Annotated in this window: 51 protein-coding genes and 2 pseudogenes (2 of these 53 only partly in view); 15 read left to right on the forward strand and 38 right to left on the reverse strand. The window is 67.2% G+C overall.

Annotated features, from left to right (window positions below; translation table 11 throughout):
- Both recB and recD read left to right on the forward strand, forming a co-directional pair.
- A protein-coding gene (gene recB / locus N0K08_RS18185; protein WP_261501812.1) for an exodeoxyribonuclease V subunit beta crosses the window boundary here: on the forward strand, positions 1-769 show its 3' end. 2,966 nt of this gene lie to the left of the window's left edge; only the last 769 of its 3,735 coding nucleotides appear in the window; the start codon falls outside the window, past its left edge; it ends in the stop codon at positions 767-769.
- Complete coding sequence (recD, locus tag N0K08_RS18190) at positions 766-2,883, forward strand: exodeoxyribonuclease V subunit alpha (protein WP_408642972.1); 2,118 nt, start codon at positions 766-768, stop codon at positions 2,881-2,883. The genes recB and recD overlap by 4 nt, the downstream gene beginning before the upstream one ends.
- Positions 2,884-2,902: 19 nt before the next feature.
- Here the strand turns inward: recD and N0K08_RS18195 are convergent, their stop codons facing one another.
- Entirely contained in the window at positions 2,903-3,577 is a 675-nt protein-coding gene (locus N0K08_RS18195) for a glutathione S-transferase family protein (protein WP_261501813.1), read from the reverse strand.
- 146 nt (positions 3,578-3,723) lie between these two features.
- On the opposite strand from N0K08_RS18195, the gene N0K08_RS18200 reads away from it, so the two are divergent.
- The 5 genes and pseudogenes from N0K08_RS18200 (at position 3,724) to N0K08_RS18220 (ending at position 8,160) form a co-directional block, all read left to right on the forward strand.
- On the forward strand, positions 3,724-4,116 hold the full coding sequence (locus N0K08_RS18200; protein ID WP_261501814.1) for a DUF2946 family protein: 393 nt from the start codon (positions 3,724-3,726) through the stop codon (positions 4,114-4,116).
- 81 nt (positions 4,117-4,197) lie between these two features.
- Positions 4,198-4,698, forward strand: coding sequence for a copper chaperone PCu(A)C (locus N0K08_RS18205; protein WP_261501815.1), 501 nt, complete (start codon positions 4,198-4,200; stop codon positions 4,696-4,698).
- A gap of 123 nt (positions 4,699-4,821) precedes the next feature.
- Complete coding sequence (locus N0K08_RS18210) at positions 4,822-5,592, forward strand: PhaM family polyhydroxyalkanoate granule multifunctional regulatory protein (protein ID WP_261501816.1); 771 nt, start codon at positions 4,822-4,824, stop codon at positions 5,590-5,592.
- Between the two features lie 28 nt (positions 5,593-5,620).
- Positions 5,621-6,976: pseudogene (locus N0K08_RS18215) on the forward strand (MFS transporter); the annotation flags it as partial.
- Between the two features lie 83 nt (positions 6,977-7,059).
- Positions 7,060-8,160 (forward strand): zinc ribbon domain-containing protein, encoded by a 1,101-nt coding sequence (locus N0K08_RS18220; protein WP_261501817.1) that lies wholly within the window; start codon positions 7,060-7,062, stop codon positions 8,158-8,160.
- Here N0K08_RS18220 and N0K08_RS18225 read toward each other — a convergent pair.
- Entirely contained in the window at positions 8,137-9,591 is a 1,455-nt protein-coding gene (locus tag N0K08_RS18225) for a GGDEF domain-containing protein (RefSeq protein WP_261501818.1), read from the reverse strand. The two genes, N0K08_RS18220 and N0K08_RS18225, sit on opposite strands and share 24 nt — an antisense overlap.
- A 215-nt stretch (positions 9,592-9,806) precedes the next feature.
- Positions 9,807-10,979: a tRNA guanosine(34) transglycosylase Tgt gene (gene tgt, locus N0K08_RS18230; protein WP_261501889.1), complete on the reverse strand. Its 1,173-nt coding sequence runs from the start codon at positions 10,977-10,979 to the stop codon at positions 9,807-9,809.
- A 105-nt stretch (positions 10,980-11,084) separates the two neighbouring features.
- Between tgt and N0K08_RS18235 the strand changes: the two genes are divergently transcribed.
- Positions 11,085-11,573: a universal stress protein gene (locus tag N0K08_RS18235; RefSeq protein WP_261501819.1), complete on the forward strand. Its 489-nt coding sequence runs from the start codon at positions 11,085-11,087 to the stop codon at positions 11,571-11,573.
- 14 nt (positions 11,574-11,587) lie between these two features.
- On the opposite strand, the pseudogene N0K08_RS23320 reads toward N0K08_RS18235, so the two are convergent.
- The 5 genes and pseudogenes from N0K08_RS23320 to N0K08_RS18255 all read right to left on the reverse strand — a co-directional run.
- Positions 11,588-11,686 (reverse strand): annotated as a pseudogene (locus tag N0K08_RS23320) (LytR/AlgR family response regulator transcription factor); the annotation flags it as partial.
- Positions 11,687-11,742: 56 nt separating this feature from the next.
- Positions 11,743-12,123, reverse strand: a complete 381-nt coding sequence (locus N0K08_RS18240; RefSeq protein ID WP_261501820.1) for a hypothetical protein — start codon at positions 12,121-12,123, stop codon at positions 11,743-11,745.
- Between the two features lie 97 nt (positions 12,124-12,220).
- Positions 12,221-13,396 (reverse strand): phospholipase A, encoded by a 1,176-nt coding sequence (locus N0K08_RS18245; protein ID WP_408642973.1) that lies wholly within the window; start codon positions 13,394-13,396, stop codon positions 12,221-12,223.
- On the reverse strand, positions 13,393-13,872 hold the full coding sequence (locus N0K08_RS18250) for a hypothetical protein (protein WP_261501821.1): 480 nt from the start codon (positions 13,870-13,872) through the stop codon (positions 13,393-13,395). Before N0K08_RS18250 ends, N0K08_RS18245 begins: the two co-directional genes overlap by 4 nt.
- A gap of 12 nt (positions 13,873-13,884) precedes the next feature.
- Positions 13,885-15,954, reverse strand: coding sequence for an ATP-dependent helicase (locus N0K08_RS18255; RefSeq protein WP_261501822.1), 2,070 nt, complete (start codon positions 15,952-15,954; stop codon positions 13,885-13,887).
- A 253-nt stretch (positions 15,955-16,207) separates the two neighbouring features.
- Here N0K08_RS18255 and N0K08_RS18260 point away from each other — a divergent pair, with 253 nt between their 5' ends.
- Positions 16,208-17,158, forward strand: coding sequence for an AEC family transporter (locus N0K08_RS18260; RefSeq protein ID WP_261501823.1), 951 nt, complete (start codon positions 16,208-16,210; stop codon positions 17,156-17,158).
- A 42-nt stretch (positions 17,159-17,200) separates the two neighbouring features.
- On the opposite strand, the gene N0K08_RS18265 is transcribed toward N0K08_RS18260, so the two are convergent.
- From N0K08_RS18265 to hemE, 3 genes are all read right to left on the reverse strand, one after another.
- The gene (locus N0K08_RS18265) at positions 17,201-18,241 is read right to left on the reverse strand and encodes an asparaginase (RefSeq protein ID WP_261501891.1); all 1,041 of its coding nucleotides are present in this window, start codon (positions 18,239-18,241) and stop codon (positions 17,201-17,203) included.
- Positions 18,242-18,684: 443 nt separating this feature from the next.
- Entirely contained in the window at positions 18,685-20,829 is a 2,145-nt protein-coding gene (gene priA / locus N0K08_RS18270; RefSeq protein ID WP_261501824.1) for a replication restart helicase PriA, read from the reverse strand.
- Positions 20,830-21,520: 691 nt separating this feature from the next.
- Complete coding sequence (gene hemE, locus N0K08_RS18275; protein WP_261501825.1) at positions 21,521-22,633, reverse strand: uroporphyrinogen decarboxylase; 1,113 nt, start codon at positions 22,631-22,633, stop codon at positions 21,521-21,523.
- 274 nt (positions 22,634-22,907) lie between these two features.
- On the opposite strand from hemE, the gene gltS reads away from it, so the two are divergent.
- Both gltS and N0K08_RS18285 read left to right on the forward strand, forming a co-directional pair.
- Positions 22,908-24,125: a sodium/glutamate symporter gene (gene gltS, locus N0K08_RS18280; RefSeq protein WP_261501826.1), complete on the forward strand. Its 1,218-nt coding sequence runs from the start codon at positions 22,908-22,910 to the stop codon at positions 24,123-24,125.
- Positions 24,126-24,285: 160 nt separating this feature from the next.
- Complete coding sequence (locus tag N0K08_RS18285; protein ID WP_408642974.1) at positions 24,286-25,113, forward strand: GNAT family N-acetyltransferase; 828 nt, start codon at positions 24,286-24,288, stop codon at positions 25,111-25,113.
- Between the two features lie 3 nt (positions 25,114-25,116).
- Here N0K08_RS18285 and N0K08_RS18290 read toward each other — a convergent pair whose 3' ends face one another.
- From N0K08_RS18290 to N0K08_RS18300, 3 genes are all read right to left on the reverse strand, one after another.
- The gene (locus N0K08_RS18290; protein ID WP_261501827.1) at positions 25,117-25,665 is read right to left on the reverse strand and encodes a hypothetical protein; all 549 of its coding nucleotides are present in this window, start codon (positions 25,663-25,665) and stop codon (positions 25,117-25,119) included.
- A 119-nt stretch (positions 25,666-25,784) separates the two neighbouring features.
- Positions 25,785-28,022: a protein-disulfide reductase DsbD family protein gene (locus N0K08_RS18295; RefSeq protein ID WP_261501828.1), complete on the reverse strand. Its 2,238-nt coding sequence runs from the start codon at positions 28,020-28,022 to the stop codon at positions 25,785-25,787.
- A gap of 135 nt (positions 28,023-28,157) precedes the next feature.
- Positions 28,158-29,630 carry an MATE family efflux transporter gene (locus N0K08_RS18300; protein ID WP_261501829.1) on the reverse strand — a complete coding sequence of 491 codons (1,473 nt, stop codon included), beginning with the start codon at positions 29,628-29,630 and terminating at the stop codon, positions 28,158-28,160.
- A 54-nt stretch (positions 29,631-29,684) separates the two neighbouring features.
- Here N0K08_RS18300 and N0K08_RS18305 point away from each other — a divergent pair, with 54 nt between their 5' ends.
- Positions 29,685-30,551 carry a creatininase family protein gene (locus N0K08_RS18305; RefSeq protein WP_408642975.1) on the forward strand — a complete coding sequence of 289 codons (867 nt, stop codon included), beginning with the start codon at positions 29,685-29,687 and terminating at the stop codon, positions 30,549-30,551.
- Here N0K08_RS18305 and N0K08_RS18310 read toward each other — a convergent pair.
- The 17 genes from N0K08_RS18310 to flgB form a co-directional block, all read right to left on the reverse strand.
- On the reverse strand, positions 30,548-31,015 hold the full coding sequence (locus tag N0K08_RS18310; protein ID WP_261501831.1) for a hypothetical protein: 468 nt from the start codon (positions 31,013-31,015) through the stop codon (positions 30,548-30,550). The two genes, N0K08_RS18305 and N0K08_RS18310, sit on opposite strands and share 4 nt — an antisense overlap.
- Positions 31,016-31,227: 212 nt before the next feature.
- Positions 31,228-31,902, reverse strand: coding sequence for a histidine phosphatase family protein (locus tag N0K08_RS18315; protein WP_261501832.1), 675 nt, complete (start codon positions 31,900-31,902; stop codon positions 31,228-31,230).
- An 87-nt stretch (positions 31,903-31,989) separates the two neighbouring features.
- Positions 31,990-32,928 (reverse strand): PhzF family phenazine biosynthesis protein, encoded by a 939-nt coding sequence (locus N0K08_RS18320; protein ID WP_261501833.1) that lies wholly within the window; start codon positions 32,926-32,928, stop codon positions 31,990-31,992.
- The gene (locus tag N0K08_RS18325; protein WP_261501834.1) at positions 32,928-34,106 is read right to left on the reverse strand and encodes an aminotransferase-like domain-containing protein; all 1,179 of its coding nucleotides are present in this window, start codon (positions 34,104-34,106) and stop codon (positions 32,928-32,930) included. The genes N0K08_RS18320 and N0K08_RS18325 overlap by 1 nt, the downstream gene beginning before the upstream one ends.
- A 232-nt stretch (positions 34,107-34,338) precedes the next feature.
- Positions 34,339-34,938, reverse strand: coding sequence for a LysE family translocator (locus N0K08_RS18330; protein ID WP_261501835.1), 600 nt, complete (start codon positions 34,936-34,938; stop codon positions 34,339-34,341).
- Positions 34,939-35,201: 263 nt separating this feature from the next.
- Positions 35,202-36,413 (reverse strand): HDOD domain-containing protein, encoded by a 1,212-nt coding sequence (locus N0K08_RS18335; protein ID WP_261501836.1) that lies wholly within the window; start codon positions 36,411-36,413, stop codon positions 35,202-35,204.
- A 20-nt stretch (positions 36,414-36,433) separates the two neighbouring features.
- Positions 36,434-37,633: a flagellar hook-associated protein FlgL gene (gene flgL / locus N0K08_RS18340; protein WP_261501837.1), complete on the reverse strand. Its 1,200-nt coding sequence runs from the start codon at positions 37,631-37,633 to the stop codon at positions 36,434-36,436.
- Positions 37,634-37,650: 17 nt separating this feature from the next.
- Positions 37,651-39,609, reverse strand: coding sequence for a flagellar hook-associated protein FlgK (flgK, locus tag N0K08_RS18345; RefSeq protein ID WP_261501838.1), 1,959 nt, complete (start codon positions 39,607-39,609; stop codon positions 37,651-37,653).
- Positions 39,610-39,630: 21 nt separating this feature from the next.
- On the reverse strand, positions 39,631-40,590 hold the full coding sequence (gene flgJ, locus N0K08_RS18350; protein ID WP_261501839.1) for a flagellar assembly peptidoglycan hydrolase FlgJ: 960 nt from the start codon (positions 40,588-40,590) through the stop codon (positions 39,631-39,633).
- Positions 40,587-41,732: a flagellar basal body P-ring protein FlgI gene (locus N0K08_RS18355; protein WP_261501840.1), complete on the reverse strand. Its 1,146-nt coding sequence runs from the start codon at positions 41,730-41,732 to the stop codon at positions 40,587-40,589. The genes flgJ and N0K08_RS18355 overlap by 4 nt, the downstream gene beginning before the upstream one ends.
- 21 nt (positions 41,733-41,753) lie before the next feature.
- Positions 41,754-42,464: a flagellar basal body L-ring protein FlgH gene (locus N0K08_RS18360; RefSeq protein ID WP_261501841.1), complete on the reverse strand. Its 711-nt coding sequence runs from the start codon at positions 42,462-42,464 to the stop codon at positions 41,754-41,756.
- A 7-nt stretch (positions 42,465-42,471) separates the two neighbouring features.
- A complete protein-coding gene (gene flgG, locus N0K08_RS18365) occupies positions 42,472-43,254 on the reverse strand; it encodes a flagellar basal-body rod protein FlgG (RefSeq protein ID WP_261501842.1) in 783 nt (260 codons plus the stop codon).
- A gap of 120 nt (positions 43,255-43,374) precedes the next feature.
- A complete protein-coding gene (flgF, locus tag N0K08_RS18370; protein ID WP_261501843.1) occupies positions 43,375-44,112 on the reverse strand; it encodes a flagellar basal-body rod protein FlgF in 738 nt (245 codons plus the stop codon).
- Between the two features lie 28 nt (positions 44,113-44,140).
- Positions 44,141-45,391, reverse strand: coding sequence for a flagellar hook protein FlgE (gene flgE, locus N0K08_RS18375; protein ID WP_261501844.1), 1,251 nt, complete (start codon positions 45,389-45,391; stop codon positions 44,141-44,143).
- A gap of 60 nt (positions 45,392-45,451) precedes the next feature.
- On the reverse strand, positions 45,452-46,132 hold the full coding sequence (locus N0K08_RS18380) for a flagellar hook assembly protein FlgD (RefSeq protein ID WP_261501845.1): 681 nt from the start codon (positions 46,130-46,132) through the stop codon (positions 45,452-45,454).
- An 18-nt stretch (positions 46,133-46,150) separates the two neighbouring features.
- Entirely contained in the window at positions 46,151-46,555 is a 405-nt protein-coding gene (gene flgC / locus N0K08_RS18385) for a flagellar basal body rod protein FlgC (RefSeq protein ID WP_261501846.1), read from the reverse strand.
- A gap of 47 nt (positions 46,556-46,602) precedes the next feature.
- Positions 46,603-47,016: a flagellar basal body rod protein FlgB gene (gene flgB / locus N0K08_RS18390; protein WP_261501847.1), complete on the reverse strand. Its 414-nt coding sequence runs from the start codon at positions 47,014-47,016 to the stop codon at positions 46,603-46,605.
- Between the two features lie 288 nt (positions 47,017-47,304).
- Here flgB and flgA point away from each other — a divergent pair, with 288 nt between their 5' ends.
- The 3 genes from flgA to N0K08_RS18405 all read left to right on the forward strand — a co-directional run bounded on the left by flgA (position 47,305) and on the right by N0K08_RS18405 (position 48,870).
- Complete coding sequence (flgA, locus tag N0K08_RS18395) at positions 47,305-48,039, forward strand: flagellar basal body P-ring formation chaperone FlgA (protein ID WP_408642977.1); 735 nt, start codon at positions 47,305-47,307, stop codon at positions 48,037-48,039.
- 95 nt (positions 48,040-48,134) lie between these two features.
- Positions 48,135-48,461, forward strand: a complete 327-nt coding sequence (gene flgM, locus N0K08_RS18400) for a flagellar biosynthesis anti-sigma factor FlgM (RefSeq protein ID WP_261501848.1) — start codon at positions 48,135-48,137, stop codon at positions 48,459-48,461.
- A 37-nt stretch (positions 48,462-48,498) separates the two neighbouring features.
- Positions 48,499-48,870, forward strand: coding sequence for a hypothetical protein (locus tag N0K08_RS18405; RefSeq protein ID WP_261501849.1), 372 nt, complete (start codon positions 48,499-48,501; stop codon positions 48,868-48,870).
- Between the two features lie 85 nt (positions 48,871-48,955).
- Here N0K08_RS18405 and N0K08_RS18410 read toward each other — a convergent pair whose 3' ends face one another.
- From N0K08_RS18410 to cheY, 7 genes are all read right to left on the reverse strand, one after another.
- Positions 48,956-49,669, reverse strand: a complete 714-nt coding sequence (locus N0K08_RS18410; protein ID WP_261501850.1) for an RNA polymerase sigma factor FliA — start codon at positions 49,667-49,669, stop codon at positions 48,956-48,958.
- 5 nt (positions 49,670-49,674) lie between these two features.
- Positions 49,675-50,427: a hypothetical protein gene (locus N0K08_RS18415; protein ID WP_261501851.1), complete on the reverse strand. Its 753-nt coding sequence runs from the start codon at positions 50,425-50,427 to the stop codon at positions 49,675-49,677.
- Positions 50,420-51,943, reverse strand: a complete 1,524-nt coding sequence (flhF, locus tag N0K08_RS18420) for a flagellar biosynthesis protein FlhF (protein ID WP_261501852.1) — start codon at positions 51,941-51,943, stop codon at positions 50,420-50,422. Before flhF ends, N0K08_RS18415 begins: the two co-directional genes overlap by 8 nt.
- On the reverse strand, positions 51,940-54,036 hold the full coding sequence (gene flhA / locus N0K08_RS18425) for a flagellar biosynthesis protein FlhA (RefSeq protein ID WP_261501853.1): 2,097 nt from the start codon (positions 54,034-54,036) through the stop codon (positions 51,940-51,942). The genes flhF and flhA overlap by 4 nt, the downstream gene beginning before the upstream one ends.
- Entirely contained in the window at positions 54,033-55,187 is a 1,155-nt protein-coding gene (locus N0K08_RS18430; RefSeq protein ID WP_261501854.1) for an EscU/YscU/HrcU family type III secretion system export apparatus switch protein, read from the reverse strand. Before N0K08_RS18430 ends, flhA begins: the two co-directional genes overlap by 4 nt.
- Before the next feature lie 276 nt (positions 55,188-55,463).
- A complete protein-coding gene (locus N0K08_RS18435; RefSeq protein WP_261501855.1) occupies positions 55,464-56,087 on the reverse strand; it encodes a protein phosphatase CheZ in 624 nt (207 codons plus the stop codon).
- A 4-nt stretch (positions 56,088-56,091) separates the two neighbouring features.
- Positions 56,092-56,172: the final stretch of a chemotaxis response regulator CheY gene (gene cheY, locus N0K08_RS18440; protein WP_261501856.1), read on the reverse strand. 306 nt of this gene lie beyond the right edge of the window; the window shows 81 of its 387 coding nt (coding positions 307-387); its start codon lies off the right edge, out of view — the gene reads right to left on this strand; the stop codon is at positions 56,092-56,094.

Here is a 56,172-nt window from a genome sequence, read left to right on the forward strand (position 1 = left end):
CGCGTCTGTCCCGGCGGCGGGCGCGGTCTGGCACCGCTTCATGAAGGGGCCGGTGGTGGGCAACTGGGTGCACGACCAGCTCGAATGGCTGGCCGGCGAAAACTTTGCGCTGACCGAAGGCGGCGCGCTGGCCCAGCGCCTGCTGCAGCGCTGCGCGCGCGGCGGCCGCGCCGAGCAGGCCCAGGATCTGGTGCAATGGCTCACGGCCGTGGTGCAGCACCCGCTGGCACCGCTGGGCGTGCCGCTGTCCGGCCTGGCGAATGTGCTGCCCGAAATGGAGTTCTGGCTGCCCGCGGCCCAGCTGCCCGCGCCCGCCATCGATGCGCTGTGCCAGCAGCATCTGCTGCCCGGCCAGGCCCGGCCTGCATTGCCCGCGCGCCATCTGCACGGCATGCTGATGGGCTTTGCCGATCTGGTGTTCGAGCAGGACGGGCGCTACTGGGTGCTCGACTACAAGACCAACTTCCTGGGCCGCGACAGCGCGGCCTATGACGCCACCGCGCTGGCCGGCGCGATGCTGGAGCACCGCTACGACGTGCAGGCGGCCCTGTACCTGCTGGCCTTGCACCGGCTGCTGCAAAGCCGCCTGGGTGCGGCCTACGACCCGGCGCGGCAACTGGGTGGCGCGCTGTACTTTTTCGTGCGCGGCATCGACGGCCCAGCCCAGGGCATGCATGTCGTGCCGCCGTCGCTGGCATTGCTGGCGGCGCTGGACGCGCTGCTGGAAGCGCCAGAGCAAGACCTTGAGATGGAAGAAACAGCACCATGAGCGCTCCTGAGCAATACACGCTGGACCTGTTCGCGGAGCCGGAGAACATGGCCGCCGCACCCATCGCGGCCACGGCCGCGGAGGTGCTAGACAGCTTGCGCGCCTGGAGCGAGCAAGGCCTGCTGCGCCACCTCGACACGGCCATGGCGCGCTTCATCGCCACGCAGGACGCGAACGCGGCCCCGGCACTGCTGGCGGCCACGGCCGTGCTGGTGCAGATGGAAGGGCGCGGCCACAGCTGCCTGCCGCTGGCCATGCTGGTCGCCGATCCGAATGCCGTGCTGGCCTGGCCTACGGAAGCGCTGGAGGGCCTCAACGCCCTCTGGGCCCGACTGCCCAGGCCACTCGCGCAGTGGCGCCAGGCGCTGGCGGACAGCCCGCTGGTGCGCGTGGCGGACAGCGCGGTCGATCAGGGCCAGCCGCTGGTGCTGGGCGGGTCGGCGCAGGAGCCGCTGCTGTACCTGCGCCGCTACTGGGACTACGAGCGCCAGGTGGCCGCGCAGATCACGGCGCGCAGCACGGCGGCGCTGGCCGTCGACGGCCCCACCACCCGCGACTGGCTGGGCAAGCTGTTTCCCGCCGCCCCCGAGCCCGGCACCTGCGACTGGCAGCGCCTGGCCTGCGCCGTGGCGCTGCGCGGCCGCTTCTCGGTGATCACCGGCGGGCCGGGCACGGGCAAGACCTATACCGCGGCCCGCCTGCTGGCCCTGCTGTTTGCCACGGCGCCCGAGCCCGAGCGGCTGCGCGTGGCGCTGGCCGCGCCCACGGGCAAGGCCGCGGCGCGGCTCAAGCAGTCCATCGATGTGTCGCTCAAGGAGTTGCACAAGAGCCTGGGCGGCCTGCTCGACCTGGAAGCGCTGGTCAAGCGCGTGGGCGCGGCGCGCACCCTGCACTCGCTGCTGGGCGCGCGGCCCGATACACGGGCCTTTGCCTTTCACCACGGCCGGCCGCTGGATGTGGACGTGCTGATCGTCGACGAAGCCTCGATGATCCACCTGGAAATGATGGCCGCGCTGCTGGATGCCTTGCCGCCCACGGCGCGCGTGGTGTTCCTGGGCGACAAGGACCAGTTGGCCTCGGTCGAAGCCGGTGCCGTGCTGGGCGATCTGTGCCGCAGCGCCGAGGCCGGCCATTACACGGCCGAGACCGCACGCTATGCGCTGGAAGCGGCCGGCGTACAGCTGCCGGCGGCCTACCTGGCGAACGACGCGGACCAGGCCCTGCCTCTGGCCCAGCAGACGGTGATGCTGCGCACCAGCCGGCGCTTTGGCGGCCCCATCGGCCAGTTGGCCGAAGCCGTCAATACCGGCGAAAGCAGCCGGGCCTTGGCGCTGCTGCACGCCGGCACCCAAGACGGCGGGGTGCTGCGCATGCGCGAAGGCGCGCCGGCGCAGACCGTGTGGCAGATGGCCGTGGCGCGTGATGCGGGCGTGGTGAACTACCAGGCCTTTGCCCAGGCGCTGGCCGCGCGTCCGCCGCAGCCCATGGCGGCCGAAGTGCACACCGATTGGGTGCGCAGCGTGCTCAAGGCCTTCGAGCGTTTTCGCCTGCTGTGCGCGGTGCGCGAAGGCGACTGGGGCGTGGCCGGCATCAATCGCGCCGTGGAAAAGGCACTGGCCGCTCAAGGAGCGATCTCGCCGCGCGGCGAGTGGTATGCGGGCCGGCCGGTGATGGTCACGCGCAACGACACGGCGCTGGGCGTGTTCAATGGCGACATCGGCGTGGCCTTGCCGGCAGCGACGGCGGGGGCCGGCCTGCGGGTCTACTTCATGGACGGTCCCGAACTGCGCGCCGTGGGCGTGAGCCGGCTGGCGCAGGTGGAGACGGCATTCGCCATGACGGTGCACAAGAGCCAGGGCTCGGAGTTCGAGCACACGGCCCTGGTGCTGTCGGCCCATGCGGGCAGCGTGCTGGGCCGCGAGCTGGTCTACACCGGCATCACGCGGGCGCGCGAGGCCTTCACCCTGCTGGCCCAGGCGCCGGGCCTGCTGGCCACGGCCGTCAAAAGCCCCACGCTGCGCGCCAGCGGCCTGCTGCGCTTTCTGGAGCAGTTGGCGCAGGCAGCGCCGGCTGCTTCCCCGCCGCAGGACGAACTCGCGCCCTGGCTGGACTAGACGGCGCGGCGCTGGCGGATCAGGCGGCCGTTGCCGCAGCCGCCGCGCTGCGCGTCGCGTTGCGGGCCATCATGTCCGCGGTACTGGTCTTGCGGTCGGCCTGCAATTTCTGCACCGTGGGGCGCTCGCCCATGCGGGCCAGGTAGTCACGCACCGGCAGGTCGGCCAGCACATCGCGGCCGCCGACGATCTTGCTGGCGGCGCTGATCAGGGGCAGGTGGACGATGGCCGTGCAGTCGGCCAGGCTGAACTGCTCGCCGGCAATGAACGGGCTCCAGCGTGCGAGCTGGCCCAGGGCCTTGCTGCTTTTCTCGAGCTGGGCCATGCTGCGGTCGCGCACGTTGTCGCTGATCTTGCCGCCAAAAAAGGCCTGGGGATAGAGGTTGCGCGCCACCAGCTCCAGATGCAGGTCCAGGTACAGGCACAGCTCGCGCACCTTGGCGGCGGCAAAGGGGTCGGCCGGCAGCAGCGGGTGCGCGGGATGGGCGGCCTCGATGTATTCCAGCATCACGGCCGACTCGCTCAGCGGGCCCTGGGGCGTGATCATGTAAGGCACCTTGCCCAGCGGCGAAGCGCTGGGGTCGGTTTCACCGAGCCAGGCCAGCTTTTCTTCGAAGGCGACGCCTTTTTCGAGCAGGGCCAGCTTGACCTTGTTGTAGTAGTTGCTGGCAGAAAAACCGCAGAGCTGGAGCATGGGAGTCCTTTGTATCGTGGGGTGAAGAGGTGCAGGGCGTGGCGAGGTCGCGGTCGCTGCCACGCCATGCTATGCCAGCCTCCCCAGGCCGGGCGTCCCGCAGATGACGCAGGGCGGGCCTGCACGGACCTGCCTACAATGCGCTGATGTCCTGGCTGCGCTCCTCATCCTCCCTGGTCTTGCCTGCGCGGCAGGTCAGGCTGGTGCGCGCCACGTTGATCGCCTGGCTGCTGGTGCTGGCCGCGGGCCTGCTCGCGCCCTGGGCCCAGGCCCGCAGCCTGGAGTCCGTGTGTTCTGGCGCCGGTCCCGCGCGCTGGATACTGGGCCCGCAGGCGGACGGCCTGGCCCATGCCATGCACGGCCTCGACTGTCCGCTGTGCATGCCCCAGATGGCGGCGCCGCCCGCCGCTGCGCCCGCGCCAGTGGCCGCGCTGCCCCGTGTCACGCGGCCGCGGCGCCTGTCCTCGGTGGCCTGGGTGGCCGCGCCTTCGGCCTGCCCGCCGCCGGCGCGCGGCCCGCCCCACTTGGTCGTTGTCTGAAAACCCGGGCTGCCCGCGCTGAAGCGGCAGCCGATTTGCATTCACCGATCGAGGTCCCCGGGAGGGGACAGGAATATTGTCATGAAGAAAAACCACTGGATTTCGCCTTTCATCATCGCCACCGCCCTGTGGGCTGGTAACGCCATGGCCCACCCTGAAGCCGCCCACGTCGAAGTCGAAGGTGCCTGGGCCCGGGCCACGGTGCCGGGCCAGCAGGGCTCGGGCGCATTCATGCGCCTCACGGCCAAGGAGCCGCTGACGCTGGTGGCGGTGCGCACGCCAGCAGCCACCGTGGCCGAAGTGCACGAGATGAAGATGGACGGTGACGTGATGCGCATGCGCGCCCTCGCGGCATTGCCCCTGCCTGTGGGCCAGACGGTGGAACTCAAGCCCGGCGGCTACCACCTGATGCTGCAGCAGCTCAAGGGGCCGCTGGTCAAGGGCACGGAAGTGCCGGTGACGCTGGAGTTCCAGGCACCCGATGGCAAGCTGTCGCGCCTGCACCTGAAGCTGCCGGTGGCGACGTCGGCTCCTGCCGGCGCCAGCGCTCCCGCCGCCCATGGGCACGGCCACGCACACTGACGCGTATTTTCCAGGTGCGCCAACGGGCCGCGGGTAGAGTAAGCTCATGGCGCGTAAGCGCGTGCCGCACCCCGCTTGGGGGCGTTGCATGATGTCTGCAATTGACCCCAGCGAGGTGTTCTGATGAGCGATTCCAGCGGTTCCGATCCTTTTGGCTTTGCCAAATTCATTCCTGGCTTTGACTTTCTGCAAAGTCTGTCCCAGAGCGCGGCCGGGGCCGCAGGGGCTGCTCCCAGCGCGCCCTTGGCCGGGATGGCGCAGTGGATTGCGCCCACGGCCAGCGTGGAAGACATAGACAAGCGCATCCAGGAACTGCGTTCCGTGCAGTTCTGGCTGGAGCAAAACGGCCGTGCGCTGACCGCGACCATCCAGGCACTGGAAGTGCAGAAGATGACCCTGGCCACGCTGCAGAGCATGCAGGGCGGCCTCAGCGAGTGGGCCAAGGCCTCGCCGTTCAAGATGCCGGAAACCGGCGCGCCCGCCCCCGCGGCTGCGGCGGCTGCACCCAAGGCAGCGCCAGCGCCCTCCGCGCCACCGGCCCAGGATACGGCCGAGCCGCCCCAGGCGTCGGCCGCGGCGGCCATCGATCCCATGCAGTGGTGGGGTGCGCTGACCCAGCAGTTCCAGCAGATCGCGACCCAGGCCTTGCAAGAGCCTGCGGGGCAGAAAGCCATGGAAGCGGGCACGCAGATGGCCAGCGAATTGGCGCGCACCGCCATGCAGACCGCCACCGATCTGGCACAGGTCGTGCAACCCGCAGCGGCCCCGGTGAAACCCGCGCCAGCCAAGCCAGCGGCCCGCAAAGCCGCGCCCGCGGCCAAGAAGACGGCCGCACCGGCGGCCAAGAAGCCCGCGGCCAAGAAGGCGGCGGCGACCAAGACGCCGCGACGCTGAGCCGAACGGGGGGCCAGCCACGGGCACAATGCCGGCTGCTCACAAAGGATTGCCTGCAATGCATGACCCCGGCCAGCCCCGCCCCAACCAGTTCGCGCTGCTGCGCCAGCGCCGCTTCGGTCCTTTCTTCTGGACCCAGTTCGCGGGTGCGGCCAACGACAACCTGTTCAAGTTCGCGTTCACCGTGCTGGTGACCTACCAGCTGAGCGTGTCCTGGCTGCCGCCGTCGCATGCCGGCCTGGTCATAGGCGCGCTGTTCATTCTGCCCTTTCTGCTGTTCTCGGCGACGTCCGGCCAGTTGGCCGACAAGTGGGACAAGCGGCGCATTTTTCTGCTGACGAAAAACCTCGAGCTGGCGATCATGGCGCTGGTCGCCTGGGGCATGCTGGCGCGGAACGTGCCGCTGCTGCTGGCCTGCATTTTCCTGATGGGCGTGCATTCCACGCTGTTCGGGCCGGCGAAGTTCGCCTACCTGCCACAGGTGCTGTCGGAGCGCGAGCTCACGGGGGGCAATGGCATGGTCGAAATGGGCACTTTTGTCGCCATCCTGCTGGGCAATATGGCCGGCGGGCTGCTGGTGGCCGTGCCTGAAGTGGGCCATGCGCAGGTGGCCGTGGCCGGCCTGCTGCTGGCGCTGCTGGGACGTCTGTCGGCCCAGTTCATTCCCGCGGGGCCGGCCACCGACCCGGACCTGCGCGTCAACTGGAACCTGTTCAGTGAAACCTGGCGCAATCTGCAACTGGCACGCGAGCAGCCGGTGGTGTTTCGCTCGCTGCTGGGCATCAGCTGGATGTGGTTTTTCGGCGCGGTGTTTCTGAGCCAGTTCCCGGCGTTTGCCAAGGAAGTGCTCTACGGCAACGAGCAGGTCGCGTCCTTGCTGCTGGCGGTGTTTTCCGTGGGCGTGGGGGCTGGAGCGCTGCTGTGCGAGCGCTTGAGCCGCCAGCATGTGGAAATCGGCCTGGTGCCGCTGGGCGCGGTGGGCATGAGCCTGTTTGCCGCGGATCTGTACCTGGCGTCGCGCAGCCTGCCGGTCAGCCCCCTGATGGACATGGCGTCCTTCATGGCCCAGCCCGCGCACTGGCGGGTGGTGGCCGATCTGTTGCTGCTGTCGCTGTCGGTCGGGGTCTATAGCGTGCCCATGTACGCGCTGATCCAGTTGCGCAGCCAGCCCACGCACCGCGCGCGCATCATTGCAGCCAACAATATTCTGAATGCGCTGTTCATGGTCGCCAGCAGCCTGATCGCGGGTGCGCTGCTGTCCGCGGGCTGCAGCGTGCCGCAAGTCTTCCTGTTCACCGCCATCGCCAACCTGCTGGTGTCGTTTGCGGTGTTTCTGTGCGTGCCCGAATACCTGTCGCGTTGCGCGGCCTTGCTGCAGACCAGGCGCTGATCCAGGCCAGGGCTGCTGCCTGGCGGGCGTTTAACATGGGTTCATGAATGCAGGGGATGCCCCCAAGGAGAGATGCCGTGAGTAAAGCTTTGCGTTTGCCCGAGAAATGGTTTCGCCGCGGCCTGTGGCTGGTGGCGGTGGTGTTCGCCTGGTTCCTCGTCGGGCTGGGCAGCCTGGTGGTCGGCGATCTGCCGCAGGTGGAGTCACGGCAAAGCATAGAGAGCTTCATGCCGCCCGATCGCGTGGCGCAGGTCAAGCAGGAACAGAAGACGGCCGAGCAGGCCCGCGACCAGGCTGCTGCCGCGCTGGACCAGGCCGAGCTCCAGTACCGGGCCGCGCGCAAGGATTACACCGCGGCGCGCGAAGCTTTCGACAACTGGGTCGCCACGCGCAGTGCCACGCAGCGCGCCGACCAGGATGGCGAGCTGCTGTCCCGCACCCAGGCCCTGGACCGGCTCAAGGAGGCCGAGCGCCGCACCCGCCTGGCCGTGCAGGCGCAGCAGCAGCAGCAACTCGATGCCCAGCAGGCGCTGACCCGGGCCGAGGGCGCGTGGCAGGCCTTGAACGAAGGCGCGCGCGGCGCCTGGCAGGCAGCGCAGCGCGCGCAGGAATTGCGCGTATTCCTCTACCGCCTGGCACTGACGCTGCCGCTGCTGGTCGTCGCCGGCTGGCTGTTCGCCAAGAAGCGCCGCAGCACCTGGTGGCCTTTCGTCTGGGGCTTCATCTTTTTTGCGTTGTTCGCCTTCTTTGTTGAACTCGTCCCCTACCTGCCGGATTATGGCGGCTATGTGCGCTATATCGTCGGCATCGTGGTCACGGTGCTGCTGGGGCGCGCGGCCATCACGGCCTATAACCGCTACCTTGAACGGCAAAAGCGCCAGGAGGCCATGCCCGATGCCCAGCGCCGCGTGGAGCTCAGCTATGACGTGGCGCTGTCGCGGCTGGCCAAGGGCGTATGCCCGGGCTGCGAGCGCGGCGTCGACCTGAAGGACCCGGCCATCGATTTCTGCCCCCATTGCGGCATCGGCCTGTTTGACCGCTGCGTTCCCTGCCGTACGCGCAAAAGCACGTTCTCGCGCTATTGCCACGCCTGCGGCACGCCGGCCGCCCGGCCAGCGGCCCTGGAGCCGACGCCACCGCCAGTGCCAGTGCCTTCAGGCGAGGGGATTGACAGCTAGGTCGGCACGGGCCAGGTTGAGCTGCCAGCGATCACGGCCCGCGGCCTTGGCCTGGTAGAGCGCGGCATCGGCAGCGTGCAGCAGCCCCTCCAGCGTTTGCGGGCTGCCATCGGTCAAGACCAGGCCTATGCTCACCGTGGCCTGCAGCACGGCCCCACCAGGCAGGGCCAGGCGCTGGTCGCGCACGGCGGCGCAAATCCGCGTGGCCACCTGTTGGGCCGTGGCCGCCGGCACGCCAGGCAGAAGCACGGCAAATTCTTCTCCGCCCATGCGCCCCAGCAGGTCCTGGGGGCGCAGCACCTGGCTCACGGTCTGGGCCAGGGCGCACAGCAGGGCGTCGCCCGCGGGATGGCCATGGAGGTCATTGACCCGCTTGAAGTGGTCTATGTCCAGCATCAGCACGGCCGAAGGCACGGCCTGCCGGTGCAGGCGTTCGAGCAGGCGCTGGCCCTGGGACAGAAAAGCGCCGCGCGCCAGCGTACTCGTCAGGAAGTCGTGGTTCACGGCATGGTCGAGGCGACGCATCAGCTCGTTGCGCGCCACCTGGGAGCAGGCCACGGCCAACGGGCCCAGTGACAGCAGTGTCAGGCCCAGCCGCAGCGAAACGGCCGCCTCGAGGTGCAAGGGTGTGAAATCGAAAACGCCCATGGACACGGAAGCCACTTTCCAGGTGCAGACCAGCATGCTCAGCAAGGTGGTGGTGAACAGGCGGTAGCTCAGCGCGCACCACAGCAGCGCCGGAACGGTGAAGGCCAGCGCGCCCGGACCGCCCAGCGTGATGGCCGCGTATTCGGCGGCTATCACCGACAGCAGCGGCAGCAGGAGCAGCAGCGCGGCGCGCGCCGACGCGATGCGGGGCCAGAAGGCTTGGCCGCGGCCCGGGGCGCTGAGGATCAGCGGCACGATGAGCACGAAATTCATCAGCTCGGTGCTGAACCACATCAAGGCGGTTTGCGACCAGCTGTTGCGGAACAGCTGTGCGCCCGTGTCGGCACCGACCAGGGTCGAGCCCGCGGCGGCCAGGGCGCAGCCCGCGAACAGATACAGCGTCGAAGTCTGGCGCCGCAGCCCCAGCAGCGCGGGATGGAGGCGGTGCAGAAACCACCAGCCGCAGGCCACGCCGCAGAGGTTGGCTACCGACAGCCACAGCGCGGTAGGCAGCTCGCTGCCAGTGAGGCAGTCGGCGAGCACGAAGGCGGTCAGGGCCACGGCCCAGGCTTTCCAGTGGGCCAGCTGGGGCAGGCGCAGCAGCAGGCCCAGCATCAGCGCATTGGCGGGCCAGAACGAAGCCAGAAAACCGGTGGGACGGCTCAGGATGCCGACGATGCAGGCGGCAAACAGGCACAGTCCCAGCCCCAGGAAGGCCGCCGTCGAGGCGGGCGCTGTGGGCGAGCTGGCATGAGCCAGAGGGCCAGAAGGGGTGCGAGGCATGGCGTGAGCGGTAAACCCGAAGTCGCCCCAATGTAAGGCGCGCCGGCAAAAGCGTTTGTCAACTCTTGTCAGCTGGCACGCCAGTGCCACCCTCTCCACCGAAGGTTGAGAGGGAAGCGGTAAAGCCGGATGGGGGCGTTTTTCAGCGTTCGCGTCGCTCGCAGCCCCAGAAACCGGCCCGCCCCAAGCGGCGTCAGCCGCTCAGGGGGTGCCTCTTAAACCCCGCGCGCCCGATCCGCCTTGAACTGCGCGCGGAAGGCCGCGAACGTGCCGGCATCCAGTGCATCGCGCACTTCCTGCATCAGGTTCAGGTAGTAGTGCAGGTTGTGGATGGTGGCCAGCATGGGGCCGAGCATTTCGCCGCAGCGGTCCAGATGGTGCAGGTAGGCGCGCGAAAAGCCTTCGCGTCCGCCCTGGTCCCAGCTCACGCCCGAAGTGCCCGCGCAGGCGTGGCAGGTGCAGGTCGTGTCGATGGGCTGGTGGTCGGTCTTGTGGCGCGCATTGCGCAGCTTCAGGTCGCCAAAACGCGTGAAGATGGTGCCATTGCGCGCATTGCGCGTGGGCATCACGCAGTCGAACATGTCGACGCCGTCGGCCACGCCTTGCACCAGGTCTTCTGGCGTGCCCACGCCCATCAGGTAGCGCGGCTTGTGCGCCGGCAGGCGGTGCGGTGTATGGGCCATGATCTGCAGCATCAAGTCCTTGGGCTCGCCCACGCTCACGCCGCCGACGGCATAGCCGGGGAAGTCCATCTCGACCAGCGCGTCCAGCGATTCCTGGCGCAGGTTCTCGAACATGCCGCCCTGGACGATGCCGAACAGCGCGTTCGGGTTCTCCAGGCGCGCGAATTCATCCTTGGAACGCTGGGCCCAGCGGCGGCTCATCTCCATGGACTTGCGCGCTTCGGCCTGGGTGGTCAGGTGGCCCTTGGTTTCGTAAGGCGTGCACTCGTCGAGCTGCATCACGATGTCGGAATTGAGCGTGGTCTGGATCTGCATGCTCACTTCGGGCGACATGAACAGCTTGTCGCCGTTCACGGGCGAAGCAAAGTGCACGCCTTCCTCGGTGATCTTGCGCATCGCGCCCAGGCTCCAGACCTGAAAGCCGCCCGAGTCGGTCAGGATGGGCTTGTTCCACTTCTCGAAGTCGTGCAGGCCGCCGAAGCTTTCCATGATGTCCAGCCCGGGGCGCATCCACAGGTGGAACGTATTGCCCAGGATGATTTGCGCGCCCATTTCTTCCAGGCTGCGCGGCATCACACCCTTGACGGTGCCATAGGTGCCCACGGGCATGAAGATCGGGGTCTGGACCACGCCATGGTTGAGCGTGAGCGTGCCACGGCGCGCGTGGCTGGAGGGGTCGTTTTGGAGGAGTTCGAACTGCAGCATGGGCGCCATTGTCCCAGACTGCTTGCGAACCACGGATCATGGGGAAAAGCCGCAAGGCTGGCTGCGGTCTTACACTGGGGCTTGGACAACACCCAGGAGGCCTACATGCTCAGAGTCATGATTGCAGTCGATGGATCGGAACCCTCGCTGGACGCAGTGCGCCATGGCGTGCGGCTGGTGCGCCAGGGCTTGCACGCCTGTCTGGTGCTGGCCCATGTGCAGCAGGAAGCTTCGTTTTTCGAGCTGGCCACCCAGGACCCTGACCTGATCGCCGGTGCCAGCGTGGCGGCCGGTCAGCACCTGATGGCGCCGGCCGTGGCCCTGGTCGAAGCCAGTGGCGCCATCTATGAAACCGAAGTCGGCCTGGGCGAGCCCGCGGCCACACTGGTCGACATTGCCGAGCGCAGCGGTTGCGAAATGATCATCATCGGCGCGCTGGGCCAGGGCGGCGTGCGGCGGACCTTGCTGGGCTCGGTGTCCCGCGAAGTCGTGCACCTGAGTTCCGTGCCGGTGACCATCGTCAAGCCGGCCGATCCGCAGGATCTGGTCGATGTGGTCGAGGCGGAGGCGGAAGTCGAAGGTGATGGCGACTGAGCGCCATCCGCTGCTCACATTGCCTTGAACAGATGGGCGTAGAGGCGGCTCACGGGCAGCTTGCCCGCCTCGTCGCGCGTCACGGTGGTGATGGCGCTGACGCGGGCTATGGAGCAGACTGTGTCGCAGCGCGACTGGCGGCGCCAGCGGCTTGCGACGAAATGCGGCCCTAAGCGCGCCGGCCCTGGGCAGGCGCCTGCCATTTGCCATGCGGCAGGCTGGCCAGGCGGTGGAACATGCGCCGGCAGTAGCCGCGGATGCGCAGGCAGTTGTTGATTTCATCGATGGGCAGCGGGCCGGAGACGACGATGATGTCGTCGGCCGAGTCCCAGGCCCCGGCGGCGCGCAGACGCCGGCGGGCGGTCAGCGCCCAGGAATGGATGCGCGTGGGCGTGCCGTGCTCGTGCACTTCGCCGGTGTACAGGTCGAAAGCGATGGCGACGGTCTCTGTCCTGAGCCGAAAGCGGCGCTCGCCCGTGACGCTGCTGGGCGTGTCGCGCATGTCGTACAGGTAGTAGTGGCCGGCCTTGAGCTGGTATTGCAGATCCATCGTTCCTCCTTCAAACGCCATTTTGCGGGGAACAGGGGCCTTGGCAAAGCCGGGAAAGCGCTGCCAAAGCCCTGTTGTTTGCTGCGGAGTCTTCGTCTCAGAAATCCAGTAGGCTCAAACCCACGCTGAACACCGTGCGCTTGCGGTTGTAGTCGATCAGGCTGTCGCCATAGCCCGAGAACAGCTGCGTATGCAGGCGCAGGTTGCTGCGTCCACCGCCCAGGCCTTCGCCCAGCGTGCGCATCCACTCCAGCCGCATCGAGCCGCGCGGGGTCGCGCCCAGCGAACTGCGCACCGTGGCGCTCAAGGTGTGGACCTTGTTGGGATTCCAGACGGCGGTCAGTTCGGAGCGGCCGATGTAGTTGCTGATGTCGGGGTTGTCGTCATTGCCCGCGCTTTCGTTGATGCGCTTCCAGATACGGCCGGTGAGCACCCAGTCATTGCCTTTTTCCAGGCCGGTCATCAAGTACCAGCGGTTCCAGCTGCGCGACAGCGGCAGGCTTTGGCCGTTGGACTGGTGCACCAGCCCGACGCCGCCATAGGCCCAGTTCCAGCCGCCGGGCAATGCCTTGGACAGCGGATAGATGTACAGCACTTCGGGCTCGTGGTCGGTGGTGCGAAACGGCCGCGAGAGATCCGGGCTGAACACCTGCCAGTACGACTGCTGGGTGTAGCCGAACCACAGCGAATCCTTGCGCTCGGGCGTGTGGGCCAGCAGGCCTTTGGCCAGTTTGGTGCGCACCGAAATATTGAGGCGGGTTTCGACGTGGCGGTAGTCGGTTTCGGTCGTGCTCTGGTGGTCGGGCGAGGGCGAGGAGGGCTGGCGATTGACGCTGCTTGACGTCACCACCGCGACCGACACCGGTCGGTAGCCGCGCAGCGTGAATGTGTCGCAGTCCGTGCCTTCGGTCAGCTCCCAGAAGCGGGTCAGCGGGCTGTACTTGGCATCGTTGCAGCCACGCACCACCGGGTCGGCCGGCATGGGGTCGGCCGTGAGCGGCGCCGCCGACGTGGTCACGATGGGGGCTGGTTCGGGCAGGGGAGGCTGGTTCGTCTGGGCCTGGGCGCTGGCCGCGGGGGCCTGCCAGGGCTGCTGTTCGGCCCATTGGTCAAAGCAGGCCAGGCGCGCCTTGCCGTCGTCGGCCGCCATGCACAGCCGCCAGGCATCGGCAGGCATGCTCGCCGGTGCGGCGGTATTCGGTACATGGCTCGCGGCGAATGCCGGCAGGGCCAGAAGGCCCCAGGCTGCGAGGGCGGTTGCGCGGACCCTCATGGGGACGGCTGCTTGCGCAGCACGAACGAAAGCGTGAGAGGGGGTTGTTCCTGGGACCATGTTCCGCGAATCTCCTTGCCGCAACTGCCTTGCACGACCTGGCCTATCCAGGTCGCGCTGATATTTTTTCCGTTGACCGATTCTTCGAGCGTGAAGTCGCCGTCATCGACGTCGCCCGCGACCAGGGCCTGGGTGCCGGGGCGCAGCACGCGGCCGCGCACGCTGGCCAGGAGTTCGGGGTGGGGTGTGAGTTCAAGCTGTGCCGTGGTGGGCAGCGCCTGCAGCGGCGAAGCCTGGGCGGCGGGCGTGGCGAATTGCGCGGTCCAGTGGCCCAGCAGCTCGCGCTGGCTGGTATCGGCGGCGTCGGTGCAGGTGGTTTGCGCGTGGGCGCGGCCGGCATAGGCGGCGCCCAGGCCGGCCGCGAGGCAGAGCAGGGCCGCAACCCGGCGAAGAGAAAGCAAAGAGGACAAAGGCATGGCGATCAGGGGTCAGGGGGCAGGCGCTTGCGAAGCAGCGGCCTTGCGGGCAAATTCGGCGCGCAGCTGGCGCAATTTCTCCCGCGGATCTTCGCGGGCGGTGGACTGGTCCAGTCCCATTTCCTTGATGAAGCGGCTGGGCATGGCGGCGACCATTTCGCGGCCTTTCTTGCGGCGCTTGGTCCAGCTCACGGCCAGGGTGCGCTGGGCGCGGGTAATGCCCACGTACATCAGCCGGCGCTCTTCCTGCAGTCGCAGGGCGGTTTCGTCGCTGACTTTTTCCTGGCGACCGTTGTCGTCGTCGAGCTTGAACGGCAGCATGCCTTCGGTCACGCCGACCAGGATCACATGCGGCCATTCCAGGCCCTTGGACGCGTGCAGCGTCGACAGGATCACCATGTCCTGCTCTTTCTCGCGTTCGCTGATGGTGGAGAGCAGGGCAATGGTCTGCGAGACTTCGAGCAGGCTTTTCTTCTCGCTGGTGATGGTGCTGCCGCTGGTGTCGTCGATCTGGCCGCCCGCGCGCTGGGACATCCAGTCGCAGAACTCCAGCACATTGTTCCAGCGCGCGGCGGCCACGGTGGCGCTGTCCTCGCTGTCGTAGATGTGCTGCTCGTAGTCGATTTCCTTGAGCCACTCGGCGAGGAAGGCGCGCGAATCCTCGGCGCCCAGCGTGTGGCGGGCGCGGTATTCGAGGTCGTTCACGTAGCGGCCGAACTCCATCACGCTGTCATGGGCCTTGGTCGGCAGCACGGCGGGCAGCATATGGCTGAACAGCGCACCGAACATGCTGAGCTTGTGCTGGGTGGAGAACTCGCCGAGCTTGCCCAGGGTGGTGTGGCCTATGCCGCGCTTGGGCGAAGTGATGGCGCGCAGGAACGCCGGGTCGTCGTCGTTGTTGATCCACAGCCGGAACCAGGCGCAGAGGTCCTTGACTTCGGCGCGGTCGAAAAAGCTGGTGCCGCCCGAGACCTTGTAGGGAATCGCGGCCTTGCGCAGCGCCTTCTCGAAGGGCTTGGCCTGGTGGTTGGCGCGGTAGAGGATGGCGAAGTCCTTCCAGTCCGGCGGCGGGTTGCTGGCCGCGCGCAGGCCCTGGATGCGGGCCACGGCGCGCTCGGCTTCGTGCTCTTCGGAGTCGGCATCGATTATGCGCACCGGCTCGCCTTCGCCCAGTTCGGAAAACAAGGTCTTGGGGTAGAGCTTGGGATTGGGCTGGATCACATTGTTGGCCGCGCGCAGGATGGCGCTGGTCGAGCGGTAGTTCTGCTCGAGCTTGATGACCTTGAGCTGCGGGTAGTCCAGCGGCAGCTTCTTGAGGTTGTCCAGCGTCGCGCCGCGCCAGCCGTAGATCGACTGGTCGTCATCGCCCACGGCGGTGATGCGACCGCGCTCGCCGATCAGCAGCTTGAGCAGCTCGTACTGCGTGGCATTGGTGTCCTGGTACTCGTCGACCAGCACATGGCCCAGCAGGTTCTGCCATTTCTCGCGCACTGCCGCGTGGTCGCGCAGCAGGCGCAGCGGCATGCCGATCAGGTCGTCGAAGTCCACGCTCTGGTAGGCCGTGAGGCGCTCTTCGTAGCGCGCCATCAGCAGCGCGATGCTGCGCTCGCTGTCGTCCTGGGCCATGGCCAGCGCTTCGCGGCTGTCGTAACCCATGTTCTTCCACTTGCTGATGGTCCACTGCCATTGGCGCGCCGTGGCCACGTCGGTGGTGCCGCCGGCCGCGTCCTTGAGGATGCTCACCACATCGTCGGAATCGAGGATGCTGAACTGGGGCTTGAGGCCCAGCGCCTGGCCGTCCTCGCGCACCATCTTCACGCCCAGGGCGTGGAAAGTGCAGATCAGCACATCCTTGGCCGCCCGGCCGATCAGGCCCTTGGCGCGCTCGCGCATTTCGGCGGCCGCCTTGTTGGTGAAGGTGATGGCGGCGATGCGCTTGGGGGAAAGGCCGGTGTCTATCAGTCGACCGATCTTGTGCGTGATCACCCGCGTCTTGCCCGAGCCGGCGCCAGCGAGCACCAGGCAGGGGCCTTCGGTGTAGTGGACCGCTTGGAGTTGGGCAAGGTTGAGACCGGCGGACATATAGGCAGACAGACAGAAAAGGGAGGGTGACAAGACAGGCTGGTGGGGCGGCGCGGGGGAGAGAGCGTCCGGGAGCCGCATCAGGCCAGGTGCCCATGATACTGGCCGACCGCATCCTCTGGTGTTGTTGCTTGCCAAGGCCTGGGGCCTTGCGCGGGTGTGTCACAGCGGTAACACTTCGTGCGCAGCCGCTGCGCCTATGCTGGCGCTGGCCGCCGTTTTGACCGTCTTTCTTTCTTACCTTTGTGTCACCGTGCTGTCCGTCCTGCTGCTCACTTCTCCGTTTTTTGCGCTGGTACTGTGTGGTTTCGCGGCGACCCGCTGGGGCCTGCTGCCGCTGCCGGCGATTGCCGGACTGAACAGCTTTGTGCTGTATTTCGCCCTGCCTTGCATGCTGTACCGCTTTGGCGCGGCCACGCCCATCGCGCAATTGCTGGACCCGGCCGTGGCCGGCGTCTACCTGACCTGCGGCCTGGTGATGGTGGGCGCCGTGGTGGTGCTCACGCACCGCCGCCAGGGGTGGAACGACGCGGCTTTCGGCGCGCTGGTCACCGCGTTTCCCAACACCGGCTTCATGGGCGTGCCGCTGCTGGTGGCCCTGCTGGGCGCGCACAGCGCGGGACCGGTGATCGTGACCATGGCGGTGGACATGCTGGTCACTACCTCGCTGTGCATTGCGCTGTCGCGGCTGGGCCATCCGGGCGGCGCCTGGGTGGCGCTGCGCAATGCGCTCAAAGGCATGGCCGCCAACCCCATGCCCTGGGCCATCGCGCTCGGCGCCCTGGCTTCGTGGGCGCAATGGATGCTGCCCGCGCCCGTGGAGCAGACCGTGGCCATGCTCGCCGGCGCGGCCTCGCCGGTGGCGCTGTTCACCATAGGCGCGGTGCTGGCGCGCTCGCAGATGAACCAGAGCGAGCGCGTGCCGGCGCGCGACTATGTGCCGCTGGCCCTGGCCAAGCTGCTGCTGCACCCGCTGCTGGTGTGGCTGGGCGGTCGCGCGGCCATCGCCCTGGGCGTGCCGCTGTCCGAACAGGCGCTGGTCGTGCTGGTGCTGCTGTCAGCCCTGCCCAGCGCCAGCAACGTCGTTTTGCTGACCGAGCGCTTCGGCGCCCATGGCGGGCGCGTGGCGCGCATCATCCTGGTCAGCACGGCGCTGGCCTTTCTGACGTTCTCGGGCGCCGTGGCGTTGATGACGCGCGGCTGACACCGCGTCAGAAACTGGCGCGGCCCAGCTCAGAGGGTGCCTCTAATACTCCCAGAAAATGCGCTGCAGCTCGCGCGTGTCGCGCGTCTGCGTCAGCGCCACGGCCGTGAGCAGCCTGGCCTTTTGCGGGTTCAGGTCGTGGGCCACGACCCAGCCGTACTTGTCGTCGGGTTGCTCGGCATTGCGCAGCACGAAGCCGCCGGGAATGCGTGAGCTGCGGACGATGACCACCCCCTTGCCGCGCAGGTCGTTGAGGCGGGGCACGATGCGGTCGGCCACCGAGCCGTTGCCTGTGCCCGCGTGGACGATGGCCTGCACGCCGGCCGCGCCCAGCGCGTCGATGGCCGTGCTCGGTACGTTGCCGTAGCTGTAGACGATGTCGACGGCCGGCAGGGTCTGGATGCGGTCGATGCTGAATTCGCTGGCGCTGGTGTGGCGTTTGATGGGGGCGCGGAACCAGTAGGTCTTGCCTTCGACCACCATGCCCAGCGGCCCCCAGGGACTGCCGAAGGCGCTGGTCTTGATGTTGACCAGCTTGGCCACGTCGCGCGCGGTGTGGATTTCATCGGCCATGCTGACCAGCACGCCCTTGCCCACGGAGTCCGGGCTGGCGGCCACGCTCACGGCGCCCAGCAGGTTGAGCGCACCATCGGCCGAGAGGGAGGTGCCCGGGCGCATGGAGCCGACGAGCACGATGGGCTTGTCGGTCTGCACCACGAGGTTGAGGAAAAATCCGGTTTCTTCCAGCGTGTCCGTGCCGTGGGTGATGACAATGCCTTGCACATCCGGCTGGCGCACCAGCGCCTGCACGCGACGGGCCAGCGTCAGCAAATGCTGGTTGGTGAAGCTTTCCGAGGCGATCTGGAACACCTGCTCGCCCGACACCCGCGCGACCTTGCCCAGCTCGGGCAGGCCGATGAGCAATTGCTCCACGGGCACCTTGGCGGCCTGGTAGGTGGCGCTGCTCGCGGTCGAGGCGCCCGCGCCGGCGATGGTGCCGCCCGTGGCCAGCACCACCACATGGGGCAGGGCGGGCGCAGGCGCCGCGGCAACGGGGGCTGGCGCGGCCATGGGCGTCGGCATGGTACTCGCCTGTGCGTCCTGCGTGCTGGAAGGCGGGGCCGTCGTGCACGCGCTCAGAACCAGGACGGCGCTGCACAGGGCAAGGCGCCACAGAGGTGGGGGGGAAGCATTCATGGTGAAAGACTCCAGCACAGGATGGTTCGCGCCTCGGCGGCACCGCAGCGCACCAGCCAAGGCGCCAGGATGTACCGCCGTGGCCGTATTGGCAAGGCCCAAAGCCATGGGCCTGTCATGCCTTTGACACTAGGGCGATAGCCAGTGCAGCTGGCGCGCCTCAGCCCAAGGGGGGGCATTTGTTCAGCGCTCGCATCGTTCACAGGCAACGCAACTGGCGCGCCCCAGCAAGGGGGCAGCGAGCAAGCGCCGCCGCGCAGCGAGGCTGCCGCCCCCCTCCACCGCAGGATGAGAGGGGGGAGCGGCGTAAGCCGCTCAGGGGGTGCGTTCTATATAGCCAGCGGATCCACATCCACCAGCCAGCGCACCAGCGGCCGGTGCTCGGGCTGGGCGCGCAACTGGTGCAGCAGCGGTTGCCAGGCATGCAGGAAGCGCTGCAGCGCCGTGCGGTCCAGGCTTTCGAGCAGCATTTGCGCGCGCTCGACGTTGGCCACGCGCTGGATGGTCATGGGAATCGGCGGGAAAAGAAACACGTCATCCAGACCGGGCAGCTGGGCGTCGCGCGCGGCCTGGCTGGCGGCGCGCAGAAACGCCTGAGCGTCTTCCTGGGTGCGGGCATCGGCGCGCACCAGCGCCTGGTAGGCAAAAGGCGGCATGCCCGCGTCTGCGCGTTCCTGCAGCTGCTGCGCGGCGAACGCCGGGTAGTCATGGCTGCGCAGGGCCGTGAACACCGCGTGCTGCGGATCGCGCGTCTGTATCCACATTTCGGCGCGGCTGCCGTTGGCCAGCAGGTAGTCGGCGTCGCGCCCGGCCCGGCCGGCGGCCTGCATCAGCAGGCAGAACAGCCGCTCGGACGCGCGGTAGTCGTTGGAGAACAGCGCGTTGTCGGGCTGCACGGCGGCGACCAGGGTGATGCGCCGGAAGTCATGGCCCTTGGCCACCATCTGCGTGCCGACCAGCACGTCGATGTCGCCGGCATGCATTTGCGCCAACTGCTCTTCCAGCGCGCCCTTGGCCTTGGTGGTGTCGGCATCGATGCGGGCCACGCGCGCGGGTTCGTGGTCGGGGCGTTGCACGTTGCGCAGCAGGCGCGCGAGCTCCTCCTCGAGCTGCTCCGTGCCCTTGCCCAGCGGCAGGATGTCGGGGTTGCCGCAGGAAGGGCAGGCCACGGGCACGCGCTGGGTGAAGCCGCAGTGGTGGCAGCGCAGCGTGCGGTCGCCCTTGTGGAACACCTGGTGGGCGCTGCAATGCGGGCAGTCGCTTTTCCATTCGCAGTCGGCGCAGTACAGCACGGGCGCGAAGCCGCGGCGGTTGAGCAGCACCAGGCTTTGCTCGCCGCGCTGCACCCGCTCGGTGATGGCCGCCATCAGCGGTGGGGAGAACACCGCCCGTTTGGGCTGCTGCGTCATGTCGACCAGTCGCACCTTGGGCAGGGCCGCGGCGCCGATGCGGCTGGGCATGTGCAGCCGCAGGTAGCGTCCGCCCTGCGGGTCGTCCTCGGACGGCGGGCGGCTGGCGTGCCAGCTTTCGAACGACGGCGTGGCGCTGCCCAGGATGATCTGCGCCCCCTGGGCGCGCGCGCGCCAGATGGCCAGGTCGCGCGCCGAGTAGCGCGCGCCTTCCTGCTGCTTGTAGCTCGCATCGTGCTCTTCGTCGACGACGATCACTTTGAGGCCTGGCAGGCTGGCAAACACCGCCATGCGCGTGCCCAGCACGATGCGGGCGGCGCCGGTGTGCGCGGCCAGCCAGCTCTTGAGGCGCTGGGGACCGGTCATGCCGCTGTGCATGCTGACCACGGCGCCCGCACCGTACTGCGGCGCAAAGCGCTCGATGAAGCGGGCTTCGAGCTGGGGCGTGAGGTTGATTTCGGGCACCATCACCAGCGCCTGGGCCGTGGGGTCGGCGTCGAGCGCGGTCTGCACACAGCGCAGGTAGACCTCGGTCTTGCCGCTGCCGGTGCTGCCGTAGAGCAGGAACGGCCGCTCACCGGCCTTGCCGGCCGCGATCTGTTCGACCACCTGTTGCTGCTCGGCGCTGAGCGCCACCAGGGGCAGCGGCGCGGCGACTGCCTGCGCCGCGGCAGCGGTCTTGGGTACCTTGGCCGGCTTGAGGCGCCGCGCCAGCTGCTCGCTCGACAGCTCGCGCAGCTGCGGTGGCAGTGCCGCCATGGCGATTTCGCCAATGCTGCGCTGGTAGTAGCGTGCGGCGAAAGCCACCAGCCGGCGCCAGGCGTCGGGCAGGGGCGTGATCCCTTCGAGCACGCTGGCCACGGCCCGCAACTGCGTGCCTTCGGGCAGGGCCTGGGCATCACCGGGGCTGTCCCAGACCACGCCCAGCATTTCGCGTCGGCCCAGCGGCACCCGCACCAGCGTTCCCGGCGGCAGGGGGCTGCCGGCCGCATAGGTCAGCAGATGGCCGACGCCGCTATGGGCCGGCATTTGCAGGGCGATGTGGACGGGGAAAAGGGCGGACATGGTGGACAGCAGGCTGGGGGCCGCGCAGCAGGGGAACATGCTGGGGTGGGGAATCCGGTGATTCCCCAGTTTCCGCGGTTTTCTGTGGATAACTTTGTGGGGATTGTGGGGCCAGGCGGGGGCAAGTGGACCGGCGTATCGCGGGAGCTTCACCTCGGGTATTTCAGGATTACAAGGAATATTCTTATAAAACAATAGCTTGCATGCGTGGCCCAGAGCCTGTCACAGTGCTGAAATGGTCTGAAAATAGAGGCTGTCGCTCGCAGATTAATGTGCATAAGTCGACAAGGGGGGCGGTGTCAAGAGCCTTTAACCCCCGCTTTTTTGCGACCAGAGGCGACGGCTTTGCAGGAAAATCCGACAAACCCGCTGCAAGTCCTTGATTTCAGGGCTTTTTTGCCGGCCTGTCGAGAAATCTGTGGATAACTTTGTGCACAAGGGCTGGCGACCAGGGCGCAATACCCGCGCTGCTTTGGATAGGCTGGCTTTGGTGCCACCTGGCGCGTAAAAAAATCTCTTTTTAAATCAACGACTTATATATCTCTGTCGGATCTTTTACTTGCCGCCCTGTTGCTGCACCAAGCTGGATCAACGCATGCGTGCATGCCCCAGCGCTGTGCATAACTGATCATGGCTGGCATGCGGTCAAGGTGGGCGCTTGCTCACCTTGACCTGCATGCCGCAAGCCTGCTCAAGCCTGGCGCATGGCCCGCGAGTGGCTGTGCACGGTCTCCACCAGCGCCGACACATGCTCGGGCGGCGTGAACTGGTTGATGCCGTGGCCCAGGTTGAAAATGTGCGTAGGGCCGCAGGTGTTGCGGTCGGTATGCGGCTTGCCGAAGCTGTCGAGCACGGCGCGGGCCTGGGCTGCCACCTGCTCTGGCGCGGCAAACAGCACGTTCGGGTCGATATTGCCTTGCAGTGCCTTGCCCGGGCCGCCGACTTCGCCGCCGACGATGGCGCGGGCCTTGCCCAGGTTGGCGGTCCAGTCCAGTCCCAGGACTTCGCAGTCCAGGTCCTTCATTTCCGGCAGCCAGATGCCGCCACCCTTGGTGAAGACCAGGCGGGGGACATCGCTGCCGTCCGGGCCGGTGCGCTTGAGCTGGGCCAGCACCCGGTGCGTATAGGCCAGGCTGAACTCCTGGAAGCAGCCGTCGGCCAGCACGCCGCCCCAGCTGTCAAAAATCATCACGGCCTGGGCGCCGGCGTCAATCTGCGCATTCAAATAAGCGGCCACGCTGTCGGCATTCACGCTCAGGATGCGGTGCATCAAATCGGGGCGCGCATACATCAGGCTCTTGACCAGGCGGTAGTCGCTGCTGCCCTGGCCTTCGACCATGTAGCAGGCCAGTGTCCAGGGGCTGCCCGAAAAGCCGATCAGCGGCACGCGGCCGTTGAGGGCGCGGCGGATCGAGGTCACGGCGTTGAATACGTAGCTGAGCTTGTCCATGTCGGGCACGGCCAGCGCGGCCACAGCGGCCTCGTCGCGCACCACCTTGGCAAAGCGCGGGCCTTCGCCGGCTTCAAAGCTCAGGCCCAGGCCCATGGCATCGGGAATGGTCAGGATGTCGCTGAACAGGATGGCGGCATCGAGTGGAAAGCGCTCCAGCGGCTGCAGCGTCACTTCCGTGGCGTAGTCCACATTCGTGGCCAGGCCCATGAAGCTGCCGGCCTGGGCGCGCGTCGCCTTGTATTCCGGCAGGTAGCGACCCGCCTGGCGCATCAGCCACAGCGGGGTGTAGTCGGTGGCCTGGCGGCGGCAGGCGCGCAGGAAAGTGTCGTTTTGAAGGGGGGCAAAAGACATGGTGCTCACTCACATAGGGGGCTCGGCCGGGCCGGATGCTGGGCCGCGAGGGCGCATCCGACGGCCATGGACGGCGCTTGGGCAGGCCGCTTGCAGGCCTGGTCAAACGGTCGATGGTTGGTTCGGGGCAACCGGTAAGTCTAACGGATAGGGCTTTTCGCAGGCGAAGCCAGGGGCAGTAAATTCCACTGGATAACCCTTTTATCAACATGCACAATGGCAGCTTTTTTTCGCTCAGGGTCTGCCGTTGAGGCGCTTGAAAGATGGAGTGTTCGTGACTTTGCCTGAGACGATGACCGTACCGGCTTTTCAAAGTTTTACCCTGGCCATTTTGTTGTTCTTCATCGGACAGAAATTGAGCCAGCACTCGGCCTTGCTGCGCCGCTACAGCATTCCTGAAGCCATGGTCGGAGGCTTTCTGTGCGCCTGCGTGGTGGGCATGGCTTACCTGGTGCTGGGCCTGCGCCTGGAGTTCGACCTCGGCGTGCGCGACATGCTGCTGTTGTACTTCTTCGCCGGCATAGGGCTCAAGTCGGACTTGCGCACCTTGCGCGAGGGCGGGCGGCCCCTGCTGTGGCTGCTGGGCCTGGCTTCGCTGTTCATCGTGCTGCAGAACCTGCTGGGCATGGGCGTGGCCGGCGTGTTCGGGCTGGATCCGCGCGCGGGCCTGATGACCGGATCGATCTCGCTGACGGGCGGTATCGGCACTACCCTGGCCTGGGGGCCGGAGTTTGTCGAGCGGCTGGGCATCACCAATGCCGTCGAGCTGGGCATGGCCAGCAACATGGTGGGCCTGATCGTCGCCTGCACCATTGGCGGGCCGGTGGCCAGCTACCTGATGCGCCGCCATAGCCTGGTGGGCGGCGTCGGCGCACTGGATGTCGGCGTGACGGTGGAGCACAAGAGTCCGCCGCTGGATTACGTCGGCGTGCTGCGTGCCCTGCTGTGGCTGAACATGGCGCTGATGCTGGGCGAAGTGGTCACGCCGCTGTTCCACCGGCTGGGCTTGCAGCTGCCGATGTTCGTCGGTTGCCTGATGGCCGGCATGCTGCTGCGCAATCTGCTGGGCCGCTGGCTGGTCGGCGGGCCGGGCGATACCCACCACTGGCTGGGCATACGCCAGGGACTGGCGCTGATCTCGGACATTTGCCTGGGACTGTTCCTGACCATGGCGCTGATGGGCCTGCAGCTGTGGATGCTCAGCGGCGTGATGGGCTTTGTGTTGACGGTGCTGGTGCTGCAGGTGGCGCTCACCGTGGCATTCACCATCCTGGTGGTGTTTCGCTGCATGGGCCGCGACTACGAGGCGGCTGTGATCTCTTCGGGGTTTGGCGGTATCGCGCTGGGCTCCACGGCCACGGCCATGGCCAATATGACGGCCGTGACCCACAGCCACGGCGCGGCCCACCGGGCGTTCATCGTCGTGCCCCTGGTCTGCGGGTTTTTTATCGACATCGTCAATGCGTTGGTGATTCAGGGCTTGGCCCGATAAGACATGGAATTGTCACTGCCTCATCACGGGGCTGTCACATCGCTGGCGAACAATGCATAGCGTGAGCCGGGGCTGAAAAAAGGGGAGCGATGCGGTTACCCATCGCCCACCCGATCCCGGTATCACGCCAATTCAATGCGTACCGCGCCAGGGAGACTGTATGGACTCGAACCCCCAAGTCGTTTCGCCCGCCAGCTGGATGCCGGCCCGGCCACAGCCTCTGCCCGCCTTGCTGCGCTCGCCCAGCGCCGTCGCACCGGCCCGGCTGCAAGTGCAGTGGGCGCGTCACCTGGACGAGGTACGCGAGGCCCAGCGCCTGCGCTACCAGGTGTTCATGGAGGAAATGGGCGCGCGCCTGCCCACGGAGCTGCCGGGGCACGACATGGACCATTTCGATGCCTACTGCGAGCACCTGCTGGTGCGCGATGCGGTCAGCGGCATGGTGGTCGGTACCTACCGGCTGCTGACGCCCGTCGAAGCCCGGCGCGCGGGCGGGCTGTATGCCGACAACGAGTTCGATCTGGCACCCCTGGATGCCTGGCGTCCGCGCCTGGTGGAGCTGGGCCGCAGCTGCGTGCACGCCGACTGGCGCAACGGAGCGACCATCGTGGCGCTGTGGGGTGCGCTGGCCGAGTTCATGCAACGCAACCGGCTCGAAGCCATGCTGGGCTGCGCGAGCATGCCCATGTACCACCCGGGCCTGGCCTATGGAGAGGGCGCGGCCGCCATCTGGCAGCAGCTGGGCACGCGCTTTCTGGCCGAACCCGACATGCAGGTGACGCCGCGCACGGCCCTGCCTTTGCCAGCCCAGGGCAGCGCCGCGGCGGTGAGCGTGCAGCCACCGGCCTTGATCCTGGGGTATTTGCGCATGGGCGCCAAGGTGCTGGGCGCGCCGGCCTGGGACCCGGATTTCCAGACCGCCGACCTGCCGCTGATGGCGCGCATGCAAGACCTGCCCGCGCGCTACCGCCGTCAGCGCGGGGACTGAGCGTTATTCTTCCGGCGTGTCTTCAGACAGCTCGCCAGGGCGGGTGAACAGCAGGCCCAGCGCGAAGAGGCCCAGCAGGAAAATGGCGAACATGTAGAACGCGGTGCCCAGGGCCAGGCTGAGGCTGAATACCCACTGCCAGGTATTGCAGGCGGTGCTCGTGTCGTACAGCGCGTGGCATTGGTCCACGTTCGGCATGTGCACGTACCAGAGTACAGCCCACAGCGTGAGCCCGGCGACCAGGACCGCGCCCCGCCAATGCCAGTGCAGGGCCAGCGTGGCGATCAGCGCGAGGGACACGGCCGTGCCCCAGACCAGCATCAGCGACCAGCTCAGGACGGGCGACTGGGCGAGCAGGGACTGCATCCAGGCCATCTTGGGCAGGTGGTCGAAAATGTCGAGCAGGCGCCAGACCCTGGGCAGGATCGCGCCGGCGATCGCCAGGCAGGCCACCAGCAGGGCCAGCAGTCCGTAGCGCCAGCGCTGCGCTGCGGGCTTGCACAGCTGGTTGGAGTCCAGAGAAATGTGGCGGTGGCGCAGTGCAGCGGTCATGGCAAACCTCCTGGTGGACAAGGCCGGCATGCCCTTGCGGGCGTCGCGGCACGCTGCAGGTGTATGCAGCATGTCTCCAGTCTAGGCCGGCATGCCCGGTTTGCGGTGTAGTCTGACGCTTACAGGGTTTTCAAGGAGGCCAGCACGTCGGACGGCGACAGCAACTCGGTCATGACCAGCGGGGGCTTGCCGGGGGCATACAGCACATACACCGGCACGCCGCTGCGCCCCAGGGCCGTCAGCGCGGCGGTGATGGCCGGGTCGCGCCGGGTCCAGTCGGCGCGCAGCAAGGTCACGCCGCGCTCGGCGAATGCCGCGCGCACGTCGTCGCGGTTGAGCGTAGTGTGCTTGTTGACCTGGCAGGTCACGCACCAGGCGGCCGTGAAATCGACGAACACCGGGGTGCCGGCCGCCGTCAGCTCCTCCACGCGGCCGGTCGTCCAGGGCTGCCAGCCGTCGGCGCTGGCTGTGGGCGCTGCGCCAGACGCGGGCGCCGCACGCGTGATGTGGGGGCCGAAAGCGCTGCCCAGCCACAGTGCCAGCAGCAGCAGAAAGCCGCCCAGCAGCCAACGGGTCTTGCCGCCCAGGGTGAAGGCCCAGACCAGGGCGCTGAGGACGACCAGTAGCAGCAGCAGTGCGCCCGCACCGTCGACGCCGCTTTGCTGGCCCAGTACCCAGACCAGCCAGGCTACGGTGGCAAACATGGGGAAAGCCATGGCCCGGCGGAAAGTGACCATCCAGGCGCCAGGGCGCGGCAGCCAGCGCACCAGGGCGGGAATCCAGCTGGCCAGCACGAAGGGCAGGGCCATGCCTATGCCCAAGGCGGCAAACACCGTCAGCGCCTGGGCGGCGGGCATGTCGATGGCCAGACCCAGCGAAGCGCCCATGAAAGGAGCGGTGCAGGGCGAGGCAATGGCCACGGCCAGCACGCCCGAAAGAAAAGCCTCGCCCACGGGGTGGCGGGCATGGGCGTTGGCCCAGCGGCTGGGCAGCATCTGGCCGAATTCGAACATGCCGGTCAGGTTCAGCCCCAGCAGGGTGAACAGTGCCGCCATGGCGGCGACCAGGCCTGGCGACTGCAGCTGAAAGCCCCAGCCCAGTTGCTGGCCGGCCGCGCGCAGCGCTAGCAGCAGGCCGCCCAGCGCCAGGAACGACAGCACCACGCCCGCGCCATAGGCCAGGCCGCTCAGGCGCTGCGCGCGCTGGTCCTGGCCGTGGCGGGAAAAGCCCACGATCTTGATGGCCAGCACCGGGAACACGCAGGGCATGAGGTTGAGAATCAGGCCGCCGAGCAGACCGCCGAGCAAGGCGAACCAGAGGCTGGCGCTGCTGGCGGCCGGCGCCGCAGCCGTGGGCTGGGCGTTGGCGGCGTTGGCGGCCAGCGCGGCCGCGAGCGCCGGCGAGACGCTGGCCACGGGCACGCTGTCCCAGCGGCCTTGTACCGTGGCCACGGCGCGCCAGGCGGCCGGGCCGGTGCCGTCGGCTGATGGCTTTGCCAGCGTCAGGACCACGGGCAGTTGCGCAGGCGTTTCGCCGCGCATGGTCGACAGCGGCCAGTCGGCGGTCCAGACGGCGCCGTCCCAGGCCTGTTTCCAGTCGCTGCCTTCGATGGCCGCGTGTTGCAGGACTTCAGGCGCTTCGGGGTACAGCGTCAAGGGCTGGCCTTGCAACTGGGCGGGCAGGCCGGCAATGCGCAGCTGCAGGCGCTCGCCCTGCACGCTGGCCGTGCTCTGGCCGGCGATGTCGGTGGGGCGCCGGGCCTGGGCGGCGGCAAAGGCGTCGGCCTGCGTGGCGGTGGCGCTGCGCACCGGCAATTGCAACTCGAAGTCGCCTTCTTCCGGAATGCATTCCACGCGGCAGATCAGCCAGCTGGCGTGCAGGCGTATGGTCAGCGCATCGCCGGCCGGGGCCTGGAAGTCGGGAGCCACCGTGATGGGCACGGGCAGCAGCAGCCGGCCTTCGTAGCCGTAGTTGAGCAGCGGGCCGACGCGAATGCCCTCGGGCACGGGCCAGTCGATCTCGCCGGCGCTCAGGCCGGCTGGCAGCTGCCACTGCAGCTGCGTGGGCAGGCCGGAGTCGCCGGGGTTCTTCCAGTAGGTATGCCAGCCGGGCTGGTGGGCGACGGCCAGGCCCAGCCACAGGGGCTTGCCGGGCGCCACGCCGTCGGGCGCCTGGGCCACCAGTTCGACGCGCGCGCGCGGGGTGGTGACGACAGGGCCGGCCGCGCCGGCCGTGGTCAGGCTGCTGCGCAGCTGGATCTGGGCCCAGCTGGGGGAGCACAGGAGGATGGCGGCCAGAGCGAGCAGCCAGGCGGCAGGGCTCCAGGAGCGGCGACGAAGGAGGAGGCTGTAGATCATGTTCGCAAGGTAGGAGCCAGGCCAGGGCGGTTTGGTTCCTCGCCGGCCGTACTGATTCAGGAAAACGATGGGGCTGCCGGCCGGCCAAGCCAGGGTCAGTGCCCTGGAATGGTAGCGCGCACGGGCGGGCCGGGTTTATTGGGCCGGTGCGATCCGGTCCGGCGTAGGCGGCTGGGCGCATACCGGGGTCGGCGGCAGTCCGGCCACTTCGGCGGGCGTGGCCACGCGGTCTTCGGCGGGCTCGAGCATGCGCGCCTGGCGCCAGCCGCCCCAGCGGTAATACGCCAGCGACATCAGCATGGCGCAGCCGGCACTGATGGGAAAGCTCCACCAGATCGCATCCACTCCCCAGGCCGGCTGCATCCATTGGGCCATGGGCACGCGCACGCCCCACAGGGCCAGGCCCAGGATGACCAGCGGCGCGACCACCGCACCCGTGGAGCGCACCACGCCCGAAATCACGAAGGTCACGCCAAAGAACAGGAAGGAGCCGATGGCGATGTGGTTGAGGTGGCGGGCCTTTTCCAGCGCGGCGCTGCCCGCGGGCAGGAACAGCGACAGCACCTGCCGGTCCCAGACCACGGCCAGCAGGATCAGCGTGCCTGTCATGAGCACATTGCACAGCACGCCGGCGCGGGCCGTGGCGTCCACGCGGCCCCACAGGCGCGCGCCCACGTTCTGCGCGGCCATGGCCGAGCAGGCCGCGCCTATGGCCATGGCCGGCATCTGTACATAGGTCCACAGCTGCAGCGCCGCGCCATAGGCCGAGGACAGCTCCACCCCATGGCTGTTGACCATGCCCATCAACATCAGCATGGCCATGGAAATCATCACCATCTGCGCGCCCATGGGCAGGCCCTTGACGATCAAGGCCCGCAGAATGCGCGCGTCGGGCAGGAACAGCTGCAGTTCGCCCGCGCCCATCCACAGGGGGTGGCGGCGCCAGCGCAGCCAGCACAGCATGGCGGTGAAGCTGATGCTGTTGGCGACCAGCGTGGCCATGGCCGAGCCGCCGATGCCCATGCGCGGCACCGGTCCCCAGCCGAAAATGAACAGCGGGTTGAGCGCGGTGTCGAGCACCACCACCAGCAGCAGGAAATAAAACGGCGTGCGCGTGTCGCCCGCGCCGCGCATCACGGCCGAGACAAAGGCAAACAGGTACATCAGCGGAATGGCCAGGAAAATCACGCGCAGATAGGCCTCGGCCAGGGCCATGGCTTCGGTGGGCGTGCCCAGCCAGTCCAGGATGCGGGCCGACAACTGCCAACCCAGGATGGAAATGGCGATCGAGGCCGCGCCGAACAGCGTGGCGCTGGTGCCGATCACGCGCTTGGCCTGCGGCAGGTTGTGCGCGCCCATGGACTGGGCGACCAGGATGGTGGCCGCCATGCCCACGCCGAACACCAGGCCGATCAGCGCGAACAGCAGGTTGTTGGCATTCGCCGTGGCGGTGAGCGCGGCCTCGCCCAGATAGCCGCCGACCCAGATGGCATTGACCGAGCCGTTGAGCGACTGCAGCACGTTGCCGGCGAGTATGGGCAGGGAAAAGACCAGCAGGGTCTTGCCTATCGGTCCTTGGGTCAGGTCGCGGGTCGAGGAGGATGCCATGGCGCATTGTGCGTTGGCCGGCCGAAGTCTGCTGTGGCGGGCATCTGCACTACCATGGCGGGCATGCCCAAGTCTTCTTCCGCACCCCCACCCCACTGGCCTTCGCGCTGGTGGGCCCAGGCATCAGCGCGCGACTTCGCCGCGGCACAAACCAACGGGCTCGCGGCCCGCACGGTGGCCCTGCTGCCGGTGGCCGCGGTGGAGCAGCACGGCCCGCACCTGCCCTTGTCGGTGGACGCCACCCTGGCCCAGGGCGTGATCGATGCGGCGCTGCCGTTGCTGCCCGATGACCTGCCGTTGCTGTGCCTGCCGCCGCAGAACATCGGCCTGAGCATGGAGCACACGGCCTATCCCGGCACCTTGACACTGGAGCCTGCGACGCTGATCGCGCTGTGGACGGAAATCGGCGCCTGCGTGGCGCGCGCCGGCGTGCGCAAGCTGCTGATCTTCAACGGCCATGGCGGCCAGGTCAGCGCCATGGACATCGTGGCACGCGAACTGCGCATCAAGCACCGTCTGCTGGTCTACAGCACGAGCTGGTTCGGACTCGCGGGTGAAGCGGCCAACCAGCAGTTCTGCGCGCACGAACACCGTTTTGGCATCCATGGCGGCGAAGTCGAGACCTCGATGATGCTGCACCTGGCGCCGCAGACGGTGGGCATGGAGCACGCGCGCAATTTCGCATCCACCTCCGAAGACCGTTCCAAGCGCTACCCGCTGCTGGGCAACGGCCGCAGCGCCAAGATGGGCTGGGCGATACAGGATTACAACCCGGCGGGCGCGGTGGGCAATGCGGCCGCGGCGACGGCCGAGCGCGGCCGGGCCATGGTCCAAGCGTCGGCCCAGGGCCTGGCGCAGCTGTTGCAGGAAATTCATGCGCTGCCAGACTCGACGATCGTCGATGAAGCACGGCCTTACTAAGGCTTGATACCCGCGAGGTGGAGTTCCTGCACCTGCCAATGGTGCATGCATTCGCGCAGCACCAGCAGGGCCGCGGCCCATTCGGGCTGCTGCGGCAGTAGCGCATCGGGTGGGCCCGCGCGCTCGGCCTGGCGCGCGAGCCGTTCGAACAGCTGCTCCACCGCCTCGCGCGTGAGCACGTTTTCGGCCGCGGCGACGCCGGCGATGGTGTGCAGCAGCGCGTCATGGGTCTGCAGTCGCACGGGCCGGGGCAGCCAGGGTCCGGCGGGCATGATGGCGTCTTCGACCTCCTCTATGCCCTGCTCCAGCGCCAGCGCATCGGGCATGCGGCCCTGGAAGCGGTGCTGGGCGAGCGTGCGCAGCCCCAGGGGCAGGTCGTAGCGCTCGTCTTCGGAGAGCGCGAGCCAGCCCTGGGTCGCGCCCAGGTGCAGGGTCACGCAGGGTGGGGCGGCAGGGGTGGTCATGCCACTTTGTACCTCAAAAAAAGCAGCGACCCGGCTGGAGGATTGCTTTGTCCACAGTCTATGAGACTGGCGTGTCCCAGCAAGGGGCAGCGAGGAAGGGCCGTCCCGCACCGAGGCTGCCGTCCCTAGCCGGGCGCCCCCCTCCACCGCAGGTTGAGAGGGGGAAGCGGGGGGCGGCCATCCGGCGTAAGCCGCTCAGGGGGTGCCTCGTTTCAAGCGTAGGTCACCCAATCGCGGTGCGCATCGCTGTCGAGGTGGTTCAAGGCGTTGAAGGTCTGCAGCATCAGCCGCTTGGGGCTGGTGCTGAACTCGGTCACGGCGCTGTTGCGGATGCGCATGTTCAGCGCAATCGTGGCTTCGGGCGTGGAGCCCAGTACCTGGCCTATGGCCGTGGAGATCGGGCCGCCGCTGCTCACCAGCAGCACGTTCTGTCCGGCATGCTCATGCCGCACCCGTTCCAGCGCAGCGTGCACGCCGGCCGAAAACTCGTCCCAGCTGGGCATGCCGTGGGGACTGATCACTCCGGCCATCCATTGCGCCAGCGCATCGCACAGCAGGCGGAAATGCTGGCGGAACAGTTCGGGCGTGTCGGGTTTGGGCAGGGGCTGCGGGTGGATGGCGGTGAGCAGCGCATGGCTGTCGTATTCGTTGAGGCCGGGCAGGGTGATGACCGGTGCGGCCAGCCCCTGCAGGCCGGCGCTGATGCCTTCCAGTGTCTGCGCATGGCGGCGCAGACTGCCGACCAGCACGGTATCGAATACCAGCCCGCGCTCGCGCCAGTATTCGCCCAGGCGCTGGGCCTGTTGGCGGCCGCGCGCACTGAGCTGGTCGTAATCGTCGGCGCCAAACGAGGCCTGGCCGTGGCGCACAAGGTAAAGGGTTCCCATGGGCCGGATTGTGGGCAGGCCGCCCAGCGCCGCAAGTCACGCAAGCGACGGGTTTTGCGCCCTTTGTCACTTGCGGGACGGCAGCGGTTACAGCAGGACCGTGCCTTGAATGCAGCTCACGGTATGGCCGCCAACCCAGAGCTGCCCCTGGTCGTCGGCATGGACGTGGATCCAGCCGTCACGTCCCAGACAACTTCCCTGATTGGCCATGTAAGGCGCCTGCAGCCGGCCTTCGGCCGTGAGCCATTGCGCCAGGCTGGCGTTGAGGCTGCCCGTGACCGGGTCTTCGTTGATGCCGGTCGCGGCCGCGAAGGCGCGCACTTCCAGCTGCACCGCGGGCCTTGCGGCTTGCGCGGGCGCCGTGGCGAAGGCGCGTGCTTCGCGGCTGGAGCGCCGCACCAGCAGCGAGCTGTCGGGCGCCGGGTAGAGCGCGGCCACGCCGACTTTCTGCCCCAGGGCCTTGAGTCGTGCATGGTCGGGCGCCAGCGCCAGGACGGTGTCGGGGCTGTCGAGCAGCAGACCCAGCCATTGGGCTCCGTTGTCGAGCTGCTCGGCCGCGAGCAGCTGGTTGGGCGCCAGGTCCAGGGCCTGCAGCACGGCGGCCAGCAGTTCCGGATCGGGCGCGCTGCGCAGGAGGGAGGGTGCGGCAAAGGCCAGGGACGCGCCTTGGGTGTCTATGGCCACCAGCCCTTTCTTGCATTCCTGGACGATGCGCTGCGTCGACTGGGGTTGGCCGCCATGGGCCAGCCAGGCGTGGCAGCTGCCCAGCGTGGGGTGGCCGGCAAAGGCCAGCTCGCCGCCGGGCGTGAAGATGCGCAGCTGGTAATCGGCGCCCTGGGCGCGCGCGGTCTCGCTGGGCGGCAGCACGAAGGTGGTTTCCGACAACTGGGTCCAGCGGGCGAACGCCTGCATGGTCATGTCGTCGAGGCCTTCGGCGTCCAGCACCACGGCCACCGGGTTGCCCCGCAGCGCCACCTGGGTGAACACGTCGACTTGCGCGAACGCGCGTGTGCGGGGCGCCGGCATCAGGCGGTGGTGCGGATGGCGTCGGCCAGGGCCGCGATGGCGGTGTTGATCTCGTCGCTGGACGCCGTCACATAGGACAGGCGCAGAGTGCGCGGATCGGCATGCTCGGCGTAGAACGGCGCGCCGGGCACGAAAGCCACGTTGCGCTCCACGGCCGCGGCCAGCAGGTTCTGGGCGACCATGCCTTCGGGCAGCTTGACCCAGAGGAACATGCCGCCGACCGGACGGGTCCACTGCACGTCCAAACCGGCCATTTCGCGTTCCAGTGCGGCCAGCATGGTGTTGCGCTGGGCCTTGTACAGGGCGCGGATGGTCGGCACATGGCGGTCGAGGAAGCCGTTCTTGATGACTTCGGCCACCACGCGCTGGTTGAAGCCGGGCGTGTGCAGGTCGGCGGCCTGCTTGGCTTGCAGGAACTTGGGGTAAATGCTGGCCGGTGCCACGAGGAAGCCAATGCGCAGGCCCGGGGCCAGCACCTTGGAGAACGAACCCATGTAGATCACGCCTTCGGGATTGCGCGCGGCCAGGGGCAGGGGCGGCTCTTCGTCGAACCACAGATCGCCGTAGGGGTTGTCCTCGATCAGCGGGATGCCCAGCTCGGCGGCCTTGGCCACCAGCGCCGCGCGGCGCGCTTCGCTCATGGTGCGGCCCGTGGGGTTCTGGAAGTTGGGCAGCACATAGGCCAGACGGGCCTTGTCGGCGCCCGTACCGGCCTGGGCGACGAAGTCGTCGATCAGAATGCCTTCATCGTCGCTGGCCACGCTCACGGCGATGGGTTCCTGCGGGGCGAAGGCCTGCAGCGCGCCCAGGTAGGTGGGCGTTTCCACCAGCATGCGGCTGTCTTTGTCGAGGAACACCTTGCCGATCAGGTCCAGCGCCTGTTGCGAGCCGGTGGTGATCAGCACCTGGTCGGGGTGGACGTTCCAGGGCAAGAAATCGGCCACGGCCTGACGCAATGGCGCAAAGCCTTCGCTGGTCGAGTACTGCAGTGCGGTCGCGCCGTCGCGGGCCATGACGGTGGCGCAGGCTTCGGTGAAGTCCGCCAGCGGAAACGTCTTGGGCGAAGGCAGGCCGCCGGCCAGGCTGATGATGCCGGGCTTGTCGGTGAGCTTGAGAATTTCGCGGATTGCAGAAGGATTCATCTTGGCCGCACGCGCTGCCAGGGTCCAATTCGTCATAACTATCTCTCTGTCTTTGCTAAAACCGGCATTCGGAAATGCGAGAAGGATCGGGGCATGCCATTGTGGAGCATGTGCTGGCGATGGGGGCAAAGCTTCGGGCGGGGCGTAAATGTCCGCGCTGCCGCACCAGCAATGGAGCTATTTTGTCGCCTGCGGGGGCTGTCGCGTGCGAGACCGCAAAAATGGCAACAGGCGCGGCTATGGCAATTGTGGTGCATGGGCGGCCCGCTCAGGCGGAAAGCATCCAGGCGGCCGTCAATGCCAGCAGCAAGGCCATCAGGCGGTTGAACCACAGCAGCCGCTTGCCATGGGCCAGCCAACTGCGCAGCAGCGCGCCGACGCAGGCATACAGCAGGTTGCTGGCCAGCGCAAAGGCCGCCATCACCGGCAAGACCACGGCCAGCCGTTGCCAGGCGTCGGGATGGCCGGCGATCCAGCCGGCGACGATGGTGAACATCAGCAGCCAGGCCTTGATGTTCACGAATTGCAGGCCTACGCCCTGCCAGAACTGCACGGGCAGCAGATCGCCGCGCGCCTGCGCGAGCTGGCCGGCCTGGCTCAGCCGGGCGGCCAGCCACAGCAGATAGGCAATGCCCACGGCCTTGATGGCCCAGCGCAGCGCCGGCAGTGCCAGCACCAGGGCGCCGACGCCCGAGGCGCTGAGCAGCAGCAGCAGGCACCAGCCAAAAGGTACGGCGCAGACAAAGCGCAGGCTGCGGCTCAGGCCGTGGTTGGCGGCCAAGGTGGCGGCCAGCGTGGTGTTGGGGCCGGGACTGAAGCTCATGGCGGCGGCCAGCACCAGCAAGGCAGTGAATTCGACGATGGGCATGGCGCGGGAGGCTGGGGTGGGGCAGCAGCCACTGTAGGCAAGCATGCCGCCCGCGCCTAGCCCGATCAAGCCAGGATTGCGCACTGCGCCCGGCTGTGCCAGGCGAGTCTTCCCCCATGGCGCTCGCACAAACTGCAGCCCAGGCAACTGGCGTGCCCCAGCAAGGGGGCACCGAGCAAGGGCCGCCCCGCAGCGATGGTGTCGCCCCCCTCCACCGTAGGATGAGAGGGGGGAGCCGGGGCGGCCCATGCCGCGTAAGCGGCTCAGGGGGGGCTTATTGCCGGAACCGACAGATCGCGCAGCATGCGCAGCAGGTTGCGGTTGACCGTTTCCAGCTCCAGCTCATGGGTCTTGCACAGCGCGCGGATGGTGCTGCCATCCGGCAATTCCAGCGCCTCGGCCAGGGCCAGGCTGGGCGCGTAAGGGCCGTTCTTGCTGACGATGGCCTGGTAGATGCGCTCGGACAGCGGCAGGCGGCGCAGGCAGCCCGCCAGGGGCTCGTCCAGCAGCAGGTCGAGCTGCGAGAACAGGCCGCACAAATACACTTCGCGCTGCAGCTCGTGGCCCAGGCCGGCTTCGATCAGCCGTTCCGTAAGCTGGGCACGCATGACCATGGCCGTGCGCACCGGGTGCAGGTCGGGCTCGGTGTCGGCGTGCGGCAGCTGGTCGCTGAGCCAGCGCTGCAGCGTGCCATAGCCCAGCATCACCAGGCCCCGGCGCAGGGACTCGACGCTGGAGCGCAGACCCAGTCCGGCGGAGTTGGTATAGAGCAGGAAGCGGTAGGCCAGCACCGGGTCCTGGCCCAGGATGGCTTCGAAGACTTCCAGCGACTGGTCGGCATCGATGGCCTGCATCAGGGCCAGCACCTGCTGGCGCCGGGGCAGGGCGGCGCGGCTGCGCAGGTTGTGCAACACGTCTTCCGTGGGCCAGCCGGCGATGGCGGCCGCACGGTGCTCGTCCAGGCAGCGCGCGAGCAGGCCGCGGCTGTGCAGGTCTTCGTACATCTGGCCGTCGAGCAGCGCGCCGGCCAGGGTCGGGCTTGCGGGCTGCAGCAGCGCCAGCGATTCGTGCGGCGTCAGGCTCAGCAGGCTGCTGGTAAACCATTGGGCCGTGGCGGCGTCGGGCAGATCGCCCAACTGGCCGCGCCAGACCATCTTCAGGCCGCGCTTGTAAGCGCTCTGGGCCAGGGCATGGATGGAGGAGTCGGCCAGCCACTCGCCGCGCACTTCCACCCAGGGGCTGCCCGCGGGCGCATGGGTCAGAAAGGAGATGAGCAGCTGGTGCGACTGGGGTGACAGCAGCAGGGGCGGCGCCGTGTCGGTCCACATCTCCTGCAGGATGCGCAGAAAGTGCGGCACGTCGGCGTCCAACGCCGGGTCGGAATCCAGGTACAGCTGCACCCCCGCGAGCTGGCGGGTGCCATTCCACAGGGGGCGGTAACCGAGGGTCAGGGAGCTGAGTGCGGGTTGGACCATGGCGTTAGAAGATAACGGATTTAACGGATGTAGTCGAACAGCGACAGCTTCTGGATCTGGGCGTAGGACTGCAGGGCCGCCGTGTAGCCGGTCTGCAGGGTCTTCTGCTCGGACAGTGCGGCGAACATATCGACATCTTCGGCCGTGGATCGGTCGGTTTCCAGCTGCAGTGCACGTGCGCCGAGGTTGTCCGCAATGGTGTCGGCTCGGTTGAGCAGATCGCCGGCGAAGCCGCGCACGGTCTGCATGCGGTTCATGCCGGAGTCGAGCTCCGCCAGCCCCTTGGCCAGGCCGTGGGCCAAGGCGCCCGAAGCCGTCGTGCCGTCGGGATTGCCCGCATCGCGCACCACGCCAATGGCCTTGTCGAGCACGCTGAAAATGTCGCTGCGCTCGCTGGGGGCCACGGTGAAGCTGTCGCCATCGGCCGGCGTGCCGGTGATCTTGAGGTTCATGCCGGCCACGGTAATCGCGTCGCCGGACTTGTAGGGCAGGGCCGCGGCGCCGCCGACGCTGTAGGTGGTGGTGCCGTCGGCGGCCACCGTGAACTTGATGTCGATGGGCCCGGTCACGGCCGTGGCGGCTGCCGGGTCGATGATCTGGCCGATGTCGGTCCAGGCCTTGCCGGTGTTGTTCGCACCCATGTTCACGGCCAGCACGCCGTTGCCGGTGGGCACGTTCATGAAGGCGGCGACGCCGTCGAGCGTGCTGGCGATGTTGTTGATGCCGCTGCTGGTCTGGCCCGACTGGCCCAGAAAGCTGCCGCCCTGCAAGGGCTGCTCGGCGCTGCCCAGGCTGCGGAACAGCGGCAGACCATTGCTGTCCTGGCGGTTGGCATAGCCTGCGACTTGATCGCGCAGCGAAGTCAGCTGGGCGACCAGTGCATCGCGTTCTGTCTGTGTATAGGTGGCGTTGCCGGCATTCACCAGCAGGGAGCGGAATTCCTGCAACGCGGTGTTCGCAGCGCCCAGTGTCGATTCGCCGTCCTTGATGATGGCGACTTGCGAGTCCAGCGCGCGCTGGTCGGTTTCCGTACGCGTCATGCGCGTGCGTGCGCGCTCGGCCTGCGCGGCCGCCACGGGGTCGTCGCTGGCGCGCAGCACGCGCTTGCCGGAGCTGGCGCTTTCCATCACGTTGATCAGCTTGGCCTGGCGCTCGGCGAGGTTGTTCACCGTGCGGTCGTACATGTTGGCGGTACTAAGGCGGGAGATGTTGTTGCTCATTGTGAACTCCTGGGGAATCAGCGCGCGACCGTGGCGATCAGGCTGTCAAAAATGCTTTGGGCGATCTGCAGCATCTTGGCGGAGGCCTGGTAGGCCTGCTGGTACTGCAGCAGCTTGGCGGCTTCTTCGTCGAGGTTGACGCCCGACACCGAAGTGCGATCGGCCTCGAGGTTTCTGGCGATGGTGCCCGACAGGTCGGCGGCCAGCTTGGCGCTTTGCGTGCGCGTGCCGACCTGGGCGATCAGGGTGGAAAAACCGTCGCTCAGGCTGGTGCCGCCGTCGAACACCTTGGCATCGCGCAGCTCCAGAAAGGCCGAAGCGTTGCCCGCGTCGCGCGTCCAGGCGTCGCCCAGGCCGGGGCTCAGGGAATTCGCCACGGTGACGCTGTCGCCCGCATGCGGCGTGCCGGTCAAGGTGATTTCCCAGCCGTCGATCTTGATGGGCTGGCCGGACACATAGGTGCCGGTGGCACCGGTGTTGGTGGTGTAGGTGATGACCGATGTCGCCGGGTCCACGGCAAAGTCGATCTTCACGCCCGCCGAAGTCGCGTCGGGAATGCCCGCGCCGGTGACCTTGAGGCCGCCCAGCTGCAGCGAGCCGCCGTTGTCGGCGTTGATGGAGGCCGAGACGGCATTGGAGACCGCCAGGTCCTTGGGCGACAGCACCAGGGCCTGCATCTTGTCGGCCGCGGTACTGAACGGCTTGAACAGGATGCTGTCATTCTTGGCGCCGCCCGGGGACACATTGAACTGCAGGCCGTCGACGGTTTCCGCGGCCAGCGCGTCCACATCGGCGAAGCTGCGCGTCAGGCCATCGGACATGCGCACCAGGTTGACGGCGCCGTTGTCGCCAAAGATGACCTGGTAGTCGGAGGCCACATAGGCCGAGCCGTCGAGCACCGGCTTGGGGTTGGCGGTCGATTTGGTGTCGACAAAGCTCACCGAGGCCGTGATGTTCGGGTTCTTGGTGTAGCCCGGCATCTCGGTGATCTGCGAGAACAGCGGGTTGCCGGCCTTGCCGTCCAGCGTCAGGCCCAGGCGCTGCTGCGCGTTGAGCGACGTGCTGATGACCTGGGCCATGCGGCCCAGCAGGTTGCGGCCTTCGACCAGGTCTTCGTTGTTGAACTTCAGCAGGCCGGCGATTTCGCCGCCGCCGATCATGCGGGAGGTGAGTTCCACCGGCTCGCCGCCGGGCTGGGAGAAGTACAGCGACAACTGGCCGCTGCCCGGAAACTGCGCGGATTCGCTGACCGACAGCTGGGAGGCGTTGGCACCCAGCACCAGCGCCTGGCTGCCGCCGACGAACAGATTGAGCGAGCCGTCGCCGCCCTCGATCTGGGTGGTCTGCACGTACTGGTTGATATCGCGCACCAGCTGATCGCGCTTGTCGAGCAGGTCGTTGGGCGTATGCCCGGTGGCCACCGAGCGGCTGATCTGGTTGTTGAGCGCAGCGATCTGTCCGGCCAGGCTGTTGACCAGCGTCACATCGTTCTGCACTTGCTGCTTGTTGCTGTAGTCCTGCTCGTCGAGGCTGGCGGACGCTGACTTGAAGCGCGAGGACAGCTCGCTCATGCGCGTCAACACCACGTTGCGGGCCGTCGTGTCGGACGGGGCGTTGACCACGGCCGAGAACGCATTGAGCATGTCGTTGACCGATGCGCCCAGGCCGCTTTCGCCGCCGGCAAACACTTCCTGCAGCTTGGCCAGCGACGAGGCGCGCGCCACATCGGCGGCCTGCACGGACCCGGCCGTGGTCGACTGGCGGCTCAGCAGGTCGCTGTAGTTGCGCAGAATGGTCGCCACGCTTACACCGTTGCCGATGTAGCCGCTGCCCATGTTCTGGCCAGTGTTGTCCTTCATGGTCACACCCTGGCGCGAGTAGCCCAGGGTGTTGGCGTTGGCAATGTTGTTGCCGATGGTCTGCAAGGCGATCTGGTTGGCCATCAAGGCGCCGGATCCTACATTCAAGAGGCTCATGTTCTGGTCCTGGTCACTTTATTAGGCTTGATTGCTGCGCACGCGCTGCGTGCTTTCAATGGCGCGGCCGAGCTTGTTCGCGTACTGCGGGTCGGTGGCGTAGCCCGCTTTTTGCAGTTCGCTCGCATAGGCCTGGGCGGACCCGGTCTGGGCGCGGGCCTGTTCATAGCGCGGGCTGTTGTTGATGAGCTGGGCGTAGTCGCGAAACGACTCCTCGAACGAGTCGTAGGCGCGGAACTTCGCCACCACCTTGCGTGGTTCGCCGGCGACGTATTCGGTGGTGGTGATTTCGGCGACCTTGCCCGTCCAGCCCTTGCCGGCCTTGATGCCGAACAGGTTGAAGGAGTTGCTGCCGTCGGCATTGCGGATTTCACTCTTGCCCCAGCCGGTCTCGTGCCCGGCCTGGCCCAGCATGTAGGCCGCGGGAATGCCGCTGGCCTGGGCCACGCGCTCGGCGGCGCCGGCGTGCGAGCGCACGAATTCGTTGAGGCCCTGGGGCGACGGTGCGTTGGCGGCATAGGCGCTCACCGGACCGGCGGCCGCGACGGCGCGCGAGGGCGGCATGAAGCCGCCGTAGCGCGCGAAGCCGCCCTGGCGGCCGGCCAGGCTCAGCGTCGACGGCATGGCGCTGTCTTCATCGCCTTCAGCCGCGGCGCCGCCCATGCTCTTGGACAGCTGGCGAGCAATGGCTTCGGCCAGTCCGCCGGGCTGGCCGGACATGGAGACCGACAGCTGCTGGTCCAGCAGGTCGGCGCCCAGGTCGCCCTGGGCACCGTCGAGCAGGCCGGACTTCATCGTCGCCTCGCGCATGCTCTTGATCATTTCGCGCATGAACAGCGATTCGAGCTGTTTGGCGGTCTCGCGCACGGCTTCGGGATTGTTCTGCCCGGCTTCGAACTTGAGCGAATTGAGCGCGCGGGCGTCGGCCGCCAGCGCGTTGGAACTGCCCATGGCAGTGGTGGAATTGAGTGACAGATTCATATCACCTCCAGCTCGGCATTGAGGGCGCCGGCGGCCTTGATGGCTTGCAGGATGGCCAGCAGGTCCTGGGGCGTGGCACCCAGCGCGTTGAGGGCGCGGACCACATCGGTGAGCTGGGGCGAAGCCGGTACGCGGATGATGTTGCCCGGCTCCTGCCGGATCTGGATGCTGGTCTTTTCCGCGACCACGGTCTCGCCCCGCGACAGCGCATTGGGCTGGCTGATCACCGGAGTGGAGCTGATGGTGATGGACAGGTTGCCGTGGGCGATGGCGCAGGCGCCCAGCGTCACGGCCTGGTTGAGCACGATGGAGCCGGTGCGCGCATTGATCACCACCTTGGCCGCGGGCGTCGAGGCTTCGATGGGCAGCTCTTCGAGCTGGGCAATGAAGCGCACGCGCGCGCCGGGCTGGGTCGGTGCATTGACTTCGACGGTGCGGCCGTCGAGTGCCGTGGCCGTGCCCTGGCCCAGCTTCTGATTGATGGCGCGCACCACCTTGTCGGCGGTCTGGAAATCGGTGGCGTTCAGGCCCAGTTGAATGGTGCTGCCTTCGTTGAGCGGTGTCGGCACGGCGCGTTCGACCTGTGCGCCCTGCGGGATGCGCCCGGCGCTCAGATGGTTGATCTGTACCTTGGAGCCGCCCTGGGAGGCGCCGGCGCCGCCGACCACCATATTGCCCTGGGCCAGCGCGTAGATTTCGCCGTCGGCACCGCGCAAAGGGGTAGCCACCAGCGTGCCGCCCTTGAGCGACTTGGCGTTGCCCATGGAGGAGACATTGATGTCGATCATCTGGCCGGGCTGGGCAAAGGCCGGCAGCTCGGCGGTGACGATCACCGCGGCGACGTTCTTGAGCTGCAGCTGGCTGGAGTTGCCGGTGGCTGGCAGCGTGATGCCCATTTGCTGCAGGTAGTTGGCCAATGCCTGCTTGGTATAGGGCATTTGAGTGGTCTGGTCGCCAGTGCCATCAAGGCCGACGACCAGGCCGTAGCCGGTGAGTTGGTTGCTGCGTACGCCTTGGACGGCGGCAACCTCTTTGATGCGCAGGGCCTGGGCTGGCAAAGCCAGGCAGGCCGCGCCCGTGGCAATCGCCCAGAACGCGATGTGGGCGGGGCGCAATTTTAGGAGCCTGGACAGTGCTTTCATAGCTGTCCATTCTCGGAAAAATCAGAACGGCATAACGTTCAAAAAGAAGCGTGACAACCAGCCAATTGACTGGGCTTCGGCCTGTTGGCCGCGTCCGCGCGACTCCACGCGCACATTCGCCACCTGGGTGGAGCTGACCAGACTGCCCGGCTGGAGGTTGCGCGGATCGACGGTGCCCGAGAAGCGCAGCACATCCACGTTGTGGTTCACGCCGATCTGCTTTTCACCCGTGACGACCAGGTGGCCGTTGGGCAGCACCTCGACCACGGTGGTGGTGATGGAGCCGGTGAAAGTGTTGCTGTTGGCGGTCTCGCCAGCGCCGGAAAAGGCGTTGGTGCTGCCCGCGCCGATCTTGGAGCGGGCGATGATGTTCGCGGCGGTGGAACCCTTGAGCAGCGGCAGACTGGTGATGCCGGCCTTGAGTTCGTTGTCGCGGTCCACGCTGGAAGAGGACTTTTGCGTGGCCGTGACGCGTTCGACGATTTGCACCGTCACCATGTCGCCGACCAGGCGCGCGCGCTGGTCTTCGAAGGCCGGCCGGTAGCGCGACGCGTGGAACAGGCCGCCCGAAGGCACGGTAGGCGCGGCGGCGGCGACACTGGGCCGGGGCGCCGGTGTGGGCAGGATGTCCACGGGCGGCGGCGGATTGAGCGTGGCGCAGCCGCCGAGCGCCAAGGCCACGAGGCTGCCGCCGAGGCGCGGCAGCAAAAGGAGGGCAGGGCGTGGAGTCATGACAGGCTTACAGTTGGGCCAGCTTGGCCAGCATCTGGTCCGAAGTCTGGATGGCCTTGGAGTTCATTTCGTAGGCGCGCTGGGTCTGGATCATGGTCACCAGCTCCTGCACCACGTTGACGTTCGAGCCTTCGAGGTAGCCTTGCTGGATGCTGCCCAGGCCGTTGGTGCCGGGCGTGCCCTGCTGGGGCTGGCCCGAGGCGGCGGTCTCGACGTACAGGTTCTGGCCGCGCGGCTCCAGACCGGCCGGGTTGATGAAGCTCGCCATGCCCAGATTGCCCACGGCCTGGGGGGTGGCGTTGCCGGGCATCAGGGCGCTCACCACGCCGTCGGCGCTGATGCTGACGCTGGTGGAGCCCACGGGAAGGGTGATGCCGTTGGCCACGGGCAGACCGCTGGAAGTGACCAGGCGGCCCTGTGCGTCGACCTGGAAGGAGCCGTCACGCGTATAGGCCGTGGTGCCATCGGGCTGGGTGACTTCGAAGAAGCCGTTGCCGTTGATGGCCACGTCCAGCGAGTTGTTCGATTGCTGCAGGGCGCCCTGCAGAAAATTGCGGCTGGTGGCCACGGCGCGCACGCCCAGGCCCAGGTGCAGGCCGGTGGGCAGCTGGTTTTCTTCCGTGGTCTGGGAGCCGACCTGACGCAGGTTCTGATAGATCAAGTCTTCGAACACCGCGTTCGCGCGCTTGTAGCCCGTCGTCGAGACGTTGGCCAGATTGTGCGAGATGACGTCCAGCTGGGTCTGCTGGGCTTCCATGCCGGTCTTGGAGATGAAAAGCGAATTGATCATGGCAAATTCTTTCTAGGTGATCCAAGGTGCTCGCGCACCCATCAAGCACTCAAACTGGCATGCCCCAACATGGAGACGCCTAGCAAGGGCCGCCGCGTCGTCCCCTCGGGGGACGCGGCGTCAGTTCATGCTGAGCAGTTGCGCGGCTGTCTTGTCGTTGGTTTCCGCGGTCTGCATCAGGCGCATCTGCGTTTCGAACTGGCGCGAGGCGGCGATCATGCCGACCATGCTTTCGACTGCATTGACGTTCGAGCCTTCGATGGAGCCCGACAGCAGGCGCGCGTTGGGATCGGCCGGCAGCGGATCGCCGTTGGCGGCGCGAAACAGACCGTCGTCGCCGCGGCGCAGCGGGTTCTCGGCATCGGGCGTGGCCAGCTTGACGCGGCCGGCCGCCATGGCGGGCTGGTCGGCGAGCTTGGCGGTGATCGTGCCGTCGGCACCCAGGGAGATTTCCGCCCCCACGGGGACGTCGATGGGCGTGCCGCCGTCCGACAGCACGGGCAGGCCGGTGCTGGTCAGCAGTGCGCCCGTGGACGAGACTTCGAACGCGCCGCTGCGCGTATAGGATTCAATGCCGTCGAGGCCTTGCACGCCAAACCAGGCGTTGCCCATGGCCATGGCGTCGAGCGAGCGCCCGGTGCGCTGGGCCGGGCCGGCGGTGTCCAGGTGGCCCGACGTGGCTTCGAGTGCAAACACCCGCGTCGACGAACCGCTGCCCTGCAGGGGCACGGAGCGGAACGTGGACATTTCGGCGCGAAAGCCGTTGGTGCTGGTGTTCGCCAGGTTGTTGGACAGCACCGCCTGCCGATGGGCGGCGGCGTTGGCGCCGGTCATGGCGGTGTAAATGATGCGGTCCATGGCGGAACTCCTTCACTAACGGATGGGATCAGCGCAGATTGACCAGGGTCGAGAAGACCTGGTCTTGCGTCTTGATGGTCTGGGCGTTGGCCTGATAGGAGCGCTGGGCGCTCATCATGTTGACCAGCTCGGCCGTGAGGTCGACGTTGGAGCTTTCCAGCGCGCCCGATTGCAGTGCGCCGAAGCTGCCGCTCTTGGCGGTGCCCAGCACTGGCGGGCCCGAGTCGGCCGTGGCCACCCAGTTGTTGCTGCCGATGGAGGACAGGCCCTGGGTGTTGCCGAACTTGGCCAGCGCCACCTGGCTTTCGGCGCGCGTCACGCCGTTGGAGTACGAGGCCATGACCGTGCCGTCGCCGCTGATGTTGATGCCCGTGAGTTCGCCCGCGGCATAGCCGTCCTGGTTCAGCTTGGAGACGGCGAACGAGCTGCCGAACTGGGTCACGCCGCTCAGGTCCAGGGTCAGGTTCAGGTCGGACACCGGGTTGGCGCCGCCGGTGTTCGGGTTGGGCAGGTCGGCGGCGGCGACGGTCATGTTCAGCGGGCTGCCCGAAGTCAGCTTGCCGCTGGCGTCGAAGGTCAGCGTGCCGATGCTGGGCGCGGCGGGGTCCAGCGAGTTGAAGACGTTCCAGGTGTTGCCCGCGCCCTTCTCGAAGTACATCGTCACCGGTGTGGGCAGGCCCTGGCTGTCATAGACTTCCAGCGACGTGCCGTAGGTGGCGCGCGGCGTGGCGGCGACCGGTGGCGTGGCGTTCGGATCGCCGGCGGCGGGCTGGGCGCGCGCGTCCAGGTTCAGCGCGGCCAGGATCTTGGACGTGGCCTTGGCGGGAATCGGCTGGCCGGTGGGGTATTTGAGCGCCTGCAGCGTCGTGCTGTCGGTCTTGCCGGTCGCGGGGTCGATGGGGTAGCCCATGACGTTGGCGCCATCGACGGTGACCAGGCTGCCGGCCTTGTCGAGCTGGAAGTTGCCCGAGCGGGTATAGGCGGCGGTGCCGTCGGGCAGGGAGACGCGGAAAAAGCCGTCACCATTGATGGCCAGGTCCAGGCTGTTGCCGGTGCTGTTGATCGGGCCCTGGGTGAACTGCTGCGAGATCGCGCCCACGCTCACGCCTATGCCCGTGGTCGAGCCGCTGGAGGCGCCGATGGCGCTGGCCACCATCTCGGCAAAGTCGGTGCGCGAGGACTTGAATCCGGTGGTGCCGGAGTTGGCGATGTTGTGGCCGATGACGTCCAGGTTCTTGCTGGCGGCGTTGAGGCCGGACAGGCCTTGTTGGAATCCCATGTGTTTTCTCCTGCGGCGCGGGCTGTGCGCGTATCTATAAGGGGTGGAAAGCGGCAGGTCTTAGAAGACGGCCTTGACCTTGTTGTAATCCAGGCTCTCGCCGTTCTCCAGCTCCAGCGTCAAGCCGCTGCTGGAGGTGCTGGTGGCGACCACCATGTTGGGCGACAGCGTGGTGCTGGCCACCTTGGCCGTGCCGTTGACGGCTTCGACCTGGAAGCGCATGCCGCTCAGACTGTGCGGATCAACACCGGGGGCCCCTGCGTAGGTGCTCGAGTCCCAGGCAAAGTAATGCCGGCCCGCATCGAGCGAGCCCAGCTTGACGGTGTCGACGACCTTGCCGGAAGCGTCAATGATCTTGACCTGCACATCGCCGGCCGAACCTTCGAGGTCGAAGGCCGCGGTGCTGATCTTCTCCACCGGTGCGCCCATGCGATCGCCCGCGGACAGCACCGTGCGGCCGATCATCGAAGTGCCCTGCAGCACCTGCATGGAGGTGAACTGCGAGGACATCGCTTCCATCGTGCTGTTGAGCTGGTTGATGCCCACCACGGTGTTGATCTGCGCCATCTGCGAGGTCATCTGCGCGTTGTCCATGGGATTCATCGGATCCTGATGGGCGAGCTGGGCCACCAGCAGCGTGAGAAAGCGGTCCTGCGCGGCCGCCGGGTCGGTGGAAGGGTCGGCTTTGGGCGAAGCGCCGGCGCCCTTGGTCTGGGTATTGCCCGTAACGTTGTTGATCATGGGGAAGGTCCTGAGGGCTTACTGGCCCATTTGCAAAGTCTTGAGCAGCAGCGACTTGGCGGTGTTCATGACTTCGACGTTGTTCTGGTAGGAGCGCGAGGCCGAGATCATGTTGACCATCTCGTCGACTGCGCTCACGTTGGAATGGGTCACATAGCCCTGGGCGTCGGCCAAGGGGTGGTTGGGATCGAGCACGCGCCGGCCTGGCGCTTCGTTTTCGTTGATCGAGCTGACGCGCACGCCCGACGAGCCGTCGCCGCCCATGGGCGTGGTCTGGAACACCACCTGGCGCGCCTTGAAGGCCTTGCCGTCGGGGCCGGCCACGGCGTCGACGTTGGCCAGGTTGCTGGCCACCACGTTGAGGCGCTGCGATTGGGCGCTGATGGCGCTGCCGGAGACGCTGAAAATGGAGAACATGGACATGGTCTAAGGCCCTTTGGTGTCTGTGGGGTGGTCGGTGCGGCGGATGCTCACTGGCCTTGAATGGCGCTGAGCATGCCCTTGGCCTGGCCGTTGATGAAGCGCAGCGTGGCTTCGTAGCGCACGGAGTTGTCCACGAAGTTGGCGCGTTCACGGTCCAGATCGACGGTGTTGTTGTCCAGGCTGGGCTGGGATTGCACCGAGTAGCCCAGGCCTACGGTGCTGTGCCCGCTTTGCACTGGGGGCAGCGGCATATGGCCGCTGTGGCTGACGCTGGCACCCGCGAGCGGGTTGGCGCCGCCTCCGGTGGCCGCGCGCAGCGCTTGCGAAAAGTTGAAGTCGCGCGCCACATAGCCCGGAGTGTCCGCATTGGCAATATTGCTGGCAATGGCACGCTGGCGTTCGGCACGCAGTACCAAGGCAGTGCTGTGGAAATCCAGGCGGCTGGTCATTTTGTCGAGCATGTGGGCCTCGCGCTTGTGGCTTCTGGGAAAAGGGGGCCCCGCCGAAGCGGAGTCAGAAAGGCGCAATGCAGGACGCACTGCGACAGGCCCTGATTATGGAAATCGCCCCGGTTTTCTAAAGCGTGAAGAACACATGGATTGCTGCGCAGTTTCATGCTTTGCGCGCCGGGCAAACGTCTACAGTCTGGACATAGCAAAGTTGCCCATACCGCCATGACCGCACACCTGCGGCACCGCGGCGTGACTTTCTGAACTGAGGATTCGACCGTGAAACACAGCCCTAGGCCCTTGAGCCCCCCCGTCTTCGCAGGCAGCCGCCGGCGTGGCTGGGTAGGCGCTGCGCTGCTGGGCCTCGGTGGCTGGCTGGCGGCCGGCACGGTCCAGGCGCAAAGCAGCGCCGAACTCGAAGCCATGTCGCTGCGCTGGGCCCAGGCGGCGCTGCGCAGCGCCGAGGCGGCCGACCTGCCCTTGCGCATGGAAGTGCAGATCGGTCAGATCGACTCCCGTCTCAAGCTGGCCGCCTGCGCCAAGGTCGAGACCTATCTGCCCGCGGGCTCGCGCCTGTGGGGTCGTACCCGTCTGGGCTTGCGCTGCGTGCAGGGTCCGTCGCCCTGGAATGTGTTCTTGCCGCTCACGGTGCAGGCCTTTGGCCCGGCCTGGGTGCTGGCCACCAATGTGCGCCAGGGAGAGGCGCTGACGGCCGACGATGCCACGGTGTCCGAAGTGGACTGGGCCGAGCAGGTGTCGCCCGTGGTCGCCCGTCAGCAGGCCTGGGTAGGCCAGGAAGCGGCGCGCCATCTGCAGGCCGGCCAGGTCCTGCGCCAGAATATGTTGCGTCCGCCCCAGCTGTTTGCCATGGGCGCGCAGGTCAAGGTTTCGGTGTCGGGCGGCGGGTTTTCCGTCGTGTCCTCGGGCCGGGCCATGGCCGCGGGCGCGGAAGGCGCCAATGTACGCGTGCGCATGGATAATGGCCGACTGGTTTCGGGCATCGTCAACGCCGAAGGGGTGGTGGAAGTGCCGTAATCGTCACTTTTTCCCAAGAAATTGCTAAAGTTTCTATCCCGTGTGTCGAAAGCAGTGTTATCGAGCCTCAGGCAAATGGGGTGGTGGAGAAACAAATGAAGATTGGTCAAAAACCGGAACTGCCCGCTGCCGCGGCTGCAGCAGCCAAGCAGGCCGCCAGGACTACCGGTCCGGCGGCTGAAGAAGCATCCAAAGGCGCACAGGTGGCGACTTCGTCCGCCGGCGTGTCCTTTTCTCATTCGGCCAAGGCGCTCGACTCCGCGGGCCGGACCGCGACCGACTTCGACGCCGACCGCGTCAAGGCCATGCGTGACGCCATCGCCAAGGGTACGTTCAGCGTGAACGCCGAAGCGATCGCCGACAAGCTGCTGACCAATACCGGCGAAATCCTGGCCCATTCCATGATCGCCCGCGCCGCCTGACGCGGCGCGACAGGTTTTCTCGTTTTCCTCCCCTGCCATGCAACTGTCAGATTCCCTCGCCCAGGCCGAAGCCGCCGTGCAAGCCTTGACGGCGGCGCTGGCCGGCAACGATGCCGATGTGCTTGAAGCGAGCAGCACGGGCTTGCGCGATGCCTTCATGTCGCTGGCCGTACTGAGCCAGCAGCACAGCCGCAGCGGCCGGCCGCTCGAAGCCGGGCTGCAGCAGCGCATAGACAGCGTCGGCGGCCAGCTCGGTCCGCTGCGCGAGCAACTGGCCCGGGCCAACGCCATGACGGGACAACAGGTCGCGGCCCTGCTGCCGTCCCAGTCCGCATCCCCGACCTATGAAGCCCTGGCCGGCCGCCCGGCCCGCCAAAGCCCCGCACGCATCTACCGCAGCGAAGGCTGATCCTCTCTCATTTGCCAAAAAAAAGCGCAGCTTCAGGCTGCGCTTTTTTTGTGGCTGGCCGATGCACCAGCCGCTCAGGGGGATTTCAGTGCGCCCGCATTTTTGTGCGCAGCCGTGCAATTGCCTGGCTGTGCAACTGGCAGACGCGCGACTCGGTCACGCCGAGCACGGCGGCGATTTCCTTGAGGTTCATGTCGTGTTCGTAGTACATGCCCATGATGTACTGCTCGCGCTCGGGCAGGACCTTGATGGCTTCGACCAGGGCGCCGCGCAGGCGCTGGTCGCGCAGCAAGGCCATGGGGTCGGCGCTGCTGTCGGCCACATGCCGGTCGAGAAAACCGTCGCTGTCCTCGCCGGGCGCGATATCTTCCAGGTAGACCAGCTGGGTGCCGCGCACCTTGCCGAGCAAGGACTGGTACTCGGCCAGCGGCATGCCCAGCTCGACGGCGATTTCCGATTCCAGCGGGCTGCGACCCAGCGTCTGCTCGAGCCGGCGCAGGGCCTGCTCGATGTCTTTCTGGCTTTTGCGCGAGCTGCGCGACATCCAGTCGCCTTCACGCAATTCGTCGAGCATGGCGCCGCGTATGCGTTGGGAGGCAAAAGTCTCGAACTGCACGCCTTGCGCGGCTTCGAAACGCGTCAAGGCATCGGCCAGGCCGATCATGCCGACCTGGATGAGATCGTCGAGCTCCACGTTGGGGGGCAGCTTGGCGATCATGTGGTGCGCTATGCGCCTAACCAGTGGGACGTGCTGACGGATCAGATCGTTCCGTTCAAGCTGGCCTTTCGCGGTGTACATGGCGATCATTGGCTCCAGGCAAGAGAAGAGGGTGGGGACGCGGGCAACAACGCGGCCGGCGCGAGGCGGACCGAGTGCGCGAGCAACTGCAGTGCCAGGCGGCGCATGTCGGGAGCCTGGCTGGGGTCGGCGCGGGTGCACAGCGGCTGCATGCGCAGATGGCGCTGCGCGCACTGCGCCAGCGAAGCCAGTTGCGCATCGGCATGGCGGCGCGCGAAAGTCTCGTGCGCTTGCGTGGACGAGGCCACGATGCAGGACAGGCCGGCGTGCAAGGCCAGGTGCTTGACCTGGCGGTAGCTGCGCACCATGCCGCGGGGCTGCATGTCCAGCGGCAGCAGCGGGCGCATGGCCCGGCCTTGCAGCAGGGGTGCGAGTTGTTCCACGGGCGCGTGAATGATCACCACCGCATAGCGGCGGGCATAGGGGTGCAGTTGTTCCAGGCTGGCCAGCTGGCGCAGCCCGTGGGCGGCGGGCAGGGCGGCGACCGAGGCCTGTGCCGGGCGTGGGCCCATTCCCGCGGCCTGCCAGGCCGGTTCCGCGAGCAGGTCGCGCAAGCCTGGAGCCGCGGCGGCTTCCACCTGGCTGGCGTCCAGCACCAGCACCGGATAGCCGAGCTGCTGCAGTTGCGCGCTCAGCGGCCACAACAGCTCCGTGCCCGGCGCCGTGGCCGAGTGGGCGATGGCGCAGACCTGGATGTCCTGCAAGGCCGTGCCGGCCTGCAGGCCGCAGGCCTGGTGCCAGCCCGAAGCGTCAAGCATGCTCGAACTCCATGTCGGAGTGGGCGTGGCCGGACTGCGTGAAGAAGAAGTCCAGTTCGATGACCTTGGGGTCGAAGGCCGAAGGGTTGGTGGCGCGCATGGATGCGGCGACCAGTTGGCTGGCATCGGCCGCTTCCCAGTCTTCGGGAACGCGCTGGCCGTTGGTCACGCCGCGCAGTTGCATCTGGTGGCGCACCAGGGTGTCGATCGACGGGCCCAGTTTCACGGCTTCGTCCACCTTGGACAGGATGACCTGCTGGCAGCCGTCGGCCTTGAAGGCGTTGAGCACTTCGTCGTTGGAGTCTCCCTGGCTGCTCGCATTGAGCACCAGCAGGCGCTGTATGCCGGGCAAGTCCAGCACTTCCAGGATGTCGTCCTTGCGCGGGTCGCGTGGAGCGACACCGGTGGTGTCGATCAGCACCATTTTCTTGTTGGCCAGCAGACCCAGCAGATCCTGCAGGGCGGCGCGGTCGTGTGCCTGGTGGGCGACGATGCCCAGCATGCGGCCATAGGCGCGCAGCTGTTCATGGGCGCCTATGCGGTAGGTGTCCAGCGTGATCAGTCCGACCTGGCCCGGGCCGTGGATGCGCGCGCACATCGCCGCCAGCTTGGCGGTGGTGGTGGTCTTGCCCACGCCGGTCGCGCCGACCAGGGCGAAGATGCCGCCTTCTTCGTAGATCGGTGCGGATTGGGCATCGGTGCGCAGGTTGCGCTCGAGAATGTTCATCAGCCAGTGCACGGACTGGGCTGGCGAGAACTGGGCCGGCAGGTTTTCCAGCAGCTTGCGCGACAGGGCCGGGGAGTAACCGGCGCGGATCAGCTTGAGCATCAGGTTCGACTGCAGCGGGCTCTGGCGCGTCTGGCCCAGCCAGGCCAGCGTGTTGAACTTGTCCTCGATCAGCGCCTTCATCGACTGGATTTCTTCCATCATGACCTGCGGTGCGGGAGCTGCCGCGGCCTGTGGGCGAGCGACGGGCTTGACAGGCGATGGGCGCGAGCCGGCCGAGAGGCCGCGCAACGGGTTGTGGCGCGGCACGCTGGCGGCGGGCAGCGGTGGTGCTTCACGGCGCAGCTCGTCGAGCTGGCGTGCGCGCTGCGCGAAAGTCGGCAGCTGCGCTTGCATGGGTTCGGCTTCGGGTGCCGGCGTGCTCTCGCCGTGCAGGCTTTCATGGCGGCGGCGCAGCATGCGCTCGCGCACATAGTCCTGGAAGGACAGCGTGCTCATGGCCAGCTGGGCGGCGTCGTCTTCCACGCTCTGGCGGATGGCCGACGGGGCGCTGGCGGCTGCCGGGGCGCGGGTTTCGTCAGCCGCGCGCTTTTCCAGTGCAGCCTGCAGGGGCGAGCTGGTGGCGGCGCCCGCATCGAGCTGCTCCAGCGTGTCTTCGGCCGTGGCCATGACTTCCACGCCGTCGGGCGTGGTGCGGTTCGACAGGATCAAGGTGCCATCGCCGAAGGCCATGCGCGCCTTGGCCAGGGCCTCGCGGGAGGTGGGGGCGGTAAAGCGGCGGATGTTCATGCGGATGCACCTTTAAGAATGGGGCCAATGCGGATGGTGTGCGTCTCGGGGATCTCGCTGTGGGAGAGCACCTGCAGCCGCGGTGCCACGCGCTTCAACAGGCGGGCAATGGCGTTTCGGATGGAGTCGGGAACCAGCAAACATGCAGGCATGCCCAACTCTTCTTGTTTCTGGGCCACGTCGGCGGCCTTTTGCGTGAGGATTTCGGCCACGCCAGGGTCCAGGGACGGCGCGGCCGGGTTGCCCAGCGCCTGCACCAGCAGACGCTCCAGGCTGGGCTCGATGGCGATGACATTGAGTTCGCGGGTCGGGCCGTAAATCTGCTGGACGATGGCCGGCGACAGCGCAATGCGCACGCGGCGGGCCAGTTCCACCGGATCCTGGGTGGCGGGGGCGTATTCGGCCAGGGTCTCGACGATGGTGCGGATGTCGCGGATATGCACCGCATCCTCCAGCAACAGCTGGAGCACTTTCTGGAAGGTAGAGATCGACACCATTTTCGGAACCACTTCTTCAATCAGCTTGGGAGCCTGGCGTGCCACGTGTTCCACGAGCTGCTGGGTCTCCGTGCGGCTCAGGAGTTTGGCCGCATGCACTTGCATCAAGTGTGACAAATGCGTGGCCATCACGGTTTCGGAATCAACGACGGTAAAACCCGCCATTTGTGCCGCTTCCTTCTGGCGTTCGTCGATCCAGTGGGCCGGCAGGCCGAAGGCCGGGTCGGTCGTCGGGGTGCCGATCAGCGGCGTGCTGATGCCGCCCGGATTGATCGCCAGGAACATGCCGGGGAAGGCTTCGCCTTCGGCGATGCTCACGCCGCGCAGAGTGACGCGGTAGGCGCTGGGCTTGAGTTCCAGGTTGTCGCGCACATGCACGGCCGGTGGCAGAAAGCCCACCTCCTGCGCAAACTTGCGGCGTACGCCCTTGATGCGGGTCAGCAGATCGCCCTGGCGCTTCTTGTCGACCAGTGCGATCAGGCGGTAGCCCAGCTCCAGGCCCAGCAGGTCCACGGGCTGCAAATCATCCCAGCTGGCTTCGCCGTCGGCGGAAGGCGCCTGCTGCGCTGCCGGCACCACGTTCTTGGCGTCGCGCGCGGCCTGCTGCTTGCGTGCCAGCACCCAGGAGCCATAGATCAGTGCGCCGCCCATGCTCAGGAAAACGACGTGGGGCATGCTGGGAATCAGGCCCAGCAGGGTCAGCACGCCGCCGGTCACGGCCAGCACGCGCGGCGACATGAACAGCTGGTCCACGATCTGCTTGCCCATGTCCTGGTCCTTGCCCACGCGCGAAACCACCATGGCCGCGGCCACCGAGATCAGCAGGCCGGGAATCTGCGCCACCAGCGCATCGCCCACGGCCAGCAAAATGTAGCTGTCGGCCGCTTGCCCGGCCGACAGGCCGTGCTGGGCCATGCCGATGATGAAGCCACCGACGATGCTGATCACCAGAATCAAGATGCCGGCCACGGCGTCGCCGCGCACGAATTTCGAGGCGCCGTCCATGGAGCCGAAGAAATTGGCTTCTTCGCCGACTTCGGCGCGCCGGCGCTTGGCCTCGTCCTCGTTGATCAGGCCGGCGTTCAGATCGGCGTCCACGGCCATCTGCTTGCCGGGCATCGCATCCAGGGTGAAGCGCGCCGAAACTTCGGCGATGCGCTCCGCACCCTTGGTCACCACCACGAAGTTGATCACCACCAGGATGGCGAACACGATCAGGCCGACGGCGAAGTTGCCGCCGATCAGGAAGTGGCCGAAGGCCTCGATCACCGCGCCGGCCGCGCCCGGGCCGGTATGGCCTTCGAGCAGCACCACCCGCGTCGACGCCACGTTGAGCGACAGGCGCATCAGCGTGGTGAGCAGCAGCACCGAGGGAAAAGCCGCAAAGTCCAGCGGCCGCACCATATAGGCCGCGACCATCATCACCATCAGCGCCACTGCGATGTTGAGCGTGAAGAAGGTGTCGAGCAGCCAGGGCGGGATGGGCAGCACCATCAACGCCAGAATGGCGATCACCAGCAACGGGGCCGACATGCCCTGGAGGGCAGAGCTGTGCGTGCGGCCCCAGAGCTTCAGGGATTGCATGGAAGAGTTCATGGAGCACTGCCTTGAGGAGCTGTCCGCTGGTGCGGGTCGAGTTCAGGGGGGACCGGGGGCTCGTCGAGCGCTTCCGGCATCTGGCCTTCGCCGCGCATGGCGGCCTTGAGGCGATAGACATAGGCCAGCACCTGGGCGACGGCGGTGTACAGCGCCGCGGGGATCGCCCGGTCGAGTTCGGCGTGCGCATACAGGGCGCGCGCCAGCATGGGCGACTGCAGCACCGGGATGTCGTGTGCCGTGGCGATTTCGCGGATCTTCTGCGCCAGCAGATCGGTGCCCTTGGCAATCACCTGGGGCGCGTCCATCGTGGCTTCGTCGTAGCGCAGGGCCACGGCGTAGTGGGTCGGGTTCATGACCACGAAGTCGGCCTGGGGTACGGCCTTGATGCTGGCGCCGTTGGCCATTTCGCGTTGTTTCTGGCGCAGCTTGCCCTTGATTTCGGGGTTGCCGTCCGATTCCTTGTGCTCCTGCTTGACCTCCTGGTGGGTCATCTTCAGGCGCGACTTGAACAGGAAGTTCTGCAGCGGCACGTCGATCAAGGCCACCAGCATCACCACCAGCAGCAGCAATGTCACGCCGCCGGTGAGCCAGTCGCCGACCATGGCCAGCGCCATGGGCGAAGGCTGGCTGATCACGCGTGCCATGTCTTCCAGGCCGCTGGCCAGGTACTTCCAGCCGACGAAGGACAGCACGATGGTCATGAAGACCATCTTCACCACCGTGACCATCTGCTGCTTGGAGAAAAGATTGGAAATGCCCGACAGCGGGTTGAGTCGCTTGAACTGGGGCATCACCGGCTTGAAACTGAAAATCCAGCCGCCGGCCAGGATGCCGCTGATCAGCGCGGCCGAAATCGTGGCCAGCGCAAACACCACGCAGGCGACCAGGCCGATCCAGCCCATCTGCATCAGGCGATCGAGCATCATCGCCGGCGTCTTGGCGACCTGGGCGTCAAACGTGAACTGCTGGCTGATGGCCAGCTGCATGTGCGTGATCAGCGGCTGGGCGCCGACCACCATGGCGGCTGCTCCCGTGCCCAGAATGGCCAGGTGCGACAGGTCGCGCGAGCGCGCACCTTGCCCGTCCTGGCGCGTCTTTTGCAACTTGCGCTCGGTGGCGGGGAGATTTTTGTCTTGGCTGGAGTCCATGGCGGATGTGACTGAATGTCACCGCCATTGTCGCCACGGCCTGTTTTCGCTAAAGGCCGAAAAGCAGCCGCGAAAGCCTGCTGTTGGGATGAATCACCCCCTGAGCCGCTTCGCCGGATGGCCGGCCCCCGCTTCCCCCTCTCATCCTGCGGTGGAGGGGGGCGCCCGGCTAGGGACGGCACCATCGCTGCGGGGCGGCCCTTGCTCGGTGCCCCCATGCTGGGGCGCGCCAGTTGCTTGGGCTGCGGGCGGAGCGAGCGCTCAGCCCTGAAAACCCTAGAAGCCCAAACTTGCCAGCAGATCGTCGACCTGCGACTGCGAAGTCACCACATCCGGCGTGCGGCTGGCGTCGACCACGGGGCCGGCCAGAACTTCCGCCGGCTTGGGCGCGATCGTCACCGCAGGAACCGCGCCGCCTGGTGGAGCCGTCTGGATCAGCATCTGCACCAGCTGTTCTTCCAGGTTGGCGGCCAGGTTCACCACGCGCGCAATCACCTGGCCCGTGAGATCGTGAAAATCCTGGGCCATCATGATTTCGGTCAGGTGTTCGTCGGCCTTTTGGGTGACGTCTTCCATGTCCGTGAGGAAATTCATGATGTCGCCCTTGGCCACGGCGGCAACCGGGTCCTTGATCAGGGCGGCGACCATGCGCCGGGTTTCATCGGCGATGTAGGCCTGCTGGGCCTTGGCCTGCTCGACGCGGCCCAGCACCTTGTCGGCGGCCTCGCCTGTCAGTCGGGCAATATAGGACAGGCGGCTTTGGGCATCCGGCAGCTCGTCCATGGAGCCGCGCAGCTGGTCGGCAAAGCCCAGTTCATTGAGTGAATCGTGCAGCTGACGGGTCAGCACACCAATCTTGTAGTGCAGTTCACTGGATTCGGCTGGTGTGTTGTCGTCCATGGTTTTACAGCCCCATCTTCTTCAAGATCAGGTTGACTTTTTCCTCCAGGGTCGCCTTGGTGAAAGGCTTGACGATATAGCCCGC

Origin of the sequence: Acidovorax bellezanensis, assembly GCF_025421555.1 — a bacterium.
Classification (GTDB): Bacteria; Pseudomonadota; Gammaproteobacteria; order Burkholderiales; family Burkholderiaceae_C; genus Comamonas; species Comamonas bellezanensis.

Coding starts and splice junctions, on each gene's coding strand:
- recD (WP_408642972.1), top strand. CDS start 766: ATGAGCGCTCCTGAGCAATACACGCTGGACCTGTTCGCGGAGCCGGAG.
- N0K08_RS18195 (WP_261501813.1), bottom strand. CDS start 3,577: ATGCTCCAGCTCTGCGGTTTTTCTGCCAGCAACTACTACAACAAGGTC.
- N0K08_RS18200 (WP_261501814.1), top strand. CDS start 3,724: ATGTCCTGGCTGCGCTCCTCATCCTCCCTGGTCTTGCCTGCGCGGCAG.
- N0K08_RS18205 (WP_261501815.1), top strand. CDS start 4,198: ATGAAGAAAAACCACTGGATTTCGCCTTTCATCATCGCCACCGCCCTG.
- N0K08_RS18210 (WP_261501816.1), top strand. CDS start 4,822: ATGAGCGATTCCAGCGGTTCCGATCCTTTTGGCTTTGCCAAATTCATT.
- N0K08_RS18225 (WP_261501818.1), bottom strand. CDS start 9,591: ATGCCTCGCACCCCTTCTGGCCCTCTGGCTCATGCCAGCTCGCCCACA.
- tgt (WP_261501889.1), bottom strand. CDS start 10,979: ATGCTGCAGTTCGAACTCCTCCAAAACGACCCCTCCAGCCACGCGCGC.
- N0K08_RS18235 (WP_261501819.1), top strand. CDS start 11,085: ATGCTCAGAGTCATGATTGCAGTCGATGGATCGGAACCCTCGCTGGAC.
- N0K08_RS18240 (WP_261501820.1), bottom strand. CDS start 12,123: ATGGATCTGCAATACCAGCTCAAGGCCGGCCACTACTACCTGTACGAC.
- N0K08_RS18245 (WP_408642973.1), bottom strand. CDS start 13,396: ATGAGGGTCCGCGCAACCGCCCTCGCAGCCTGGGGCCTTCTGGCCCTG.
- N0K08_RS18250 (WP_261501821.1), bottom strand. CDS start 13,872: ATGCCTTTGTCCTCTTTGCTTTCTCTTCGCCGGGTTGCGGCCCTGCTC.
- N0K08_RS18255 (WP_261501822.1), bottom strand. CDS start 15,954: ATGTCCGCCGGTCTCAACCTTGCCCAACTCCAAGCGGTCCACTACACC.
- N0K08_RS18265 (WP_261501891.1), bottom strand. CDS start 18,241: ATGCCGACGCCCATGGCCGCGCCAGCCCCCGTTGCCGCGGCGCCTGCG.
- priA (WP_261501824.1), bottom strand. CDS start 20,829: ATGTCCGCCCTTTTCCCCGTCCACATCGCCCTGCAAATGCCGGCCCAT.
- hemE (WP_261501825.1), bottom strand. CDS start 22,633: ATGTCTTTTGCCCCCCTTCAAAACGACACTTTCCTGCGCGCCTGCCGC.
- N0K08_RS18285 (WP_408642974.1), top strand. CDS start 24,286: ATGGACTCGAACCCCCAAGTCGTTTCGCCCGCCAGCTGGATGCCGGCC.
- N0K08_RS18290 (WP_261501827.1), bottom strand. CDS start 25,665: ATGACCGCTGCACTGCGCCACCGCCACATTTCTCTGGACTCCAACCAG.
- N0K08_RS18295 (WP_261501828.1), bottom strand. CDS start 28,022: ATGATCTACAGCCTCCTCCTTCGTCGCCGCTCCTGGAGCCCTGCCGCC.
- N0K08_RS18300 (WP_261501829.1), bottom strand. CDS start 29,630: ATGGCATCCTCCTCGACCCGCGACCTGACCCAAGGACCGATAGGCAAG.
- N0K08_RS18305 (WP_408642975.1), top strand. CDS start 29,685: ATGGCGGGCATGCCCAAGTCTTCTTCCGCACCCCCACCCCACTGGCCT.
- N0K08_RS18310 (WP_261501831.1), bottom strand. CDS start 31,015: ATGACCACCCCTGCCGCCCCACCCTGCGTGACCCTGCACCTGGGCGCG.
- N0K08_RS18315 (WP_261501832.1), bottom strand. CDS start 31,902: ATGGGAACCCTTTACCTTGTGCGCCACGGCCAGGCCTCGTTTGGCGCC.
- N0K08_RS18320 (WP_261501833.1), bottom strand. CDS start 32,928: ATGCCGGCGCCCCGCACACGCGCGTTCGCGCAAGTCGACGTGTTCACC.
- N0K08_RS18325 (WP_261501834.1), bottom strand. CDS start 34,106: ATGACGAATTGGACCCTGGCAGCGCGTGCGGCCAAGATGAATCCTTCT.
- N0K08_RS18330 (WP_261501835.1), bottom strand. CDS start 34,938: ATGCCCATCGTCGAATTCACTGCCTTGCTGGTGCTGGCCGCCGCCATG.
- N0K08_RS18335 (WP_261501836.1), bottom strand. CDS start 36,413: ATGGTCCAACCCGCACTCAGCTCCCTGACCCTCGGTTACCGCCCCCTG.
- flgL (WP_261501837.1), bottom strand. CDS start 37,633: ATGAGCAACAACATCTCCCGCCTTAGTACCGCCAACATGTACGACCGC.
- flgK (WP_261501838.1), bottom strand. CDS start 39,609: ATGAGCCTCTTGAATGTAGGATCCGGCGCCTTGATGGCCAACCAGATC.
- flgJ (WP_261501839.1), bottom strand. CDS start 40,590: ATGAATCTGTCACTCAATTCCACCACTGCCATGGGCAGTTCCAACGCG.
- N0K08_RS18355 (WP_261501840.1), bottom strand. CDS start 41,732: ATGAAAGCACTGTCCAGGCTCCTAAAATTGCGCCCCGCCCACATCGCG.
- N0K08_RS18360 (WP_261501841.1), bottom strand. CDS start 42,464: ATGACTCCACGCCCTGCCCTCCTTTTGCTGCCGCGCCTCGGCGGCAGC.
- flgG (WP_261501842.1), bottom strand. CDS start 43,254: ATGATCAATTCGCTTTTCATCTCCAAGACCGGCATGGAAGCCCAGCAG.
- flgF (WP_261501843.1), bottom strand. CDS start 44,112: ATGGACCGCATCATTTACACCGCCATGACCGGCGCCAACGCCGCCGCC.
- flgE (WP_261501844.1), bottom strand. CDS start 45,391: ATGGGATTCCAACAAGGCCTGTCCGGCCTCAACGCCGCCAGCAAGAAC.
- N0K08_RS18380 (WP_261501845.1), bottom strand. CDS start 46,132: ATGATCAACAACGTTACGGGCAATACCCAGACCAAGGGCGCCGGCGCT.
- flgC (WP_261501846.1), bottom strand. CDS start 46,555: ATGTCCATGTTCTCCATTTTCAGCGTCTCCGGCAGCGCCATCAGCGCC.
- flgB (WP_261501847.1), bottom strand. CDS start 47,016: ATGCTCGACAAAATGACCAGCCGCCTGGATTTCCACAGCACTGCCTTG.
- flgM (WP_261501848.1), top strand. CDS start 48,135: ATGAAGATTGGTCAAAAACCGGAACTGCCCGCTGCCGCGGCTGCAGCA.
- N0K08_RS18405 (WP_261501849.1), top strand. CDS start 48,499: ATGCAACTGTCAGATTCCCTCGCCCAGGCCGAAGCCGCCGTGCAAGCC.
- N0K08_RS18410 (WP_261501850.1), bottom strand. CDS start 49,669: ATGTACACCGCGAAAGGCCAGCTTGAACGGAACGATCTGATCCGTCAG.
- N0K08_RS18415 (WP_261501851.1), bottom strand. CDS start 50,427: ATGCTTGACGCTTCGGGCTGGCACCAGGCCTGCGGCCTGCAGGCCGGC.
- flhF (WP_261501852.1), bottom strand. CDS start 51,943: ATGAACATCCGCCGCTTTACCGCCCCCACCTCCCGCGAGGCCCTGGCC.
- flhA (WP_261501853.1), bottom strand. CDS start 54,036: ATGAACTCTTCCATGCAATCCCTGAAGCTCTGGGGCCGCACGCACAGC.
- N0K08_RS18430 (WP_261501854.1), bottom strand. CDS start 55,187: ATGGACTCCAGCCAAGACAAAAATCTCCCCGCCACCGAGCGCAAGTTG.
- N0K08_RS18435 (WP_261501855.1), bottom strand. CDS start 56,087: ATGGACGACAACACACCAGCCGAATCCAGTGAACTGCACTACAAGATT.